50 protein-coding genes and 2 pseudogenes (2 of these 52 running past the window's edge) are annotated in these 56545 nt (G+C 72.7%); 22 read left to right on the top strand and 30 right to left on the bottom strand.

From position 1 onward, the window contains the following. A protein-coding gene (locus tag ACIRF8_RS05895) for a MaoC/PaaZ C-terminal domain-containing protein (protein WP_404211229.1) crosses the window boundary here: on the bottom strand, positions 1-714 show its 5' portion. It extends 141 nt beyond the left edge of the window; the window shows 714 of its 855 coding nt (coding positions 1-714); its start codon is at positions 712-714; its stop codon lies off the left edge, out of view. Positions 715-1007: 293 nt separating this feature from the next. Between ACIRF8_RS05895 and ACIRF8_RS05890 the strand changes: the two genes are divergently transcribed. Genes ACIRF8_RS05890 through ACIRF8_RS05875 form a run of 4 tightly spaced genes read left to right on the top strand, consistent with a single transcriptional unit; the run spans position 1008 to position 4659 of the window. Further along, entirely contained in the window at positions 1008-1958 is a 951-nt protein-coding gene (locus ACIRF8_RS05890; RefSeq protein WP_404211228.1) for an ATP-binding cassette domain-containing protein, read from the top strand. Continuing rightward, a complete protein-coding gene (locus ACIRF8_RS05885) occupies positions 1958-2674 on the top strand; it encodes an ABC transporter permease (RefSeq protein ID WP_404211226.1) in 717 nt (238 codons plus the stop codon). Before ACIRF8_RS05890 ends, ACIRF8_RS05885 begins: the two co-directional genes overlap by 1 nt. 46 nt (positions 2675-2720) lie before the next feature. Then, positions 2721-3980, top strand: coding sequence for a sensor histidine kinase (locus ACIRF8_RS05880; RefSeq protein WP_404211224.1), 1260 nt, complete (start codon positions 2721-2723; stop codon positions 3978-3980). Between the two features lie 46 nt (positions 3981-4026). Beyond that, positions 4027-4659, top strand: coding sequence for a response regulator (locus tag ACIRF8_RS05875; protein ID WP_404212305.1), 633 nt, complete (start codon positions 4027-4029; stop codon positions 4657-4659). Positions 4660-4684: 25 nt separating this feature from the next. Here ACIRF8_RS05875 and ACIRF8_RS05870 read toward each other — a convergent pair whose 3' ends face one another. The 4 genes from ACIRF8_RS05870 to ACIRF8_RS05855 all read right to left on the bottom strand — a co-directional run bounded on the left by ACIRF8_RS05870 (position 4685) and on the right by ACIRF8_RS05855 (position 9942). Next, the gene (locus ACIRF8_RS05870) at positions 4685-6118 is read right to left on the bottom strand and encodes a DHA2 family efflux MFS transporter permease subunit (RefSeq protein WP_404212303.1); all 1434 of its coding nucleotides are present in this window, start codon (positions 6116-6118) and stop codon (positions 4685-4687) included. A 119-nt stretch (positions 6119-6237) separates the two neighbouring features. After that, positions 6238-7431 carry a lipid-transfer protein gene (locus ACIRF8_RS05865; RefSeq protein ID WP_404211222.1) on the bottom strand — a complete coding sequence of 398 codons (1194 nt, stop codon included), beginning with the start codon at positions 7429-7431 and terminating at the stop codon, positions 6238-6240. Between the two features lie 72 nt (positions 7432-7503). Next, positions 7504-8685 carry an acyl-CoA dehydrogenase family protein gene (locus ACIRF8_RS05860; RefSeq protein WP_404211220.1) on the bottom strand — a complete coding sequence of 394 codons (1182 nt, stop codon included), beginning with the start codon at positions 8683-8685 and terminating at the stop codon, positions 7504-7506. Between the two features lie 51 nt (positions 8686-8736). Then, the gene (locus ACIRF8_RS05855; RefSeq protein ID WP_404211218.1) at positions 8737-9942 is read right to left on the bottom strand and encodes a CaiB/BaiF CoA transferase family protein; all 1206 of its coding nucleotides are present in this window, start codon (positions 9940-9942) and stop codon (positions 8737-8739) included. Between the two features lie 270 nt (positions 9943-10212). Between ACIRF8_RS05855 and ACIRF8_RS05850 the strand changes: the two genes are divergently transcribed. The 5 genes from ACIRF8_RS05850 to ACIRF8_RS05830 all read left to right on the top strand — a co-directional run bounded on the left by ACIRF8_RS05850 (position 10213) and on the right by ACIRF8_RS05830 (position 15931). After that, on the top strand, positions 10213-11955 hold the full coding sequence (locus tag ACIRF8_RS05850) for an MFS transporter (RefSeq protein ID WP_404211216.1): 1743 nt from the start codon (positions 10213-10215) through the stop codon (positions 11953-11955). 126 nt (positions 11956-12081) lie between these two features. After that, positions 12082-12759, top strand: coding sequence for a class I SAM-dependent methyltransferase (locus ACIRF8_RS05845; protein ID WP_404211214.1), 678 nt, complete (start codon positions 12082-12084; stop codon positions 12757-12759). A 21-nt stretch (positions 12760-12780) separates the two neighbouring features. Then, entirely contained in the window at positions 12781-13809 is a 1029-nt protein-coding gene (locus ACIRF8_RS05840; RefSeq protein ID WP_404211212.1) for an N-acetylmuramoyl-L-alanine amidase, read from the top strand. Positions 13810-13940: 131 nt separating this feature from the next. Beyond that, positions 13941-14810 carry a hypothetical protein gene (locus tag ACIRF8_RS05835; RefSeq protein WP_404211210.1) on the top strand — a complete coding sequence of 290 codons (870 nt, stop codon included), beginning with the start codon at positions 13941-13943 and terminating at the stop codon, positions 14808-14810. Positions 14811-14920: 110 nt separating this feature from the next. Further along, on the top strand, positions 14921-15931 hold the full coding sequence (locus ACIRF8_RS05830) for an LLM class F420-dependent oxidoreductase (protein ID WP_404211208.1): 1011 nt from the start codon (positions 14921-14923) through the stop codon (positions 15929-15931). 25 nt (positions 15932-15956) lie between these two features. Here the strand turns inward: ACIRF8_RS05830 and ACIRF8_RS05825 are convergent, their stop codons facing one another. Continuing rightward, a complete protein-coding gene (locus ACIRF8_RS05825) occupies positions 15957-16460 on the bottom strand; it encodes a hypothetical protein (protein ID WP_404212301.1) in 504 nt (167 codons plus the stop codon). A 175-nt stretch (positions 16461-16635) separates the two neighbouring features. On the opposite strand from ACIRF8_RS05825, the gene ACIRF8_RS05820 reads away from it, so the two are divergent. Next, positions 16636-16932: a hypothetical protein gene (locus ACIRF8_RS05820; RefSeq protein ID WP_404211206.1), complete on the top strand. Its 297-nt coding sequence runs from the start codon at positions 16636-16638 to the stop codon at positions 16930-16932. 18 nt (positions 16933-16950) lie between these two features. Here the strand turns inward: ACIRF8_RS05820 and ACIRF8_RS05815 are convergent, their stop codons facing one another. Genes ACIRF8_RS05815 through ACIRF8_RS05805 form a run of 3 tightly spaced genes read right to left on the bottom strand, consistent with a single transcriptional unit; the run spans position 16951 to position 20092 of the window. Continuing rightward, the gene (locus ACIRF8_RS05815) at positions 16951-18024 is read right to left on the bottom strand and encodes a prenyltransferase (protein ID WP_404211204.1); all 1074 of its coding nucleotides are present in this window, start codon (positions 18022-18024) and stop codon (positions 16951-16953) included. Next, positions 18021-18764, bottom strand: coding sequence for a class I SAM-dependent methyltransferase (locus ACIRF8_RS05810; RefSeq protein WP_404211203.1), 744 nt, complete (start codon positions 18762-18764; stop codon positions 18021-18023). The genes ACIRF8_RS05815 and ACIRF8_RS05810 overlap by 4 nt, the downstream gene beginning before the upstream one ends. Continuing rightward, positions 18758-20092: a glycosyltransferase family 4 protein gene (locus tag ACIRF8_RS05805; protein ID WP_404211201.1), complete on the bottom strand. Its 1335-nt coding sequence runs from the start codon at positions 20090-20092 to the stop codon at positions 18758-18760. Before ACIRF8_RS05805 ends, ACIRF8_RS05810 begins: the two co-directional genes overlap by 7 nt. 184 nt (positions 20093-20276) lie before the next feature. Between ACIRF8_RS05805 and ACIRF8_RS05800 the strand changes: the two genes are divergently transcribed. Both ACIRF8_RS05800 and ACIRF8_RS05795 read left to right on the top strand, forming a co-directional pair. After that, a complete protein-coding gene (locus ACIRF8_RS05800; RefSeq protein WP_404211199.1) occupies positions 20277-20897 on the top strand; it encodes a TetR family transcriptional regulator in 621 nt (206 codons plus the stop codon). A gap of 146 nt (positions 20898-21043) precedes the next feature. Next, a pseudogene (locus tag ACIRF8_RS05795) lies at positions 21044-21508 on the top strand (LuxR C-terminal-related transcriptional regulator); the annotation flags it as partial. On the opposite strand, the gene ACIRF8_RS05790 reads toward ACIRF8_RS05795, so the two are convergent. The 6 genes from ACIRF8_RS05790 to ACIRF8_RS05765 all read right to left on the bottom strand — a co-directional run bounded on the left by ACIRF8_RS05790 (position 21422) and on the right by ACIRF8_RS05765 (position 29934). Continuing rightward, entirely contained in the window at positions 21422-23302 is a 1881-nt protein-coding gene (locus tag ACIRF8_RS05790; RefSeq protein WP_404211198.1) for an ATP-binding cassette domain-containing protein, read from the bottom strand. The pseudogene ACIRF8_RS05795 and the gene ACIRF8_RS05790 overlap by 87 nt on opposite strands. Next, complete coding sequence (locus ACIRF8_RS05785; RefSeq protein ID WP_404211196.1) at positions 23299-25065, bottom strand: ABC transporter ATP-binding protein; 1767 nt, start codon at positions 25063-25065, stop codon at positions 23299-23301. The genes ACIRF8_RS05790 and ACIRF8_RS05785 overlap by 4 nt, the downstream gene beginning before the upstream one ends. A 101-nt stretch (positions 25066-25166) precedes the next feature. Next, on the bottom strand, positions 25167-25292 hold the full coding sequence (locus ACIRF8_RS05780; protein ID WP_404211194.1) for a SapB/AmfS family lanthipeptide: 126 nt from the start codon (positions 25290-25292) through the stop codon (positions 25167-25169). Between the two features lie 54 nt (positions 25293-25346). Continuing rightward, on the bottom strand, positions 25347-28007 hold the full coding sequence (gene lanKC / locus ACIRF8_RS05775; protein ID WP_404212299.1) for a class III lanthionine synthetase LanKC: 2661 nt from the start codon (positions 28005-28007) through the stop codon (positions 25347-25349). A 218-nt stretch (positions 28008-28225) separates the two neighbouring features. Continuing rightward, entirely contained in the window at positions 28226-28459 is a 234-nt protein-coding gene (locus tag ACIRF8_RS05770; protein WP_404211192.1) for a ferredoxin, read from the bottom strand. Positions 28460-28461: 2 nt separating this feature from the next. Next, on the bottom strand, positions 28462-29934 hold the full coding sequence (locus tag ACIRF8_RS05765; protein ID WP_404211190.1) for an aldehyde dehydrogenase: 1473 nt from the start codon (positions 29932-29934) through the stop codon (positions 28462-28464). Between the two features lie 195 nt (positions 29935-30129). Between ACIRF8_RS05765 and ACIRF8_RS05760 the strand changes: the two genes are divergently transcribed. From ACIRF8_RS05760 to ACIRF8_RS05725, 8 genes are all read left to right on the top strand, one after another. Beyond that, positions 30130-31200, top strand: a complete 1071-nt coding sequence (locus ACIRF8_RS05760) for an MBL fold metallo-hydrolase (protein WP_404211188.1) — start codon at positions 30130-30132, stop codon at positions 31198-31200. 127 nt (positions 31201-31327) lie between these two features. Continuing rightward, positions 31328-31570, top strand: coding sequence for a hypothetical protein (locus tag ACIRF8_RS05755; RefSeq protein ID WP_404211186.1), 243 nt, complete (start codon positions 31328-31330; stop codon positions 31568-31570). Between the two features lie 13 nt (positions 31571-31583). Continuing rightward, the gene (locus tag ACIRF8_RS05750) at positions 31584-32756 is read left to right on the top strand and encodes a flotillin family protein (RefSeq protein ID WP_404211184.1); all 1173 of its coding nucleotides are present in this window, start codon (positions 31584-31586) and stop codon (positions 32754-32756) included. A 905-nt stretch (positions 32757-33661) separates the two neighbouring features. After that, positions 33662-34897 carry a prenyltransferase/squalene oxidase repeat-containing protein gene (locus ACIRF8_RS05745; protein WP_404211182.1) on the top strand — a complete coding sequence of 412 codons (1236 nt, stop codon included), beginning with the start codon at positions 33662-33664 and terminating at the stop codon, positions 34895-34897. Next, a complete protein-coding gene (locus ACIRF8_RS05740; RefSeq protein WP_404211180.1) occupies positions 34894-35547 on the top strand; it encodes an SCO2322 family protein in 654 nt (217 codons plus the stop codon). Before ACIRF8_RS05745 ends, ACIRF8_RS05740 begins: the two co-directional genes overlap by 4 nt. 4 nt (positions 35548-35551) lie before the next feature. Beyond that, positions 35552-36679 carry a CbiQ family ECF transporter T component gene (locus tag ACIRF8_RS05735; protein WP_404211178.1) on the top strand — a complete coding sequence of 376 codons (1128 nt, stop codon included), beginning with the start codon at positions 35552-35554 and terminating at the stop codon, positions 36677-36679. Next, positions 36676-38280, top strand: coding sequence for an ABC transporter ATP-binding protein (locus ACIRF8_RS05730; RefSeq protein WP_404211176.1), 1605 nt, complete (start codon positions 36676-36678; stop codon positions 38278-38280). The genes ACIRF8_RS05735 and ACIRF8_RS05730 overlap by 4 nt, the downstream gene beginning before the upstream one ends. Then, positions 38277-39131 (top strand): ECF transporter S component, encoded by an 855-nt coding sequence (locus tag ACIRF8_RS05725; RefSeq protein ID WP_404211174.1) that lies wholly within the window; start codon positions 38277-38279, stop codon positions 39129-39131. The genes ACIRF8_RS05730 and ACIRF8_RS05725 overlap by 4 nt, the downstream gene beginning before the upstream one ends. Here ACIRF8_RS05725 and ACIRF8_RS05720 read toward each other — a convergent pair. Together ACIRF8_RS05720 and ACIRF8_RS05715 are read right to left on the bottom strand one after the other, a co-directional pair. Continuing rightward, a complete protein-coding gene (locus tag ACIRF8_RS05720; protein ID WP_404211172.1) occupies positions 39128-40393 on the bottom strand; it encodes an alpha/beta hydrolase family protein in 1266 nt (421 codons plus the stop codon). The genes ACIRF8_RS05725 and ACIRF8_RS05720 overlap by 4 nt on opposite strands. Positions 40394-40498: 105 nt before the next feature. After that, positions 40499-41668 carry a steroid 3-ketoacyl-CoA thiolase gene (locus tag ACIRF8_RS05715; RefSeq protein ID WP_404211170.1) on the bottom strand — a complete coding sequence of 390 codons (1170 nt, stop codon included), beginning with the start codon at positions 41666-41668 and terminating at the stop codon, positions 40499-40501. Between the two features lie 239 nt (positions 41669-41907). Between ACIRF8_RS05715 and ACIRF8_RS05710 the strand changes: the two genes are divergently transcribed. Then, positions 41908-43161: a cytochrome P450 gene (locus ACIRF8_RS05710; protein WP_404211168.1), complete on the top strand. Its 1254-nt coding sequence runs from the start codon at positions 41908-41910 to the stop codon at positions 43159-43161. 99 nt (positions 43162-43260) lie between these two features. Then, entirely contained in the window at positions 43261-44901 is a 1641-nt protein-coding gene (locus ACIRF8_RS05705; RefSeq protein WP_404211166.1) for a hypothetical protein, read from the top strand. On the opposite strand, the gene ACIRF8_RS05700 is transcribed toward ACIRF8_RS05705, so the two are convergent. From ACIRF8_RS05700 to ACIRF8_RS05640, 13 genes and pseudogenes are all read right to left on the bottom strand, one after another. Continuing rightward, positions 44875-46095: a lytic transglycosylase domain-containing protein gene (locus ACIRF8_RS05700; protein WP_404211164.1), complete on the bottom strand. Its 1221-nt coding sequence runs from the start codon at positions 46093-46095 to the stop codon at positions 44875-44877. The two genes, ACIRF8_RS05705 and ACIRF8_RS05700, sit on opposite strands and share 27 nt — an antisense overlap. Before the next feature lie 33 nt (positions 46096-46128). After that, positions 46129-46812 carry a hypothetical protein gene (locus ACIRF8_RS05695; RefSeq protein WP_404211162.1) on the bottom strand — a complete coding sequence of 228 codons (684 nt, stop codon included), beginning with the start codon at positions 46810-46812 and terminating at the stop codon, positions 46129-46131. A gap of 17 nt (positions 46813-46829) precedes the next feature. Further along, a complete protein-coding gene (locus tag ACIRF8_RS05690) occupies positions 46830-47357 on the bottom strand; it encodes a nuclear transport factor 2 family protein (protein WP_404211160.1) in 528 nt (175 codons plus the stop codon). Positions 47358-47388: 31 nt separating this feature from the next. Continuing rightward, positions 47389-47976 (bottom strand): hypothetical protein, encoded by a 588-nt coding sequence (locus ACIRF8_RS05685; protein WP_404211158.1) that lies wholly within the window; start codon positions 47974-47976, stop codon positions 47389-47391. Next, the gene (locus ACIRF8_RS05680) at positions 47973-48470 is read right to left on the bottom strand and encodes a hypothetical protein (protein ID WP_404212297.1); all 498 of its coding nucleotides are present in this window, start codon (positions 48468-48470) and stop codon (positions 47973-47975) included. The genes ACIRF8_RS05685 and ACIRF8_RS05680 overlap by 4 nt, the downstream gene beginning before the upstream one ends. A gap of 14 nt (positions 48471-48484) precedes the next feature. Then, complete coding sequence (locus ACIRF8_RS05675; protein ID WP_404211156.1) at positions 48485-49723, bottom strand: MCE family protein; 1239 nt, start codon at positions 49721-49723, stop codon at positions 48485-48487. Positions 49724-49728: 5 nt separating this feature from the next. Beyond that, positions 49729-50880 (bottom strand): annotated as a pseudogene (locus tag ACIRF8_RS05670) (MCE family protein); the annotation flags it as partial. Continuing rightward, positions 50877-51878: an MCE family protein gene (locus ACIRF8_RS05665; RefSeq protein WP_404212296.1), complete on the bottom strand. Its 1002-nt coding sequence runs from the start codon at positions 51876-51878 to the stop codon at positions 50877-50879. The pseudogene ACIRF8_RS05670 and the gene ACIRF8_RS05665, both read right to left, overlap by 4 nt. 10 nt (positions 51879-51888) lie before the next feature. Continuing rightward, complete coding sequence (locus ACIRF8_RS05660; RefSeq protein WP_404211155.1) at positions 51889-52953, bottom strand: MCE family protein; 1065 nt, start codon at positions 52951-52953, stop codon at positions 51889-51891. After that, the gene (locus tag ACIRF8_RS05655; RefSeq protein WP_404212295.1) at positions 52953-54008 is read right to left on the bottom strand and encodes an MCE family protein; all 1056 of its coding nucleotides are present in this window, start codon (positions 54006-54008) and stop codon (positions 52953-52955) included. Before ACIRF8_RS05655 ends, ACIRF8_RS05660 begins: the two co-directional genes overlap by 1 nt. A gap of 2 nt (positions 54009-54010) precedes the next feature. Next, positions 54011-55273: an MCE family protein gene (locus tag ACIRF8_RS05650; RefSeq protein ID WP_404211153.1), complete on the bottom strand. Its 1263-nt coding sequence runs from the start codon at positions 55271-55273 to the stop codon at positions 54011-54013. Next, the gene (locus tag ACIRF8_RS05645; RefSeq protein WP_404211151.1) at positions 55270-56076 is read right to left on the bottom strand and encodes an MlaE family ABC transporter permease; all 807 of its coding nucleotides are present in this window, start codon (positions 56074-56076) and stop codon (positions 55270-55272) included. Before ACIRF8_RS05645 ends, ACIRF8_RS05650 begins: the two co-directional genes overlap by 4 nt. 7 nt (positions 56077-56083) lie before the next feature. Next, positions 56084-56545, bottom strand: the 3' portion of a protein-coding gene (locus ACIRF8_RS05640; protein WP_404211149.1) for an MlaE family ABC transporter permease. 378 nt of this gene lie beyond the right edge of the window; the window shows 462 of its 840 coding nt (coding positions 379-840); its start codon lies off the right edge, out of view — the gene reads right to left on this strand; it ends in the stop codon at positions 56084-56086.

The following is a 56545-nucleotide window of genomic DNA, read 5'->3' as shown; positions in this document are numbered from 1 at the left end:
GGTGGCGTAGCGGGTGACGCGGGAGGCGTCGCCGTCGAGGAGCGTGTCGACGACGGCTTTGAGCGTCATGCCGTACGAGCACAGGCCGTGCAGGATCGGCCTGTCGAACCCGGCGAGCTTCGCGAACTCCGGGTCGGCGTGGAGCGGGTTCCAGTCGCCGGAGAGGCGGTAGAGGAGGGCCTGGTCCTCGCGGACGGGCCGGTCGACGGTGTGGTCCGGCGCGCGGGTGGGGGTCTCCGGGCGGGCGGAGGGTCCGCGCTGTCCGCCGAACCCGCCCTCGCCGCGGACGAAGATCTGCGCGTCGCTGGTCCACAACGGGCCGTCGGCGTCGGCGACTTCGGTGCGCAGGACGATGACGGCGGCCTTGGTCTTGTCGTACACGGCGGCCACCCTGGCCGTCGTACGCGCCGTCCCTTCGACGGGGATGGGGCGGTGCAGTTCGATGGTCTGGCCGCCGTGCAGGACGTGGGCGAGGTCCACGTCGATGCCGGGTGCGGCGAGGCCGCCCATCATCGCCGCTCCGGCGCCCGCGACGGTCGCGAAGCTCGGCAGGACCTGGAGCCTGGACTCCAGGGTGTAGCGCAGCTCGCCGGGGTCGGTGGCGGGGGTGCCCGCACCGAGGCCGAGATGGTAGAGCTGGACGTCCTTGTGGCCCCAGGTGATCTCGGCGGTCCGGGGCTCGGCGGCTACGGCCTTCGCGGCGTCGATGGGCATGGGGCAGGGCGCTCCTCACACAGGGCGAGCTGGTCGGGCCGGTCAAGACCTCGGTGCGGCCGTCCGCACCGTCGGCCGCACCGAGGTCGTCGCGGGCCGGTTCTAGAACCTGTTTCATTCCGCCCGGCGATCCTCATGTATAGCCAAGAGCGGAGGGCTTGGGAAGGGCACGGGCCGGGACTTCTGACGAAACGTCAGATGCGCTGCCGGGCGCCGGACATGACATTTGTACCGGCGAGGTGTGGACATGCGCATCTGCCGCCGCACGGCCCCCGGTCCGTAGCGTCGGTGCCATGACGACGAGGACAACGAGCACGACGGGACCGGCAGGGCCGACGGGCGCGACACAGGCGGCCGTGTCCTTCACGGGGGCCGTCAAGGCGTTCGGGGACGTGCGGGCGGTCGACGGGCTCGACCTGCGGATCGCGGCCGGCGAGACGGTGGCCCTGCTCGGCCGCAACGGCGCGGGCAAATCCACCACCATCGCGCTGCTGCTCGGCCTGGACGACCCGGACGAGGGGCGCGTGGAGCTGTTCGGTGCCGCGCCGCGCGACTCCGTACGGGCCGGGCGGGTCGGCGCCATGCTCCAGGAGGGCCGGGCGGTGCCCCGGGTGACCGTGGCCGAGCTGGTCGGTTTCGTGGCCGGGCGGTACCCGGCGCCCATGGACGTACGGGAGGCGCTGCGCCTCGCCGGGATCGAGGAGCTGGCCGGGCGCCGGGTCGACAAGCTGTCGGGCGGGCAGACGCAGCGGGTGCGGTTCGCCGTGGCGCTGGCCGGGAACCCGGCGCTCATCGTGCTCGACGAGCCGACCGCCGCGCTCGACGTCGAGGCGCGGCACGCGTTCTGGGCCTCGATGCGGGCCTTCGCACGGCGCGGGCACACGGTCCTGTTCTCCACGCACTACCTGGAGGAGGCGGACGCCAACGCGGACCGGATCGTCGTGATCGACCGCGGCCGGGTCGTCGCCGACGGCAGCGGCGAGGAGCTGCGCCGGGCGGGCGGCGGCAGCCTGGTCTGCTTCGACCTGGCGGGGCGCGGCTCCGAGGGGCTGGCGCTGCTGCCGGGCGTCCTGTCGGTGGAGATCCGCGGCGACCGGGCGCGGCTGCGCACCGACGACTCCGACGCGACGGTCAGGGCGCTGGCCGCGATGGACGCCGTACGGAACCTGGAGGTCGCCCCGGCCTCCCTCGACGACGCCTTCATGGCGCTGACCGCGGACCCCCGCGACCTGGAGCGTGTGTGATGTGGGATTACCTGGTACTCGAAGTGCGGCGCACCCTGCGGGACGGGAAGTTCGTGATCGGCACGATCGCGATGCCGGTGATGATGTATCTGCTGTTCACCAACATCGGTCCGGTGGACGGCAGTTGGAAGACGGCGTCCATGGTCGGCATGGCCGCGTACGGAGCGCTCGGCGCGGCCCTCAACACGGGCGCCGGGGTCGCCGAGGACAAGGCGATCGGCTGGCTGCGGCAGCTCCGGATCACCCCGATGTCGCCGCGCCAGGGCGTGCTCGGACGGGCCCTGACGGGGGCGGTGACGGTGCTGCCCGCGATCTCGGCGGTGCTGCTCGCGGGCGCCCTCGTCAACGGCGTACGGATGGACGCCTGGAAGTGGCCGGCCGTCGCGCTGCTGCTGTGGGCGGGCTCGCTGCCCTTCACGATGCTGGGCCTCGGCAACGGCTACCGGCTCACCTCGCAGGCCATGGGCGGCATCAACATGCTCTGCTACCTGGGCCTCGCGGTGATCGGTGGGCTGTGGTTCCCGGTGGAACTGTTCCCGGCCTGGCTACGGAACGTCTCGTCCTTCACGCCGACCAACCGCTTCGCGCAGCTCGGCACGGCGGTCGCCGACGGACACGCCCCTTCCCTCGCGGCCCTCGCCGTGCTCGGCTGCTGGCTGCTGGCCTTCGGCTCGTACGCCGTGGTCTCCTACCGCAGGTCCGCGCGCACGGTCTGAGACAGCACGGCCGAACGCATGACGGGGGAATCGGAAAGTGACGGGCATGTCCTGCTGGAGCAAGGTCAACGGGCGGTTCCAGGAACTGCGCGCGACGCGGGCCGAGTGGAAGGCCGAGCACGAGCGGGTGAAGGCGGAGCGCCGGGCGCGCGGCGAGCACGGCCGGCCGCCGGAGGAGCTGGGCCCGCCGCCCACCGGCTTCGCGCTGCTGCCGTGGCTGCTGATGGGCATGGGCGCCTTCTCGAACATCGTGCAGGGCAAGACCGGCAACCCGTGGCTCGGCGCCCTCGGTCTGCTGACCTTCAACTCGCTCTACATCTACGTGGTGTTCCGGGCCTTCCACCACAGGACACGCAACGCGGCGTCGACGCGGCTCGCGCTCGCCCTGATGACGGTGCTGACCTGCGCCCTGGTCGGCGGCTTCGGCGGGAGCTGGGTGGCGTTCTTCCCGCTGCTCGGGCTCGCGGCGGGGGCGATCGTCCGCGGCCCGCACCTCGGCAGGATCGGCCTGGCGCTGACCGCCCTGGCGGGGCTGGTGTCCGGCCTGAAGGAGGGCTGGGACGCGGTCGGCGTCGTGTACGGCACGTTCCTGTCGATGATGGTGACGGCGGCGATCCTCTCCCTGTCCGAGGCGGTACGGGAACTGCGGGCGGCCCGCGAGGAGTTGGCGCGGCGGGCGGTGGAGAAGGAGCGGCTGCGCTTCTCCCGCGACCTGCACGACCTGCTCGGCCACACCCTGTCGGTGATCGTGGTGAAGTCGGAGGCGGCGCGGCGGCTCGCCCCGAGCCGCCTGGACGCGGCACTGGAACAGATCTCCGACATCGAGGCGGTGGGGCGGCAGGCGCTCACCGAGATCCGCGAGGCCGTCACCGGGTACCGGGAGGGCAGCCTCGCCACCGAGCTGGACCGGGCCCGCTCGGCCCTCACCGCGGCCGGGATCGAGCCGGTCGTCCGCCAGTCGGGTCCGCCGCTCTCGGCACAGACGGAGGCGCTGCTCGGCTGGGTGGTGCGCGAGGCGGTGACGAACGCGGTGCGCCACAGCGCGGCCACCACGTGCACGATCTCGGTCGAGGGCACCGTGGAGAGGGTGCGGCTGCGGGTCGCGGACGACGGGGCGGGCGGGGCGGCGGTGACCACCCCGGGGATCGGCGGCACCGGACTCAAGGGCCTCGCCGAGCGACTCGCGACGGCCGGCGGTTCCCTGGAGGCGGAACCCGGCGCGCGCGGCGGCTTCGTGGTCCGGGCCGAACTGCCCGCCGGGGAGCCGGAGTCGTCCCTGGACGCGGCGCCGGCGGAGAGTGTCTGAGGAGGCCGGGCGGGGTGTGGCCACGTAATCTTCCCCCGTGACAGAGATGCCGCAGGACCATCGGCCGGCCAGGAGCGTACGTCTCCTGCTCGCGGAGGACCAGGGAATGATGCGGGGGGCGCTCGCGCTGCTGCTCGGTCTGGAGCCGGACATGGAGGTCGTGGCGCAGGTCGCGGCCGGTGATGTCATCGTCGACAAGGCGCTGGAGTGCCGCCCCGACGTGGCGCTCCTCGACATCGAGCTGCCCGGGCGCAGTGGTCTGGACGCCGCCGCCGATCTGCGCGACGAGGTGCCGGACTGCCGGGTGCTGATCCTGACGACGTTCGGGCGGCCCGGGTATCTGCGCCGGGCGATGGAGGCGGGCGCCGCGGGGTTCCTCGTCAAGGACGGGCCCGTGGAGGATCTGGCCGAGTCGATCCGCAAGGTGCTGCGCGGCGAGACGGTCGTCGACCCGGCGCTCGCCGCCGCCGCGCTGAGCGCGGGGCCGAACCCGTTGACGGCGCGGGAGGCGGATGTGCTGCGGGCCTCGGCGGAGGGGGCGACCGTCTCGGACGTGGCGGGGAAGCTGCACCTCTCGGAGTCGACGGTCCGCAACTACCTCTCGTCGGCGATCGGCAAGACGGGCACCCGCAATCGCACGGAGGCGTTTCGCGAGGCCCGTCAGCAGGGGTGGCTGTAGCGCCCCGCGTCGCAACGACAGGCTCTCAGTCCGCCGTGGCGCGCCGGCCCGGCATCCACACCAGCAGCACCACGACCGCCAGCACGAGGATCCCGGCTCCGCAGAGGAACGCCGCCGCGTATCCCCGGGTCAGCGCCGAGGGGTCCGCCGCGCCCGCGGAGCGGCTCGCCGCGACGGTCGACAGGATCGCGAGGCCCAGGGAGCCCCCGAGGGTGCGGCTCGTGTTGATCAGACCGGAGACGAGCCCGGCGTCCCCCGGCGCCGCCCCGGACGTCGCCAGCGACGCGAGCGGCGTCATCGCGAACCCGGCCCCGGCCATCATCACGATGCCGGGCAGCATGATCGTGGTGACGTAGGAGCCGTCCGCGGTCATGGTCGACTGCCAGCCGAATCCGGCGGCGGTGACGATCACCCCGGCCACGGCGACGTTCCGCGACCCGAATCTCGGCATCAGGCGCGGCGCGATCTTCGACCCGGCGACCACCGCGAGGGAGCTGGGCACGAGGGCCAGTCCCGCCTCGACGGGGCTGTAGCCGAGCACGTTCTGCGCGTACAGGGTCATGAAGAACCACATGGCGAAGCTGCCCATGCCGCAGACGAACATCGCCGCGTTGGCCGCCGCCACGGACCGCACCCGGAACAGGCCGAGCGGCATCAGCGGCAGACGCGTACGGGCTTCGACGGCGAGGAACCCGGCGATCAGCGCGAGCGCCACGGCCAGCGGGACCAGCGTCGCGGGGGCGCCCCAGCCCTCCGCCTCGGTCTGCACGATGGCGTAGGCGAGGGTGGCGGTACCCGCCGTCACGAGGAGGGCGCCCGGCAGGTCGAGCCGGCGTTCGCCACCGGACCTGGACTCGCGGATCCAGCGGGCGGCGGCGGCGAGGACGACGACTCCGAGGGGCACGTTGATGAGCAGGACCCAGCGCCAGTTCAGGCCCTCGGTCAGGACGCCGCCGACCAGTCCGCCGGCCGCGCCGCCGCCCGCGCCGACGGCGGTCCAGGTCGCGATGGACCGGGCCCGCGCCGCGCCTTCCGGGACGGCCGAGGTGAGGATGGTGAGGGTGGAGGGGGCGAGCACGGCGGCGCCGAGCCCCTGGACGGCCCGCGCCGCGAGGAGCTGCCAGTCGTCCTGCGCGAGGCCGCCCACGAGGGAGGCGAGGGTGAACAGGCCGAGGCCGACCAGGAACATCCGCTTGCGCCCGAAGAGGTCGCCCGCGCGTCCGCCCAGCAGCATGAACCCGGCGAACGCGATCGAGTACGCGTTCACGACCCACTGGAGTCCGGTCGCGCTCAGCCCGAGGTCGGCGCGCATGGACGGCAGGGCCACGTTCACGACGGACACGTCGAGCACGACGAGGAACTGCCCGGCACACGCCACGGCCACCACGAGCCAGGCGGGCGGCGCGGGCGTACGGGCGCGGAGGCCCGCGCGGGGCGGGGTCTCGGTATCGGTGTCCATGTCGGTGGCGGTGTCGGATGAGGTCTGCGGCATGAGTGTCATGGTCGCAGCCCATCGGCACCCCGTACATCAGAATTTAGGTGCACGGGACATGGGGCGGAGGTCATACGCCTCGGGACCTAGGTCCCGGACGACACCAGCGTGACGACCGCCGCGCCGCCGAGGCCGATGTTGTGGGCGAGACCGATCCGGGCCCCGGGCACCTGACGGGCCTGGGCCTCGCCGCGCAACTGCCAGGTCAGTTCGGCCAGTTGGGCGATGCCGGTGGCGCCGAGCGGGTGGCCCTTCGAGATGAGGCCGCCGGAGGGGTTCACGACCCAGCGGCCACCGTACGTGGTCGCGCCCGACTCGACGAGCTTGCCGGAGTCGCCCGCCTCGCACATGCCGAGCGCCTCGTACGTCAGGAGTTCATTGACCGAGAAGCAGTCGTGGAGCTCGATGACGTCGACGTCCTCGATGCCGAGCCCCGCCTTCGCGTACACCTGGCGCGCCGCCTCCCGCGTCATCGGCTGCCCCACCACGTCGATGCACGAGCCCGACGCGAACGACTCCCGCGTGTCCGTCGTCATCGCCTGGGCCACGATCTCGACGGCCCGCTCCCCGAGGTCCCGTTCCGCGACGAAGCGTTCCGAGACGACGACGGCCGCCGCCGCGCCGTCGGAGGTCGGTGAGCACTGGAGCCGGGTCAGCGGCCGGTGGATCGTCTTCGCGGCGAGGACCTCGTCGACCGTGTACGCGTCCTGGAACTGCGCGTACGGATTGTGGACCGAGTGGCGGTGGTTCTTCGCGCCGACCGCCGCGAGCTGCGCCTCGGTCGTGCCGTACCTCTCCATGTGCTCGCGCGCCGCGTCGCCGAAGATCTGGGCGGTGGGCGGGGTCGCCTCGAAGCCGTGCCGGGCGGCCATGATGCCGTAGTGCCGGGCGACGGGTGAGGTGGCGAAGTCCCCGCCGTCGGCGCCGCCGCCGAGCGCGCCGCGCCTCATCTTCTCGAAGCCGAGCGCGAGGACGCAGTCGCTCGCCCCGCCCTCCACGAACTGCCGCGCCAGCATCAGCGCGGTCGAACCGGTCGCGCAGTTGTTGTTGACGTTGTAGACGGGGACGCCGGTCAACCCCAGTTCGTAGGCGGCTCGTTGCCCCGCCGTGGAGGTCTGGAAGCAGTAGCCGACGGGGACCTGCTGGACGTCCGCGTAGGTGATGCCCGCGTCGGCGAGCGCCGCGACCCCCGCCTCCTTCGCCATGTCCCAGTACTGCCGGTCGCCGCTCTCGGGCTTCTCGAACCTGGTCATGCCGACGCCGACGATGTACGACCTCATGACGGACCGCCTCCTGCCGGTAGCTGACGAGGCGTCAGATACTGGCAGGAGGGAGCACCGAACGGAAGGCCGTCAGCGGAAGGCCGCGTGGCCCGTCAGCGCCTGGCCGAGGGCGAGGGTGTGCATCTCGGTGGTGCCTTCGTACGTCAGCACGGACTCCAGGTTGTTGGCGTGGCGGATCACCGGGTATTCGAGGGAGATGCCGTTGGCGCCGAGGATCGTGCGGGCGGTGCGGCAGATCTCGATGGCCTCGCGGACGTTGTTCAGCTTGCCGAAGCTGATCTGCGCCGGGTGGACGCCTGCGGGCGAGTCCTTGAGGGCGGAGAGGTGGAGGGCGGTCAGCGTCGCCTTGTGCAGTTCCAGCGCCATGTCGACCAGCTTCTGCTGCGTGAGCTGGAACGCGGCGATCGGCTTGCCGAACTGCTCGCGCTGCACGGCGTAGTCGCGCGCCGCCCGCCACGCCGAACGGGCCGCGCCCGTCACGCCCCAGACGATGCCGTAGCGCGCCTCGTTGAGGCAGGTCAGCGGGGCGCCGACGCCCCGCGCGGCCGGCAGTTGGGCGGCGGCGGGCAGGCGGACGCCGTCCAGGACCAACTCGCTCGTCACCGACGCCCGCAGCGACATCTTGTGCTTGATGAGCGGCGCCGAGAAGCCGGGGGTGGAGGTGGGCACGACGAAGCCGCGGACCCCCTCCTCCGTCTGGGCCCAGACGACGGCGACGGCCGCCACCGAACCGTTGGTGATCCACATTTTGCGGCCGTCGAGCACCCAGTCGTCGCCGTCCCTGCGGGCCCGCGTCGTCATCGACGCGGGATCCGAGCCGTGGTCGGGCTCGGTCAGGCCGAAGCAGCCGATGGCCTCGCCCGCGGCCATCCTCGGCAGCCACTCCTGCTTCTGCTCCTCGGAGCCGAAGCGGTGGATGGCGAACATGGCCAGGGAGCCCTGGACCGAGACGAACGAGCGCAGCCCCGAGTCGGTGGCCTCCAGCTCGCGGCAGGCGATGCCGTACGCGCGGGCCGACATGCCCGCGCAGCCGTACCCCTCCAAGTGCATGCCGAGCAGGCCCATCGCGCCGAACTCCCGGGCGAGACCGGGCAGATCCGGCAGTTCGCCGGACTCGAACCAGTCGGCGATGTGCGGCTCGACCTTGTCGTCGAGGAACTGGCGGACGGTGTCGCGCACGTCCCGCTCCTCGTCGGTCAGGAGGGCTTCGAGGTTCAGCGGGTCGACGGGGTCGAGGGCGGCGAACGGCATGGGGCTCAGGCTCCTTGAGGGTGGTCTTCCAGGGGGTTCGGTCGGACGGGTTCAGGACTCGGGCGCGTCCAGGAGACGGTCGATCTCCGCCTTCCCGTACCCGAGTTCGGCGAGTATGTCGCGGCTCTGCTCGCCCAGCGTGGGCGGGGCGCTGCGCACGGGCGGGCGGGCGCCGCCGAAGGAGACGGGGAACGCGACCTGGCGGAGCGGGCCCACCACCGGGTGGTCGACCTCCCGCACCATGCCGAGCGCGGCGGTCTGCGGGCAGGCGTACACCTCGTCGAGGGTGCGGATGGCGGCGACGGGGACGCCGAGCGGCTTCAGCAGGGCGATCCAGTGCGCGACCGGCTCGTCGACCAGGACCGCCTGGAGTTTGGCGTTGAGGGCGTCGCGGTGCGTGACCCGGTCGCGGTTGGTGGCGAAGCGGGGGTCGTCCGCCCACCGCGGGTGGCCGAGGGCGCCGGCCAGGCGGCGGAACAGGGCGTCGTTGCCGACGGCAATCACGAAGTGGCCGTCGGCGGCCGGGTACGCCTGGTACGGGACGAGGCTCGGGTGGCCCGAGCCGAGGCGGGTGGGGCGCTCGCCGGTGGCGAAGTAGCCGGTGGCCCAGTTGATGTGCAGGGCGAGCTGCGACTCGTAGAGGGACGTCGTGACGTACTGGCCGCGGCCCGTGCGTTCGCGTTCGACGAGGGCCGCGGTGACGCCGACGAGGCCGAAGAGGGCGGCGCCCAGGTCACCCATCGCGTAACCGGCCTTGACCGGAGGGCCGTCCGGTTCGCCGGTGAGCGACATGAGCCCGGCACTTGCCTGGGCCACCATGTCGTAGCCGGGCTCGTCGCGCAGGGGTCCGGTGTCGCCGAACGCCGAGATGTGCAGGACGACCAGGCGCGGGTAGCGGGCACTCAGCTCGCGGTGGTCGAAGAGGCGGGCGAGGGAGGAGCCGGGGCGGAAGTTCTCGACCAGCACGTCCGCGTCGGCGAGCATCCGGTGCACGGCCTCCTGGCCGCCGGGCGACTTCAGGTCGAGGGTCACCGACCGTTTGCCGCGGTTGGCCGCGAGGTAGTACGTGGCGTCGGGGCCGTTGAAGGGCGGGCCCCAGGAGCGGGTGGGGTCGCCGCCCTCGGGGTGTTCGACCTTGATGACGTCGGCGCCGAGGTCGGCGAGGGACATGGTGACGTAGGGGCCCGCGAGGATCTTGGAGAGGTCGACGACCTTCATGCCGTCCAGCGGCGCCGGGGTCGTCTCGGGCTCGGGCACGGTCGTTCTCCTGGGGTTCGGCGGGCGGAACGCGTCCACCTTCCGTCACTTCGCCGACCTGGTCCAGGGCAGGGTGGGCCAGGAAGTACGGGCGCGGAGTACATGTAAACAAAAGGTCAAGAAATGACCTCGTACGACGATCGTCGGAATAGTCGCCCGAGGAAACAGGTTCGGCTTACACGCAACCTGCCCGCACGCCGACGCACGCGCGCCCACCGCCGTACGCGCACCCTCGCCGTCCCCGAGACCGCCTTCCGGAGGCCCTTCTCCATGTCCCAGCCGACGACCACCACGCGCCGAACCGGCGGTGTCGTCCCCGTCCTCGCCTTCGCCGGCATCGTCGTAGCGGTCATGCAGACGCTGCTCGTGCCGGTGATCAAGGACCTGCCCGAGCTGCTGAGCACCGCGCCCTCCAACGCCACCTGGGTCATGACCGCGACCCTGCTCGCCGGCGCCGTGGCCACCCCGATCATGGGCCGCCTCGGCGACCTCGCGGGCAAGCGCAGGATGCTGCTCACCAGCCTCGCCGTCATGGTCGTGGGCTCGCTGATCTGCGGCTTCACCGATCAGCTCGTCGTGATGATCGCGGGCCGCGCCCTTCAGGGCTTCGCCATGGGCGCCATCCCGCTCGGCATCGGCCTGATGCGCGACATGCTGCCGCCGGAGAAGCTCGGCTCGGCCATGGCGCTGATGTCCTCCTCCATCGGTGTCGGCGGCGGCCTCGCGCTGCCGCTGGCCGCGCTCGTCGCCCAGCACGCCGACTGGCACGCCCTGTTCTTCGGCGCCGCCGCACTCGGCGTCGTCTCGATCGTCCTCACGCTCGTCTTCGTCCCCGAGAGCCCGCTGCGCGCCAAGGGCACCTTCGACGTCGCGGGCGCCATCGGCCTCTCGCTCGGCCTGGTCCTCTTCCTCCTGCCGATCACCAAGGGCAGCGACTGGGGCTGGAGCAGCGGCACCACGCTCGGCCTGTTCGCCGCCGCGCTCGTCGTGCTCGTCGCCTGGGGCGTGATGGAGCTGCGCCTGAAGGCGCCGCTGGTCGACCTGCGCACCACCGCCCGCCGCGAGGTGCTGCTCACCAACCTCGCCTCGATCATGGTCGGTGTCGCGTTCTACGCGATCTCCCTGGTCCTGCCGCAGTTGCTCCAGTTGCCGTCCGCCACCGGCTACGGCCTCGGCCAGTCGATGGTCGTCGCCGGTCTGTGCGTGGCGCCGCTCGGCCTGACCATGATGTTCACGGCCCCGGTCTACGCGCGCCTCTCCGCCCGCTTCGGCCCGAAGGTCACCCTGATCCTCGGCATGCTGATCATCGCGATCGGCTACGGCTCCGGGCTCGGCCTGATGAGCGCCGCCTGGCAGACCATCGTCATCTCGGTGGTCGTGGGCGCCGGTATCGGGCTCGCCTACTCCTCGCTGCCCGCGCTGATCATCGGCGCGGTCGACGCCTCCGAGACGGGCGCCGCCAACGGCCTCAACACCCTGATGCGCTCCATCGGCACATCGGTGTCGTCGGCCGTCATCGGCATGGTCCTCGCCAACACCGCGGACCACGTGGGCGGCGCCGCGATCCCCACGATGCACGGCTTCCGCGTCTCCTTCCTCATCGCCACGGGCGCCGTCGCCGTCGGCGTCCTGCTCGCCCTCTTCCTGCCGGGGCGCCGCGCGGCCACCGTGCGCCAGCAGGTGCAGCTCCGCGCCAGCAGCGAGGAGGACGCCAACCTGGCCCGCGCCGACGAGGCCCTCGCCGCCTTCCGCGGCCAGGTCCTGGACCCGGCGGGCCTGCCCGTCGCCCACGCCAAGGTGACGCTGATCGACCGGCGCGGCCGGCAGGCGGGCGCCGCGCTCACCGACGCCGAGGGCCGCTACGCGCTCGCGGTGCCCTCCGGCGGCTCGTACGTCCTCGCGGCCACGGCCCACGGCCACGCCCCGCGCGCCTCGGCCGCCACGCACCACGGCGAGGACCGGCCGGTCGACGTGGACCTGGCTCTCGAAGCGGTCGCCGAGACGGTCAGGTAACGACGGCGAAGGGGCTGCGGGCAGCCCGGGTCGAGGACGCGCCGCGCACCCCGCGCGGCGCGTCCCGTCGTTCGCGGGGGCCGGGCTGCCGACCGGGCCGCGCGCCGCGTACGGCAGCATGAGGCCATGACCAGCACTCCGAGCACGCAGCACCCCAGCATCTCCCCGGCCCCCGACGTCCTCGCCGCCTTCGAGAACGCCAAGGGGTTCATGCCGCTCGGGGAGGGGCTCGCGCTGTACGCCGCCGCGGTCGAGGCCGCGACGCTCGGCCTGCCGCTCCTGGAGGTCGGCACCTACTGCGGCCGGTCCACGATCCTGCTCGCCGACGCCGCCCGCGCCGCCGGGGTCCCGGCGCTCACCGTCGACCACCACCGGGGCAGCGAGGAGCAGCAGCCCGGCTGGGAGTTCCACGACCCGGAGACCGTCGACCCGGTGGTCGGGCTCATGGACACGCTCCCCACCTTCCGGCGCACGCTGCACGCGGCGGGCCTCGAGGAGCACGTCATCGCGCTGGTCGGGCGCTCCCCGCAGGTGGCGCGGGCCTGGGGCGGCGAGCTCGGGCTCGTCTTCGTCGACGGCGGCCACACCGACGAGCACGCGAACGCCGACTACGAGGGCTGGGCCCCGCACGTCGCCGACGGCGGGCTGCTCGCCATCCACGACGTCTTCCCCGTCAAGCACGACGAGTGGACGGGACAGGCCCCGTACCGCGTGTACCTCCGGGCACTGGAGTCCGGCGCGTTCACCGAGGTCTCGGAACACGACTCGCTGCGCGTCCTGCGCCGAACGGGCGCGGGGATCTGAGGGCACCGTTAGGGTCGGAGCGTGTCCTACGCAGGTCCGGAACCGGACGACTTCGATGACTTCTACCGCGACGACGACCCGCGGGGCCGCGGCGGGCGCCGGTTCCGTGCCCGCCCGGTGCTGGTCACCTTCGCCGCGCTCGTACCGACGGCGCTCGCGGGGTGGCTGGTGTGGCAGGTCGTGAGCGGCCCGGACGGCAGCGAACCGCCCAAGGTGCTCCCGGCGCCCGCGCAGTCCTCGTCGGCGTCCTCGCCCGCTTCGCCGTCGGACTCGGACGCGAAGGCGCCGAGCCCGTCGCCCGCGAGGTCCACCGCGTCCCCGACGAGGCCGCCCGCCACGCCGAAGGCGCCCACGAAACCGGCGGGCGGCGGCTCGGGACCCCTCAAGGGCAAGGTCGTCGTCATCGACCCGGGTCACAATCCGGGTAACTTTCAGCACCCGGCCGATATCAATCGCACGGTGAACGTCGGCAACGGCACCAAGGAGTGCGACACCACCGGCACCTCCACCGACGGCGGTTACACCGAGGCCCAGTTCACCCTCGACGTGTCGCGCCGCCTGCGCGCCCTGCTCCAACAGCAGGGCGCCACCGTGCTGTTGACGCAGAACGGCGACCGGGCCTTCGGCCCCTGCGTCACCGAGCGCGCCGCGATCGGCAACCAGGCCGGGGCGGACGCCGCGATCTCCGTCCATGCGGACGGTTCCGCCGTCGGCAACCGCGGCTTCCATGTGATCCTTCCCGCATCCGTGCACGCGGGCGCCGCGGACACCCGCCCGATCGTCGCCTCCTCGCGTGACCTCGGCGAGCGGGTCGCGGGCAAGTTCCTCGGGGTCACGGGCGAGCCCCCGTCGAACTACATCGGCGGCGGCACCGGCCTGGACACCCGCAGTGACCTGGGTGGACTCAATCTGTCGCGGGTACCCAAGGTGTTCGTGGAGTGCGGCAACATGAGGGACGCGCAGGACGCGGCCCGGCTGACCTCCGGGGCGTGGCGACAGAAGGCGGCACAGGGCCTGTCCGAGGGAATCGTGAGTTTCCTGCGCGGGTAGCTGTCACCCTGTGGATCTCGGCAGACACCTACAGGACACGGACGATAGTGTCCTCCGTACGATGAGGGGCCACCCCCGCGCTGGCGCCGCCACCTCCTCCGACGACGAGACGACTGACGAAGGACCATGAAGTGAATATCCGCTCCCTCACTCGAGGCGACGGCGTGGTGATCGGAGCAGCGGTGTTGCTGTTCATCGCCTCGTTCCTCGATATCTATTCGTTGGACAACGCACCTGACAGCATCGAGATCCCCAATGCCTGGGGCAGCGGTCCACTGTTGATGAGCGTGGTCCTCGCGGGCATCATCGGTGCGGTTCTCATCGTCGTCGCCCGGGGCCTGCCCCAGCCGCGCAAGCTGGCGGGCCTGGACCTCGGCCAGTTCGGCGTCGCGTGCGCCGTGCTCGCCGCGTGGGCGGCGCTCGGCAACATCTTCGACCCGTCCGGTGGCGCCAACAACTTCGGTGGCGGCGGTGACAGCGCCGACGCCGGTATCGGCGCGATCCTCGCCCTGGTCGCCACCCTGGTCATGGCCGCCGCCGCGCTCGCCACTCCGCTGGTCCCGGCGCTGAAGGCGCCGCTCGTCGGCGCCCCGCGCCCGCAGCAGCCGACGCCCTACGGTCAGCCGCAGGGCGCCTACGGCTACCCGGGCGCCCAGCAGCCCGGCCAGCCCGGCCCCGGCCAGCCCTACGGCGCGCAGCCGGGTCAGCCCGGTCCCGGCCAGCCGTACGGTGCGCAGCAGGGTCAGCCGCAGCAGGCCGCGGCTCCGGCCTCGGGGTCCTCGCAGGCCGGTCAGCCCGCGGCGGACTTCTCGCCGTTCTGGTTCGCCGTGCCGGTGCCGCGTCCGCTGTACGCGGAGGACGGCTCGCCGACGCCGATCGCCGAACTGGCGCCCGGCACCTGGTACCTGGCCGTCGAGCAGCGCGGCCCCGGCCTCGTCGCCCAGACGCAGGACGGCCGTCGCGGCGTCCTCCAGGACACCACGGGCATTCAGCGCGGCTGATCCCCGGCGGTCCTCGAAGGCCCCCCGCCCGTCTTTCGGGTGGGGGGTCTTTCGCGTACAGTCGCCCGGCGGACGTGACTGACAGCACGTCAGACGACGGGGGGGCGCGCATGCGGCTCGGACTCGCACTCGGCTACTGGGGGCGCGGACCCGACCCCGGCCACCTCGAACTCGTACGCGCCGCCGAGGAGTTGGGCTACGACTCGGTGTGGACGTCGGAGTCCTGGGGCAGTGACGCCTTCACCCCGCTGACCTGGTTCGCCGCGCACACGAGCCGCATCCGGCTCGGGACGGCCATCGCGCAGATGGCGGCCCGCTCCCCCACCACGACCGCGATGCACGCCCTCACCCTGGACCATCTCTCCGGTGGGCGGATGCTGCTGGGCCTCGGCCTGTCCGGGCCGCAGGTCGTGGAGGGCTGGTACGGGCGGCCGTTCCCCCGCTCCCCGCTCACGGCGACCCGCGAGTACGTGGACGTCGTGCGGCAGGTGCTGCGCCGCGAGGGGCCCGTCGAGGTCGACGGGCGCTTCCACGCGCACCCCTACCGTGGCGCGGACGGCACCGGGCTCGGCAAGCCGCTCAAGCCGATCACCCATCCCCTGCGCGCCGACCTGCCGGTCCTGCTGGGCGCCGAGGGGCCGAAGAACATCGCGCAGACGACGCGGATCGCGGACGGCTGGCTGCCGCTGTACTGGTCGCCGACCAGGACGGACGCGTACGAGGCGGCGCTGAGCGACGTGCCCGACGGGTTCATGGTCGCGCCGATGGCCCGGGCGAAGGTCTGCGACGACGTCGCCGAGGGGCTGCTGCCCGTCAAGGCCATGCTCGGGTTCTACATCGGCGGCATGGGGCACAGCACCCGCAACTTCCACGCCGACCTCATGGCCCGGATGGGGTACGAGGCTCAGGCCCGGCGCGTCCAGGAGCTGTTCGCCGAGGGGCGGCGCGAGGAGGCGGTGCTCGCGGTGCCGGACGCGTTCGCCGACGAGATCTCGCTCGTGGGGCCGCGCCGGCGTATCGCCGAACGCCTGGAGCTGTGGCGCAAGGGCCCGGTGACGGACCTGCTGCTCCTGTCACCGGACCCTGAGACCCTGCGTGTCCTCGCCGAGCTGAACTCCTAGCGCGATTCCCGGAAGTCCTGAACTCTTACGAACCCTTGGTGAGTTCGGAGGTCGAGGGCACCTTGTCCTTGACCTCGGCGCCCGCGTCCTTGCCCGCGCCCTTGACCTTGTTGATGATGTCGTCGAAGGACGAGGCGACCGAGTCCGTGCCCTCGCCCTTGCGCAGCTTGGCGGGCAGGTCCTTGAGCGCGTCGATGCCCGTGGTGAGCGGGGCGATCGCCTTGGAGAGCGTGGGGTCGCCCTCGGCGTTCTTCTTCGCGGCCTTCAGCCGGTTGTAGGTGAGCGCGCCCGCGAGGCCCGCCTTGACGAGCGCGAACTTGCGTCCGTCGGCACCCTTCTTGAACTTGCCCGCCTTCCACGGCTTGACGATCCACTGGTAGGTGGCACCGGCCGCGACACCCGCGTTGGCCACGAACCGGGTCTTGGCGAGCTTCTGCCGCTCGGCCGTCGAGGAGCTGCTGGGGTCGGCGGTCGTGTTCTTGTCGTCACCGCCGCACGCGGTGGTGCCGGCCAGCAGGGTGCCGCACATGAGGACGGCCACGATCAGGCGTCGGAAGGGAAGGGAAGAGTCGAGCACCTCGGGTACCTCCGGGGCGGGGCGGGGGGGGGCTGCACTCCTGGCAGCCTCACCCGGCTCCACGGGCTGTGCCACCCGGGCGAGCCCGTCCGTGTTTCCCCCCGGAATTCGGGGACATCCGAAGCCTATGTCTGCGAACCGGAACTACCGAGGCACCAGCGAAGCAGGCCGGGTTGTCATGATCATTGCAGACATCCTGGCCCTGATCCTGGGACTGTGGATCCTGATGTACCTGCTGGACGCGAACCGGGGCAACGACCTGGTGCAGTTCGTCCACGACGCGGCGAGCTGGCTGGCCGGCTGGTCGCACGACCTGTTCACCTTCGACGAGGCATGGGCGCGCGTCGTCTGCGGCTACGGCCTCGCGGCGGTCGTCTACCTGTTCATCGGCCACGCGGTCGCGAACCGGCTGCGCCGCCACTGATCCGGGGCTGATCCAGGGCTACGCGCAGCAGTCCGGGGCCACGCCCGACGGGAGCAGGTCGCCGCCGAACACCTGGCAGGTCGCCTCGTCCCCGCCGAGGGCCGCCACGGCGAGCAGGACGGACCCGGCCGTCCATGTCGTGAGCTCCTCGGGCCACACGGCCCGGTCCTCGAAGACGTACCCGGTCCAGTAGAGGCCGGTCCGCGGATCCCGCAGGTGCTGGATGTCCTGAAGGATCGTCAGCGCGCGGTCGGACTCGCCCACCGCCCACAGGGCGAGGGCGAGTTCGGCGCTCTCCCCACCGGTCACCCACGGGTTCGGCACGACGCAGCGCACGCCGAACCCGGGCACGACGAACCGGTCCCAGTCCCGCTCGATCCGCGCCTTCGCCTCGGCCCCGCGCAGGGCGCCGCCGAGCACCGGGTAGTACCAGTCCATGGAGTAGCGGTCCTTGTCGAGGAACCGCTCGGGGTGACGGCCGATCGCGTGCCGCAGCGCGCCGACGGCCAGCTCCCAGTCCGGCTGCGGTTCCTCACGCTGCTCGGCGATGGCGAGCGCGCACCTGAGGGCGTGGTGGATCGACGAACTCCCGGTCAGCAGGGCGTCGCTGACGGGCGTGCCGTCGGCGTCGCGCTTCCAGCCGATCTGGCCGCCGGGCTGCTGGAGCCGCAGGACGAACTCGATCGCCGCGCACACCACGGGCCACATGCGGTCCAGGAACGCGTCGTCGCCGGTGGAGAGGTAGTGGTGCCAGACGCCGACGGCCACGTAGGCGACGAAGTTGGTCTCGCGGCCCCGGTCGGTGATGTCGCCGGGGTCGCCGTCGTGGTAGGCGGCGTACCAGGAGCCGTCCTCGTTCTGGTGGCGGGCGAGCCAGTCGTAGGCGCGCGCCGCGGCCTCGTGCTCGCCGGCGACGTCGAGCGCCATGGCTGTCTCGGTGTGGTCCCACGGGTCGAGGTGGTGGTGGCGGAACCACGGGATGGCGCCGTCGGGACGCTGCACGGCGAGCAGCCCGCGCACCGTGTGCGCGACCTGATCGGCCGTCAGTACGCCGTCGAGTACGAGGAGTTCGGTCCGTTCAGGACTGCTCACGCAGCGGCCCCGCTGGCCCTGGTCGGCAGGTGCGGCTTGGTGGCGTAGGCGACGAAGCTCTTGCCGACGACGGGGTTGAGCAACTGCTCGGCGACGCGGGTCAGGGCGGGCTTCTTCATGATGTCCCAGACCAGGAGCTTGTGGTACGCCTTCACCGGCAGCGCCTTGTCGTTGTCGACGCCGAACGCGCACTTGAGCCACCAGTACGGGGAGTGCAGCGCGTGCGCGTGGTGCGTGCCGTACGGCTTCAGTCCGGCCTCCCGCATCTTGCCGAGGAGTTCGTCGGCCTTGTAGATGCGGATGTGGCCGCCCTCGACCTCGTGGTACGCGTCGGACAGCGCCCAGCACACCTTCTCCGGGCCGTAGCGCGGCACGGTGACGGCGATGCGTCCGCCGGGCTTGAGGACGCGCACCATCTCGGCGAGCACGCCCTTGTCGTCGGGGATGTGCTCCATGACCTCGCTGATGATGACGACGTCGAACGACTCGTCGGGGAAGGGGAGCTGGAGCGCGTCGCCCTCCATCGCGGTGGCCGTGGCGCCCGCCGGGGCCTCGCCTGCCTCCTTCATGGCGGCGAACCACTTGGCGACCTCGGCGATCTCTTCCTTGTTCTGGTCGAGCGCGACGACCTGCGCCCCGCGCCGGTAGCACTCGAAGGCGTGCCGTCCGGCTCCGCACCCGAGGTCGAGGACGCGATCACCCGCGGCGAGCGGGAAGCGGGTGAAGTCGACGGTCAGCACGTGGCCCTGCTTTCCTGAGGAGTTGTCTGGTGAGGTCGTACGCGGACGCCGGGGGCCGCGTCGATGGCCGCGCGGTACAGCTCCGCGGTGCCCTGGGCGGCCCGCGCCCAGGTGAACCGCGCCAGCACGCGGGCGCGGCCGGCGGCGCCGAGGCGGGCGCGCAGGGCGGGGTCGCCGAGCAGCCGGGTCAGGGCGGCGGCCAGCGCGCCCGGGTCGCCGGTGGGCACCGCGAGGCAGGTCTCGCCGTCGGGGCCCGCGACCTCGGGGATCGCGCCGCCGGTGGTGGCGACGAGCGGGGTGGCGGTGGCCATGGCCTCGGCGGCGGGCAGCGAGAACCCCTCGTAGAGGGAGGGCACGCAGGCGACCTGCGCGGAGCGGACGAGGTCCACCAGTTCGCGGTCGCTGATGCCCTTGACGAACCGGACGGCGTCCTGGAGCCCGTAACTCTCGATGGCCTGGGCGACGGGGCCGTCCTCGGCGCGCTTGCCGACGACGACGAGATGCGCCTCGGGCTGCTCGGCCCGCACCTTGGCGAGCGCCTCGACGAGGAAGACGAGCCCCTTGAGGGGGACGTCGGCGCTGGAGGTGGTGACGATTCGGCCGGGGACCTCGGGGACGGCCGGGTCCGGCGAGAAGAGGTCGGTGTCGGCGCCGATGTGGACGACGCTGATGCGGCTCTCGGGGACGCCGAGGTGCTGGACGATCTCGTCGCGCGAGGTGCCGGAGACGGTGAGCACGGACGGCAGGCGGCGCGCGACGCGTTTCTGCATACGGGTGAACGCGTACCAGCGGCGTACCGACATCCGGCGGCGCCAGTGCGCGGCGGCGTCCAGTTCGAGCCGCCGGTCGACGGTGATGGGGTGGTGGATCGTGGTGACCAGCGGGGCGCCGAGGGCGGCGGGGCCGCCGAGCAGCCCGTAGCCGAGGGTCTGGTTGTCGTGGACGACGTCGAACTCGCCGCGCCGGGCCCGCAGGTGCCGCCGGGCGCGCAGGGAGAACGTCAGCGGCTCGGGAAAGCCGCCGGTCCACATGGTGGCGACCTCCAGCGCGTCGATCCAGTCGCGGTACTCCTCGCGCCCCGGCGTGCGGAAGGGGTCGGGGCTGCGGTACAGGTCGAGGCTGGGCAGCTCGGTGAGCAGGGGCCCGGCGGGGCCGCCGCCGTCGAGGACCTCGTCGAGCACGGGGTAGGGCTGGGCGCCGATCACCTCGACGCGGTGGCCGAGCCTGGCCAGCTCACGGGAGAGATGCCGCACGTACACGCCCTGTCCCCCGCAGAACGGATTGCCCTTGTACGTGAGGAGAGCGATGCGCAACGACTCCGCGGTCACTCCAGGCCACCCTTCTCCCTGCTTGCCCGTGGACACTGGACACTACGTGGGGACGCTAATCTAGAACAAGTTTCAGACTTGATCGTTCAATGAGCACCGAATCTACCGGCAGGTAGCCAGGCTGTGACCGGCGGATCGGGTGATTCACGCCACGGCCGGGACCACGGGACACGGAAGCGAACTGATGACAGCTCCGGACGCCAGAAGCTCCGCGCAGGGTGCCCCCGCCCTCACCGAGCGGCAGGAGGCGCGGCGCCGCCGCATCCTGCACGCGAGCGCCCAGCTCGCGGCCCGCGGCGGCTTCGACGCGGTGCAGATGCGCGAGGTCGCCGAGTCGTCCCAGGTGGCTCTCGGCACGCTGTACCGGTACTTCCCGAGCAAGGTCCACCTGTTGGTGGCGACCATGCAGGACCAGTTGCAGCACATGCACACCACGGTCCGCAAGCGTCCGCCGTCCTCGGACTCCCCGGCCGAGCGGGTCGCGGAGACGCTGATCCGGGCCTTCCGGGCGTTGCAGCGCGAGCCGCACCTGGCCGACGCGATGGTCCGCGCCCTGACGTTCGCGGACCGCAGCGTCAGCCCCGAGGTCGACCAGGTCTCCCGGCAGACCACGGCGATCATCCTGGACGCGATGGAGCTCGACGACCCGACGCCCGCACAGCTCTCGGCGGTCCGCGTCATCGAGCACACCTGGCACTCGGCGCTCATCACCTGGCTGTCGGGCCGGGCCTCGATCGCCCAGGTGAAGATCGACATCGAGACCGTCTGCCGGCTCATCGACCTGACCGATCCCGGTCACGACTGACACCTCGGCGGCCTTGGCCAGTTCTGCTCATCCCCAACGGGGAACCCGCCGGTTGAATTGTTCACGCGCTGGGCGGAGCAGCCGGAACGGCCGGTTTTGAGGGGGCAGAAGTGACCCGGGTACTTCTTGTGCACGATTCCTGTCTGATGCGTTCGGCGCTGGCCGAACGCCTCGACAAGGAACCGGATCTGATGGTGCATCACACACCATGGCGCACCGCGCCCAGTAGAGCGAAGGCGCTCGGACCGCAGATCTGCGTGGTCGATCTGGACTGCGACATGCCGTACGGGATACCGCCATTGGGAGAGTTACGGTGCCCGCTGGTGGTGCTCGCCTCCACCAGCAGGCCGGGGCTGCTGCGCCGGGCCGTGGAGGCGCAGGCGCTCGGCTACGTCGACAAGGACAGCCCGGTGGAGCGGCTCCTCGCCGGGATCAGGCAGGCGGCCAAGGGGCAGCGGTACGTGGACGACTCGCTGGGCTTCGGATTCCTGAGGGCCTCTCAGAACCCGCTCACTTTACGGGAGTTAGGGGTGTTGTCGCTGGCCGCGGAGGGCGCCTCGGTCTCCGAGATCGCGCGCAGCCTGCATCTGTCCAACGGCACGGTGCGCAACTACATGGCCGCCATCACCCGCAAGATCGGCGCCCGCAACAGGATCGACGCCATCCGGATCTCCCAGGGCGAGGGCTGGCTGTGACGGGGCGGGCGCGTCCCACGCGCCCGCCAGGTCCCGGTAGAGCGGGGAGAGCGCGAGCAGTTCCCCGTGGCTGCCGCAGGCCGTGCGCGGGCCGTCCAGGACCAGGATGCGGTCGGCGCGGTGCGCGGAGCTGATCCGGTGGGCGATCACCACCAGGGTGCCCCCCGGGCGGGCGGCGAACGCCCGCTCGGCGCGCTCCTCGGCCGCCGGGTCGAGATGACAGGTGGCCTCGTCGAGCAGGGCCAGGGGGGCGGTCGAGAGGTAGGCGCGGGTCAGTGCGACGAGCTGCCGCTCCCCTGCCGACAGGGCCGCCGGGTCCAGCGGGGCGTCGAGGCCGCCGAGCCGGGCGAGCAGCGTGTCGAGGCCGGTCGCGGCGGCGGCCCGGTCGAGCTCGGCGTCGGGCACCGGGTCCTGGCGCAGATAGCCGAGGTTGTCGCGCAGGGTGGCGCTGAAGACGTACGCCTCCTGCGGGATCAGCACCCGCGTTGCAGCCGCCTGCCGGGAACGTGCGGGCAGTCCGCACACCCGGATCTCGCCCGCGCCGGGCACGAGGAGTCCCGCGGCGAGCCCGGCCAGGGTGGACTTGCCGATGCCGCTGGGGCCGACCACGGCGAGGTGGCCGCCCCGGGGGACGGTGAGGGAGAGGCCGTCGAGGACCGGTTCGGCGCCGGGCCCGTAGGCGAAGGTCAGGGCGGACACGTCCAGGGCCGGTGCGGAGGGTTCTGGCGGGGCGTACACGGACTCGTCCGCCGGTGGCGTCCCCCGGCCCGTCTCGGCGGTCAGCCTGCGCAGGACGACGACCAGGCGCGAGCCGCCCGCGCCCAGGCCGTGGACCAGGTTCTGGAGGGCGGGCAGCAGGGACTGGCTGACGTAGGCGAGGGAGCCGACCAGGGCGCCCGCGCTCACCCCGCGGTCCAGGGTCCACGGCGCCGTCACCAGGAGCAGCAGCAGCGGGAGTTGGCCGCCGATGCCGAGGGCGAGCACCCGGGGCACCGCCCACCACGCCAGGGTGCGCGAGGCGCGGTACTGGTGGTCGATGAGTGTGTCGGCGCCGCGTGCCGTCGGCTCCTCCGCGCCCGCCGCCGTGACGTCCCTGAGGCCCGCGCAGACGAGGGCGAGGCGGGCCGAGACGGTCTCGTCGGCGATCAGGAACGCCTCCTGCCCGCGGGAGAGCGGGCGCAGCGTGCCGAGGAACAGGGCGAGCCCGGCGACGAGCGGCGGCGCGACCACGAGCAGCAGCACGGGGGCGAGCGAGAACAGGCCGATCAGGGCGCCGGCGGCGGTGAAGACGAAGGAGCGCGACACCATGATCAGGCCGGCGAAGGTGTCGCGGGCGATCTCCACCTGCTGGGTGAGGCGCGACACCGCTCCCCCGTCGCCGTCCCGCACGCCCCGCTCGACGACCCGCCGCACGAGAAGGTCCCGCAACGGCTCGACGAGCCCGGCCACCGCCCCGTAGACGCGGGCCGTGCCGAGGGCTCCGGCGCCGACGCCGAGGACGGCCACGCCGAGCCAGAGCAGCCCGATGTCCCGGCGTCCGGCGAGGAAGCCGTCGTCGAGGGCGCGGGCGAGGGCCAGGCCGAGCAGGAAGGTCTGCCCCGTCTCCAGGACGGACCAGGCGACGAGCCGGGCGACGGTGGTGCGGCGCCGCAGCAGGAAGCGCAGGCCCCGGCGGTACGTGCCCGGGCGCCGCACGGGGGCCGTGGTCACGCCGCCCCACCGCCCACGGCCTCGGTCTCGGCGCCGCCGCTGTCGCCCGCGAACACCGCCCGGTAATCGGGGTCGCGCCACAGCCGTGCGTGCGGGCCGAGCGCGCGGACGCGTCCACCGTCGAGCCAGGCGACCGTGGAGGCGCGGGCGGCGGTCGTGGCGCGGTGGGCGACGACGAGGCGGGTGGTGCCGGGGGCGTGTCGCAGCAGGGCGGCGGCGATCTCCCGTTCGGTGATCGTGTCGAGGCTGGACAGGGCGTCGTCGAGGACGAGCAGCCGACCGCCGTGCGCGAACGCCCGTGCCAGACCCAGACGTTGGGCCTCGCCGCCGGAGAGGGGGGCGTCGGCGCAGGCGGTGGCGTATCCCTCGGGGAGGCGGCGCACGAAGCCGTCGGCGTGGGCGGCCTCGGCGGCGCGCAGGACCCGTTCCGGGGCGGCATCGGCGGGGCCGAGGCCGATCGTGTCGGCCAGGGTGTCGCCCAGCAGGGTGGGTCGTTCGAAGGCGTAGCCGATCGCGGCGCGGAGTTCGGCGCGGCTCAGTTCGGGCAGCGGGGTGCCGTCGAGGAGGACGGTGCCGTCGTCCGGGTCGGCGAGGCGTCCCGCGATCGCGGCGAGCAGGGATTTGCCCGCGCCGGACACGCCGACCACGGCGAGCGTCTCCCCCGCGGGGACGGTCAGGTCGACGCGGTCGAGGACGGTGCGGCCGTCGCGGCGCGCGGTGACGCCGCGCAGTTCGAGGCGGCCTCCGCCGTCCGGGACACGGGCCTTCCCGTACGGGGGCACGGGCTCGCCCAGGACGTCACCGAGGCGTTGCCCCGCGGCCCGGGTGCGGACCAGGGCCGAGATGTCGCCGACGAGCAGGCCGACGCCGGTGGCGAGGACGGCGTAGCGGGACGCGGCCAGCAACTCTCCGACGGACAGCCGGTGGCGGAGGAGGAGCAGCCCCGCGGTCGCGATCACCGCGATCTGGAGCATGGGGGCGAGGGCCACCGCGCCCGCGCTCGCCCTGCCCTGTACGCGCCACAACCGCATGCCCTGGTGGGCGAGTTCGGGCAGGGGCTCCAGGACACGGGTGGTCTCCCGGTCCGCGGTGCGGGCGGCGGCGATGGTGCGGGCCCCGCCGATCGCCTCGGTGAGCCGGGTCGCGAGGGAGCCCTGGGCGTTCAGGTAGGCGGTGACGCAGTCGGAGGAGGCGCGGGCGAAGGTACGCAGGAGCAGGGCGAGCGCGGGCGCTCCGGCGAGGAACGCGGCGACGAGCCAGGGGTCGATGACGCCGAGCGCGACGAGGGCGCCGACGGGCAGGGCGAGTGTGGCGGCGAGGGCGGCGACGGTCGCGGGGGCGGGCCCGGCCTGCGCGGTGCCGCCGACGAGCCGCGCGACGAGGTCGCCCGCGGGAAACCGTGTGGTGGCGCCGGGTCCGACGGCGAGGACGTGGCGGACGAGGCCCCGGCGCAGCCAGGCCGTGGTGCGGGCGTTGGTGGTGCCGGTGAGGACGTCGACGCAGCAGTCGAGGAGGGTGAGGCCGCCGAGCAGGGCGGCGGTGGTCAGCAGCCAGCGGCCGGTGTCACCGTGGCCGGGGCCGCCCGGCCCGCTCGCATGCGCGGCGAGCAGGGCGTCGACGGTGCGGCCGAGCACATAGGGGAGCAGCAGGCCCACGCCCGCCGAGGCGACGGTGAGCAGGCACAGGGTCAGGCAGCGGCCGGCGCTGTGCCGGGTCGCGGTGCGCAGGAGGGCGTCGCCCGACGTCTTCACGGGGCCTCGCATCCGGGTCGCGCCCAGGGGGGGCGGGGACGGGGACGGGGCCGCCCGAGGGCGGCCCCGCCGTTCATCGGTACCGCACCGCCTTCAGCGGCGCGCAAGGACCGTCACAGACAAAGGATGGTGCTGTTCGAGCTGTGCTTGTCGCAGAGCAGCAGGCTCGCGTTGCTGCCACCGCCACCGCCGCCGGTCATCTCGTCGGCTTCCAGGCTCTGAAGGTCGAGAAGTGCCATGGTGTTTCCTTTCGTCGAGGTCTGTCTCCGTGGGGACGGGATGGTGCGGTTGTGTCACGACTCCGCTGCCGGAGCCGGGTTCGGTGGCCGCCGCAAGGGCGGGAGGAACGGCAGGTGGGCGCCGCGTTCCGGGTCCAGGGCCGCGCCGAGCGCCAGCAGGCACCCCGCCGTTCCGGAGCCGAGGTCCATGGACAGGCGCATCATCTGGTGTCCCGGGAAGGCGAGTTGGTCCTTGTAGGGCATCGACAGCCAGCCCAGGGCGTCGACCTGCGCGGCGAGCCGCGCGTCGGTGGCGCCGGGCGCCGTGGTGCGGGCGAGGTGCAGGATCATTCCGGCGCGGCCCTCGAACAGACCGGGCTGGACGTAGAAGCGGGAGGTCGCCGCGGTGACGACGGACTGCCTGACCCGCTCGATGTCGCGCCCGCCCAGCTCCGCGCCCGGGGCGAGCCGCAGGTAGTCGTCGAGGACCATGCCGATGCCCGCGCTGCCGTCACCCAGGTACGGCATGGTGCGCCAGCCCTCGTCGACCTGGAGACCGCCGTCGGAGGCGATCCGGCACCGGTCGAGATCCAGGTCGAGGGCCTGCCCGGCGAGTTCGAGGTGTTCCCCGGAGCCGGTCCGCTCGTACAGGCGCAGCAGGAGCAGGGCGGGTCCGGTCAGGCCGCGCAGGAGTCCGGCCCGCCGCTTGGAGGTGGACGCGCGGTCCGTGGCGCGTACGTGGGTGATGCGGTCGGCGACGAGGGCCGCGGCCTCCAGGGCACGGTCGGCGAGGTCGCTCTCGCCGGTGGTGCGGGCGAGGTGGTCGAGGACCAGGCCGACCCCGGCGAGGCCGCTGTCGAGTTCGCCGGTGAGCCGCTGCCACTTCTCGCTCAGCAGGCGGTCGACCAGATCGAGGGCGCGTTCCCGGTGGCCGAGCCGGTCCAGGACATAGGCGACCCCGGCGATGCCGTCGTAGAGGCCGAGGGCGGTGCCGGGCGGCACCGGGTCGGTGTGGTCGAGGAGCCAGCGCTCGCCCTGCTCGTAGCGGTCGGCGCCGGTCTCGGCGAAGGCGTGCAGGACCCCGGCGGCGCCGTGGGCGAGGCCGAGGCCGCCGCCGGTGGCGAACTGGGCGACGTCGCCGGGGAAGAGCCGGTCGTCGCGGTCGGGGGTGGCCGAGGCCAGGACGGCGGCGACCATGGAGTCGCGGCTGCGCGGCCAGTCGGCGGGTTCCACGGGCGGGGTCGTGCCGGTCGCTCCCCTCGCCGCGACCGGCACGTCGGGGATCCCGCGGGTGATCTCGGCGACGGCCTCGTCCAGGAACTCCCGTGGCACGGTGGGGAATTCGGCGGCGATGATCCCGGCCAGGTGGGCCGCCTTGCGCCGGTCCACGACGAACAGGGTCGTCACGGGCAGGAACAGGGCGATCCGCAGGCATGCGAGGGCGTAGCGGTCGATGTCGGTGCCGGTGCGGTCGAACGGCGCCCAGAAGCCGGGGTGGGCCAGCATCTGGCCGCCCTCCTCCTCGACGCGGGTGGCGGCCTCGAAGTCGATGAGGGTGACGGTCTCCTCGTCGCCCTCGGCGGAGCCGACCATGATGTTGAACAGGTGCAGGTCGTTGAAGACGATGCCGCGTTCGTGGACGGCGGCGACCGCCTTCTCGACGGCGGCGTTGATGCGCAGCACCCAGGCCGCGTAGTCGGCGACGGCCGCCGGGTCGGGGTCGGGTGCGAGCAGCGGGTGACGCTCGGCGAAGAAGGCGTTGAGGGGGCGTCCCGCCACGTGGTCCATGACCAGGAAGCGGTGGTCGCCGATGAGGAACCAGTCGCGTACCTCGGGGGCGACGCCGAGCCCGGACAGGCGTTCCAGGGCGGCCTTCTCGCGTTCCAGGCGGGCGATGGCGTCGGCCCCGTCGGCGGCCAGGCCGGCGTGCGGGCGGCCCTCCTTGAGGACGACGGTGCGGCCGTCGCGGGTGTCGACACCGCGGTAGACGCCGCCTCCGTTGGAGAAGTGCAGGGCCTTCTCGAAGCGGTAGGGCAGGTCGGTGACGGTCGTGGCGTTGCGGGCGTCGACGTGAGGTTTGAGGAAGTCCGGCAGGGGAACCCAGTCGGGGACCTGGAAGGCCGGGTCCCGTTTGTCGGGCACCAGGCGGCCCTCGCCGTCCTCGATGGCGGTGACGAGTGCGCCGCGTTCATTCGCGACGAGTCGGCGGGAAAAGGCGCCGTACCGCACATAGAGCGGTCCTTCGCCCCAGCGGAGGTCGGTGAGAATGTACGGGCCGTCGAGGCCGCGCAGCAGTTCTCCCAACTCCTCAAGTATTCGGTGACATCGTTCCTCGTCGGCCGGGTAGATGGTGACGAACTTCCCGCTCGTGTCCCGGCTCGCGTATTTCGCGTTCCGCAGATGAAGAAGGTGCGGTGCCGGGACGAATTTGAAGGGGATGCCGCGCGGTACGCAGTAGTCCCAGACGACGGAGGCGACCTTCTCCGCGTTCTCCCGGGTGGCGGTCGCGTGTATCTTCCAGCCTTGTCCGGGGCCCAGGCGGGGTGTGCCGTCGTCGTCGAGCGGGGTCAGGTTCAGCCATTCCCCGTTGGTGTCGCTGCGCCATCCGTCCGGGACGGGGCGGCGTGCCGTGTCGAACTCGGGCAGGGCCCGCGCTTTCCCGTCGGCGGAGATCCGCTCGGGTGTCTCGTAGAAATACGGATCGGCAAGGGCGTAGACCTCGTACCGCTTGTCCATGGCGTAGGTCGCCCTCCTCGACATCCCGTTGTCGGACGGCAACGAGATTCGCATGCGGCCAAGAGGGCGGACAGTCACAACTGTCATCAGAAAACAGTGCGGAACGCACGAGGAAAGTAATGTTCGCCTTGTTCGAGTTCACGCTTTCGACATGTTCGCCCGCTTGCGTCCACGAGCGGAACGGGGCCGCCGCCGCGGTCGGCGGCGGTCCCCGCTGGTCATTCCTCGGGCGGGAAGACCGGCTCGCCGCCGTCGGCCAGGGTGATCGCGATGGCCTCGACGGGGCAGCCCTCGGCCGCCGCGAGGACGTTCTCGTTCGCGTCCGTCTCCGGGTCCTCGGGGTGGGACTGCCGGGCCGTGTCGAGGCGGAACGCGCCGGGTGCGTGATGCAGGCACATGCCCGACCCGATGCAGACGCCCCGGTCGACCTCCACGTGCCACCGGTCGCCCATGCTCAGCTCTCCCCGGGTGCGTAGCCGGCGGGCAGGTGGATCATCTTGTGCTCCAGGTACGCGCTGTATCCCTCGGGCCCGAACTCCCGTCCCAGGCCGCTGTTCTTGTAGCCGCCGAAGGGGCCGAGCATGTCGAGGCTGAAGGTGTTCACGTTGTACGTGCCCGTGCGCACCTGCCGGGCGATGTCCACGCCGTGTGCGACGTCGGCGGTCCACACGCTGCCGCTGAGCCCGTAGTCGGAGTCGTTCGCGATCCGTACGGCCTCGCTCTCGTCGCCGTAGGGGAGGAGGCAGATGACCGGGCCGAAGATCTCCTCGCGGGCGACGCGCATGCCGTTGTGGACGTCGCCGAAGAGGGTCGGCTCGACGTACCAGCCGTGTTCGAGCCCTGCCGCGGTGGGCGCGCCGCCCCCGGTCAGCACCTTGGCGCCCTCCTCCTGGCCGATGCGGATGTAGTCGAGGTTGCGCTGCTGCTGGCGCCGGGCGACGAGCGGGCCGACCTGGGTCGCCGGGTCCAGCGGGTCGCCGACGACGAGTGCGGCGGCGGCGGCCGTGAACGCCTCGGCGAACTCGTCGTAGCGGGAGCGGGGCAGCAGGATGCGGGTCTGGGCGACGCAGGCCTGCCCGTTGTTCATCCAGGCGGCGGGCACGACGCCCGCGACGGTCGACTCGACGTCGGCGTCGGGCAGGACCACGGCGGCCGACTTGCCACCCAACTCCAGCGTCACGCGCGTCAGGTGACGGGCCGCCACCTCCATGACGCGTTTGCCCGCGCCGACCGATCCGGTGAAGGAGATCTTGTCGATGCCCGGATGCCCGACCAGGTACTCGCTCACCTCGCGGCCGGCGGGAAGGATGGAGAGCACCCCCTCGGGCAGCCCGGCCTCCTTGGCGATCTCGCCGAGGACGTACGCGTCGAGGGGTGACTCCGGTGACGGCTTGAGGACGACGGTGCAGCCGGCGAGGAGAGCTGGGGCGAGCTTGGCCGCGGCCACGAACTGGGGCACGTTCCACGGCACGACGGCCGCGACGACCCCCACCGGCTCGCGCCGCACCAGCAGCTTCCCGAGCGCGCCGTCACGGGTCTCCTCGTGGGTGAAGCCGCGGGCGACGTTGATCGCGCAGTCCCACACCATCATCGCGCCGAGGGCCTGGGCGAGCACCGACCACGAGTAGGGGGAGCCGTTCTCCTGGGAGATGATCCGCGCGATCTCCTCGTGGCGCGCGGCGACGGCGTCCTTGATGCGGCCGACGACGGTGATCCGCTCGTCGAGGCTCATCCGCGGCCAGGGGCCCTCGTCGAAGGCCCGGCGGGCGGCGGCGACGGCGCGGTCCACGTCGGCGGGCGCGGCGTGCGGCACCCGTCCGAAGACCTCGCCGGTGTGCGGGGAGACGACCTCGATGACGTCCTTGCCGAGGGGATCGGTCAGCTCCCCGCCGATGAACAGTTGTCCGTGTTCCACGAGCTCGGTCATGGCGACTTCCGCTTCCGTGACGGTTTCTGACGATGTATCAGAACTGATACCAGTCCCGGTGGTGATGCGGAAGGGTGACGGCGGCGGCCGGGAAGGTCGGCTCGGGCGACCATTGAAACAAGTTCTACATGTTCCATTAGAGTGACCGGAGTTCGGCGCGCGGGACAGGCGCTCCGGCGGCGGAGAGGCGAGCCCATGGCAGAGACGTCGGAGACGGCAGCGGCGACGCGGGTGACCGACCACGGCGGAGGCGTCCACAGCATCCGCGTGCCCATCCCCGACAACCCGCTCGGCCACACCCTCATCCACCTCCTGGACACCGACGCGGGACCGGTCCTCATCGACACCGGCTGGGACGACCCCACCTCCTGGACCGCGCTGACCTCCGGCCTCGCCGCCTGCGGCACCGCGGTCACCGACCTCACCGGCGTCCTCATCACCCACCACCACCCCGACCACCACGGCCTCTCGGCGAAGGTCCGCGAGGCGTCCGGGGCGTGGATCGCCATGCACGAGGCCGACGCGGCGGTGGTGCGCCGCACCCGCGAGAGCCCGCCCGCGCGCTGGTACGCGTACATGGCCGCCAAACTGCTCGCGGCCGGGGCGCCCGAGGAGCACGTCGCGCCGCTGCTCGCTGCGGCGGAGGCGGGCCGCCCGCGCCGCCTGCCCGGGCTCGACGCGGCCCTGCCCGACCGCACCGTCACCCCCGGCGACCTCCTCGACCTGCCGGGCCGCAGGCTCCGCGCGATCTGGACCCCCGGCCACACCCCCGGCCACCTCTGCCTGCACCTGGAGGAGGACCACCCCGCGGGCCTGCCCGGCAACGGCCGCCTCTTCTCCGGCGACCACGTACTGCCCGGCATCACCCCGCACATCGGCCTCTACGAGGACCCGGCCGTCGAGGAGGGCTCCACCGACCCGCTCGGCGACTACCTCGACTCCTTGGAACGCGTCGGCCGTCTCGCCCCCGCCGAAGTGCTCCCCGCCCATCAGCATCCCTTCACCGACGCGCCCGGCCGCGTACGGGAGTTGCTGGAGCACCACGAGTCCCGCCTCACCGACCTGCACGCCCTGCTGGCCACCCCGCTCACGCCCTGGCAGCTCGCCGAGCGCATGGAGTGGAACCGCCCCTGGGCCGACATCCCCTACGGCTCACGCACCATCGCGGTCTCCGAGGCGGAGGCGCACCTGCGCAGACTGGTGAAGCTGGGCCGGGCGGAGGCGGTGGCGGGCAGCGATCCGGTGGCGTACGCGGCGGTTTCCTGACGTAGCCAGCGGGCCCCTGACCGGGGGCGGATCTTTGCCGCGCGTGGATGGTCGGCGCGAGGCCGCAGGCGTAGGGTCTGGCCCTCAAGGGCTCATGTGAGCTGGAACGACAAGGGGGCGGCCGCCGATGGCGCCGGACGAGGCTGTGGTCGGCTGTACGGGGGAACTGGTCGTCGGCACGCGTGGGGCCGGTGGGCCGGGTGAGGTGCTGGTGCGGATCAGGGGCGGCACGGAGACGTTCATCGCGTACTCCGACGAGCCGCTGACGCGGGGCGTGACCGTGCTGGTCACGGAGTCCCTCGGGCACCGGCAGGTCACCGTCATGGCGTGGGGCGACCCCCTGATCGGCGACCTGGGCGGCACCCGCTAAGGAGACTTCAGGCATGTTCGGATATCGCGTTCCCGCACCCGACGAGGCGATGCTGATCTCGGGCGGCAGGCGGGGACTTGGGGGAGCGCCGTTCCGCGTCGTCACCGGGCACGGGAAGTTCGTCCTGCCCGTGTTCCGCAAGACCCGTTTCCTCTCCCTCGCCATGAGCGAGGCGGAGGTGGTGGAGAAGTGCGTGACCCGGCAGGGCATAGCCCTGACCGTGCGCGCCGTCATCGCCTTCAAGGTCGGCAACGACCAGGAGTCGATCGTCAACGCCGGTCAGCGCTTCCTCTCCGACCAGGACCAGATGTCGGTCCTCACCGGGCGGATCTTCGCCGGTCACCTGCGGTCCATCATCGGTTCGATGACCGTCGAGGAGATCGTCACCGAACGGCAGAAACTCGCCACCGAGGTGCTCGACACGTCGAAGGCCGAGATGGCCAAGATCGGCCTGCACGTCGACTCGCTCCAGATCCAGTCCATCGACGACGGCAGCACCGGGTACATCGAGGCCATGTCGCAGCCGCACAAGGCCAACATCCGGCGAGCCGCGCAGATCGCCCAGGCGCAGGCCACGCAGGCGTCCGCGGAGGCGGAGCAGGCAGCCGCCCGCAAACAGGCCGAGTTCGCGCGGCAGACCGCGATCGTGCAGGCCGAGTACAGCGCCGAGGTGGACCGCGCCAAGGCGCAGGCCGAGCAGGCCGGGCCGCTCGCGCTGGCCCGCGCCCAGCAGGAAGTGCTGGCCGCGCAGACCGAACTCGCGCTCAAGCGGGCCGAGTTGCGGGAGAAGCAGCTCATCGCCGAGATCGTGAAACCGGCCCAGGCGGACGCGGAGCGCATCCGGGTCCTCGCGCTGGCCGAGGCCGAGCGCATGAAGATCCAGGCGGAGGCCGCGGCCTCCTACGACCGGGTCGCGCTCGACCGCATGCTCATCGACCAGCTCCCCCAGATCGTGAAGGAGGCGTCCGCGGGCCTCGCCGGGGCCAACGTGAACGTCCTCAACGGCGCGGACGGCCTCGGCGAGATCGCGGCCGGTCTCGTCGGGCAGGGCCTGACGATCCTCGACTCGGTCCGCAAGAACCTGAGCGGCCAGGAGGGCACGGCGGCGCCGGGCGCGGTGATGGAACGCTATCTGGGCGAGCGGGCGCCCCGCACGGACGACGACGGCCCGGTCGACGTCCGCTGACACCTTCGCCGGGGCGGGGCGGGCGTTGTGTCCGGGGTGACCTTGTCGACGCGGGTTGGGGGTCCTCCCCGGGGGCTCGGGGCGGATGCGGAGCCCCTCGCCGGGGGGGCGCGCGTCCTCCCCGGGGGCTCGGGGCGGATGCGGAGCCCTCGCCGTGGGGCGCGCGTCCTCCCGGCAAGCGCGGGTGCGTCGTGGTTGCTCGCGCCGTGGTGGCGCGGCCGTCCGGGCAAGCGCGGGTGCGTCGTGGTTGCTCGCGCCGTTCCCCGCGCCCCTCGCCGGGGCGCTGCCGTCCGCGTAGGCGCGGGTGCGTCGTGGTTGCTCGCGCCGTTCCCCGCGCCCCTCGCCGGGCCGCTGCCTTCCGCATGGGCGCGGGTGCGTCGTGGTTGCTCGCGCCGTTCCCCGCGCCCCTCGCCGGGGCGCGGCCGTCCACGTAGGCACGGGTGCATCGTGGTTGCTCGCGCCGTTCCCCGCGCCCCTCACCGGGGCGCGGCCGTCCGGGCAAGCGCGGGTGCGTCGTGGTTGCTCGCGCCGTTCCCCGCGCCCCTCGCCGGGGCGCTGCCGTCCGCATAGGCGCGGGTGCGTCGTGGGTGCTCGCGCCGTTCCCCGCGGCCCTCGCGGGGGCGTCGGTGGTCCGGGGGGCTGTCCGCGGCCCTGGTCGAGCAGGGGTTTCCCTCCCTCTTGGGGGGAATCGGGTGGCCGGTACAGTAGGTAGGTCGTCATATGCGCGTGCGAGGGGAAGCCGGTGCGAGTCCGGCGCTGATCCCTTCCCCGATCCGTACAGCCGGAATGTCTCGGGCGCATCATGATCGGCTCAGGACCGTCGAGGCATACGGAACCGGAGCCGCCCGGTGCCTGTGCGTGCCGTGCCGCCCGGGTCCCCCGCAGGGAGAGGCACCCGCCCCACCATGAAGATTCGCCGCACCGCCGCGCTCGTCGCCGCGACCGTCGTGATCGGCGCCGTGAGCGCGCAGGCCGCGGTCGCGGACGGCGCCTCTCCCTCCCCCTCGCCGAAGGTCGTCCTGCCGTCCGGTCTCTACGGCACGTCCGACCCCACCTACGACGGCGTGTGGCGGCAGTCGCTCGCCCTCGTCGCGCAGGACACGGTCGGGGTGAAGCCGGCGGAGAAGGCCGTCACGTGGCTCGCGGGCCAGCAGTGCGAGAACGGCGGCTTCGCGGCGTTCCGTGCCCGGCCGGGCACGGCGTGCGACGCCAAGACGACCCTCGACAGCAACAGCACCGCAGCCGCCGTACAGGCCCTGGTCGCGGTCGGCGGCCGGAAGGCCCAGGTCAGCAAGGGCGTCGACTGGCTGAGGAAGAACCAGAACGACGACGGCGGCTGGGGCTACAACCCCGGCGGCGCCAGCGACGCCAACTCCACCTCCGTCGTGCTGGGCGCGCTCGCCGCCGCGGGCGAGAAGCCCGCCGACGTGACGTCGGGTGCCGGCAAGTCCGGCCTGGACGCGCTCGCCTCCCTCGCCCTGCCCTGCTCGGACGACAGGAACGGCGGCGCCCTCGCCTACCAGCCCGACAAGAAGGGCAAGCTGGCGGCGAACGCCGACGCCACCGCGGCGGGTGTCCTCGGCGCGCTCGGCACCGGATTCGCGCCCGGCAAGGGCGAGGCCCCCGACGCGTACACCTGTGAGGACGGCAAGGCGCCCGAGGACCTCGCGCACAACGGCGCGGTCCACCTCCAGAACCAGCTCTCCACCCATCTGTACCTGAAGTCCCAGCTCGCCGGCGCCGAGGACCAGCCCGACTACGGCAACACCGCCGACGCGGTCACCGCCGTCGCCGCGGCCGAGGGCGTCAAGTACACGAAGGACCCGTACGCCTGGCTGGAGAAGAACGCCAAGAGCTGGGCCGCGCAGTCCGGGCCCGCGGCCTACGCCCAGCTCATCTTCGCCGCGCACGCCACCGGCAACGACCCGCGCGACTTCGGCGGCACCGACCTGGTGAGCGCCCTCGGCAAGACCGGCCCGGCGCCCGCCTCCGCACAGTCCGACGACGGCCGGGAGAAGACGGACAAGGACGACAAGAGCGACGGGGGCGGCTTCGGCACCTGGTGGATCGTGGGCGTCATGTTCATCGCCGCCGTCGGCGCCGGATTCCTGATCAGCGGCCGCAAGAAGCAGCAGCCGTGACCCGCGGGGGGACGGCCGGGCTCGTCCTCGGCCTGCTGCTCGCGCTGCTCGCCCTCACGGCCGCCCCGGCGCAGGCCGTCGGCTACCGGTACTGGTCGTTCTGGGAACGGGACGGCGGCTCCTGGACGTACGCCTCGATGGGCCCTTCCGGGACCACCCCGTCCGACGGGGACGTGCAGGGCTTCCGGTTCGCGGTGAGCGCGGACTCCGAGGACGCCGTCCGGCCGCGCGGCACCACCGACTTCGCCGCCATCTGCGCGGGCACCCCGGCGAAGGACGGCGACAAGCGCGTCGCCCTCGTCGTCGACTTCGGCACGGCGGGCGACGCGCCCGGCGGCGAGACCCCGCCGAAGCCCCGCACGGCCTGCGCGCGGGTCGGCGAGGACGCGACCACGGCCGACGCGCTCGCCTCCGTCGCCAAGCCCCTGCGCTACGACAGCAACGCGCTGCTGTGCGCCGTCTCCGGATACCCGCGGTCCGGCTGCGGCGAGCAGGTGACCGAGGACGCCGCGAAGGCCGGGAAGCCGGCGGACGCCGCCGCCCACGAGCCGTCCCGTTCCGGCCCGTCCGTCGGGGTCGTCGCCGGTGTCGCCGTCGTCGCCGCGCTCGGCGTCGGCGCGATCTGGCAGGCCAAGCGCCGCCGCGGCTGACGCGATGACCGGCCGTACGCTACGGGCCCCGCGGGCCCACCGTTCCAACGCCGTGCACCCCGGCGCCTGGTGGATCTGGGCGCTCGGCCTCGGCACCGCGGCGTCGCGCACCACGAACCCGCTGCTGCTGGCCCTGCTCGTCGGCGTCGCCGGGTACGTGGTGGCGGCGCGGCGCACCGAGGCGCCGTGGGCGCGTTCGTACGGGGCGTTCGTGAAGCTGGGGCTCACGGTCATCGGGATCCGTCTGGTCTTCGCGACGGTGCTGGGATCGCCGATCCCGGGGACGCATCTGCTCCTCACGCTGCCCGAGGTGCCGCTGCCGGACTGGGCGCAGGGTGTGCGGATCGGCGGCGAGGTCACCCTTGAGGGGCTGGCCTTCGCCCTCTACGACGGTCTGAAGCTGGCCACGCTCCTGATCTGCGTGGGCGCGGCGAACGCGCTCGCCTCCCCCTCCCGCCTGCTGAAGTCCCTCCCGGGCGCCCTGTACGAGGCGGGTGTCGCGGTGGTCGTGGCGATGACGTTCGCGCCGAACCTGATCGCCGACGTACGCCGGCTGCGCGCGGCCCGGCGGCTGCGGGGCCGCCCGGACAAGGGCATGCGCGGGCTGCTCCAGGTGGGGCTACCGGTCCTTGAGGGCGCCCTGGAGCGTTCGGTGTCGCTCGCGGCGGCGATGGACGCGCGGGGCTACGGCCGCACGGCCCAGGTCCCCGCGGCCGTCCGCCGGGCCACCGCCGCGTTCACCCTGGGCGGTCTGATCGGGGTGTGCGCGGGGACGTACGGGCTGCTCGCCGCGTCCGGCGCGGGCTACGGTCTGCCGCTCCTGCTCGCCGGGGCCGCCTCGGCGCTCGTGGGCCTGTGGCTGGGCGGGCGCCGCTCGGTGCGCACCCGTTACCGGCCCGACGTCTGGGGCGTACGGGCGTGGCTGATCGCGGCGTCGGGGGCGGCGGTCGCCGCGGTCATGATCTGGACGGGCGCGCGGGACCCGGCGGCGCTGCAACCCCAGGTGGTCCCGCTGACGGCCCCCGCCCTGCCGCTGTGGCCCGCGGCGGGTGTCCTGCTCGGTCTGCTCCCCGCCTTCGTGGCCCCCGCCCCGCACCCCTTGCCCGCTCAGCCGCCGGAGGCAGCGCAGTGATCCGCTTCGAGAACGTCTCCGTCCGCTACGACGGCGCCCCGCACCCCACCCTCACCGGTGTCGACCTCACGGTGCCCGAGGGCGAGTTGATGCTTCTCGCGGGCCCGTCCGGGGTCGGCAAGTCGACGTTGCTCGGGGCGGTGAGCGGGCTGGTGCCGCACTTCACCGGGGGGACGCTCACCGGCCGGGTCACGGTCGCGGGCCGTGACACCCGCACGCACAAGCCGCGGGAACTGGCCGATGTCGTCGGCACGGTGGGCCAGGACCCGCTCGCCCACTTCGTCACGGACACCGTGGAGGACGAACTCGCGTACGGCATGGAGTCGTTGGGGCTGACGCCGCCGGTGATGCGGCGCCGGGTCGAGGAGATCCTGGACCTGCTCGGCCTGGCCGCGCTCCGCGACCGGCCGACCTCGACGCTCTCGGGCGGCCAGCAGCAGCGGGTGGCGATCGGTTCGGTCCTCACCACCCACCCGCGGGTCCTGGTCCTGGACGAGCCGACGTCCGCGCTCGACCCGGCCGCCGCGGAGGAGGTCCTCGCCGTCCTCCAGCGCCTGGTCCACGATCTGGGCACCACCGTCCTGCTGGCCGAACACCGTCTGGAGCGCGTCGTCCAGTACGCGGACCAGGTCGCCCTGCTGCCCGCGCCCGGGGAGCCGCTGCGGGTCGGGAAACCGGCTGAGGTGATGGCCGACTCCCCCGTCTGTCCGCCCGTGGTCGGCCTGGGGCGGCTGGCGGGCTGGGACCCGCTGCCCCTGACCGTGCGGGACGCCCGGCGCGCGGCGGCGGACCTGCGGACCCGGCTCGCTCCCCTCGACGAGCCCGCCGCGCCGCACGCCCCCGGGGGCGAGGTGCTCGCCGCCACCCGCGGGCTCGGGGTGCGGCGCGGCCGGGTGGAGGCGCTGCGCCACGTGGACCTCGACCTGGCGAAGGGGGAGATCGTCGCGCTCATGGGACGCAACGGCGCGGGCAAGTCCACGCTCCTCTCCGCCCTGGTCGGGATGGTCGGGCCCAGCACGGGGACGGTGACGGTCGGTGGCGCGCGCCCGCACCGGACGGCGCCCCGCGACCTGCTCCGCAAGGTGGGCCTGGTCCCGCAGGAGCCCAGGGACCTGCTCTGCGCGGACACCGTGGCGGCCGAGTGCGCGGCGGCGGACAAGGACGCGGCGGCACCACCCGGCACCTGCCGGGCCCTGCTCACCAGGCTCCTGCCCGGCATCGCGCAGGACACCCACCCCCGGGACCTCTCCGAGGGCCAGCGCCTCACCCTCGCCCTGGCGATCGTGCTGACGGCGGCCCCTCCCCTGCTGCTCCTGGACGAGCCGACGCGGGGCCTCGACTACGCGGCGAAGTCCCGCCTCGTCACGATCCTGCGCGGCCTGGCCGCCGACGGGCACGCGATCGTCATGGCGACGCACGACGTGGAACTGGCGGCGGAGCTGACGCACCGGGTGGCGATCCTCGCGGACGGCGAGATCGTCGCGGACGGCCCCACCCCCGAGATCGTCACGTCGTCCCCGTCCTTCGCCCCGCAGGTGGCGAAGGTCCTGGCCCCTCAGCGGTGGCTCACGGTCGGCCAGGTCGAACGGGCGCTCGCATGAGGGACCGGACGCGCATCCCTCGGCCGGGCGCGGAGCGCCGGGTGAACCCCGTCCGCCTCGGTCCGCGCTCCGTCGTCGCCCTGCTCCTGGTGAGCGCCGTCGGGGTCGTGGCCATCGGGTGGCCCCTGATCACCGGCCCCGGCTCCCAGGTGAACGCGCACGCGCAGGACGCGCCCTGGCTGTTCGCGGGGCTGCTCGTCCTGCTCGTCGCCGTGGTCGCCGCCACGGTCTCCGAGTCCGGCATGGGCCCCAAGGCGGTGGCGATGCTCGGGGTGCTCGCGGCGGCGGGCGCGGCCCTGCGCCCCATCGGCGCGGGCACGGCCGGGATCGAGCCGATGTTCTTCCTCATGGTGCTCAGCGGCCGGGTCCTCGGCCCGGGGTTCGGGTTCGTCCTGGGTTCGCTCAGCATGTTCGCCTCGGCGCTGCTCACCGGCGGGGTCGGGCCCTGGATGCCGTTCCAGATGCTGTCCATGGGCTGGTTCACGATGGGCGCGGGTCTGCTGCCCGGCCCGCACGCCCTGCGCGGCCTTCCCGAGCGCGCGATGCTCGCCGGGTACGGGTTCCTCGCCGCGTTCGCGTACGGCACGCTCATGAATCTGGCCGGCTGGCCCTTCATGAACGCGCTCGCCTCGTCGGTCGCGTACCAGCCGGACGCCTCGCTCCACGACAATCTGGCCCGCTTCGTCGCGTACTGCCTGGCGACGTCCCTCGGCTGGGACCTGGGCCGGGCGGCGCTCACGCTCGTCCTGACGCTGACGGTCGGCGGCGCCGTCCTGAAGGCGCTGCGCCGCGCCACCCGGAAGGCCGCCTTCGAGGCCCCGGCCGCCTTCGAGCCCGTCCGCCCTGACTAGGACAACCCCGCGAACCATTGCACGACCTCCGGTGCCGCCTCCTTGAGGCTGCCGAAGTGGTCCACCGATCCTTGGTCGAGCACCGGTGCCCGCACCCCCGCCGCCCGCAACCGGGCCGCGCAGCTCCGCGCGTTGCCGATGGGCACATCGGTGTCGCCCGTGGCCGCGTACAGCCGCACCGGGACGTCCGGCTTCCAGGCGCACGCGCCGTCGTTGGCCTTCAGGATCTCCGCCAGTGTTCCGGTCGGGTGCTGCATCCGCGCGTAGAAGCCGGGGGTGAGCAGCTCCCGCAGGGTCGCGGGGAGCGCCTTGAACACGTCCTCCTCGGTGTGGTCGCCGTCGAAGAGTGCCTCGACCCGGTCCGCGTAGGGCGCGCGGAAGACGTCGTGCGGGTCCTTGTAGAGGGGGTGCAGGCGGTTCTGGGCGACGAGGAAGTAGGAGACGTAGAAGATGCCGCTGGCGTCGTTGACGCGGCCGTCGAAGAGGCCGGGGAACTCGACGCCGGGGCCGTCGTAGGGCCCGCTGACCGGGGCGAGGGCGCGCAGCCTGAAGTGCCGGTCGGCGCCGGACTCCAGGGCGTGGCCGAGGGCCATGGCGACCTGGCCGCCCTGGGAGAAGCCGGTCGCGTACACGTCGCCGGTGAGCGGGCGGCCGAGCCGGTCGGCGGCGTGCCGGGCGGCGCGCAGCATGTCGAGCGAGGCGGTCACGGACGAGGCCGTGTCCATGTACGGGTGGGTGCCGGGGCCCTTGCCGAGGCCGAGGTAGTCGGGGGCGGCGACGGCCCTGCCCGCGGAGGCGTTGAGGTAGGAGGGGATGCGTCCGAAGTCGTCGCCGACGGAGGGCGCGTAGCCCCGGTGGACCATCGTGCCGTGGGTGTCGGAGACGAGGTCGGGGCGGTGGGCGCCGCCGGTCGGCAGGGTGAGCAGGCCGGTGGCGGTGGTGGGCCGGCCGGTCGCGTCGGGGGTCCGGTAGGTGAGCCGGTAGGCGGTCACTCCGTGCCGGACGCCGCTCGCGTCCACCTGGCGCTCGGTGAGCCAGCGGGTGACGGCGGCCCGGTCGAGGACGGCGACGCGGGTGACGGAGAGGAGTGTGCCGCGCTGGTCGTGGGCGGCGGGCGCGGAGGCCGCGGCGGGCCGGTCGAGGGCGACGGCGGCGGGGGCGGCGAGTCCTCCGGCGAGAAGCAGGGCGACGGCCGCGGCGACCCCTGTGCGCCGCGCCGAAGTCCCCCTGCGGGTCGGTGAGTTGTACGTGTTTTGGCTCATGCCATGACGCTATGGACCGGGCCGCCGCACCGACATCCGGGCCGCCCCCGGACAGGGGGTGGACACAGGACCACCCGGAGGCCCCGGCTCGCCATAGGGCCTGTCCTAGAGCCGCTGGATGATGGTCCCGGTGGCGAGCGCCCCGCCCGCGCACATGGTGATGAGTGCGAACTCCTTGTCCCTGCGCTCCAGTTCGTGCAGGGCGGTGGTGATGAGGCGGGCTCCGGTGGCGCCCACGGGGTGGCCGAGGGCGATGGCCCCGCCGTTGACGTTGACCTTCTCCAGGTCCTGCTCGAAGACCTGCGCCCAGCTCAGCACGACGGAGGCGAAGGCCTCGTTGATCTCGACGATGTCGATGTCCTTGAGCGACATGCCCGCCTTGCCGAGGACGGCTCGCGTCGCGTCCACGGGTCCGTCCAGGTGGTAGTGCGGGTCGGCGCCGACGAGCGCCTGCGCCACGATCCGCGCCCGGGGCTTGAGTTTCAGCGCCCGCGCCATCCGTTTGGACGCCCACAACAGGGCGGCGGCGCCGTCGGATATCTGGGAGGAGTTGCCGGCGGTGTGGACGGCGGTCGGCATCACGGGTTTCAGGCCCGCGAGGGCTTCCATGGTGGTGTCGCGCAGCCCCTCGTCGCGGTCGACGAGGCGCCACATGCCCTGCCCGGCGGCCTGCTCCTGTTCGGTGGTGGGGACCTGGACGGCGAACGTCTCCCGCTTGAAGCGTTCCTCGGCCCAGGCCGCGGCGGCCCTCTCCTGCGAGATGAGGCCGAGGGAGTCGACGTTCTCCCGGGTCAGCTCCCGCCTGCGGGCGATGCGTTCGGCGGCCTCGAACTGGTTGGGGAGGTCCACATGGGACTCGTCGGGGAACGGTTTGCCCGGGCCGTGCTTGGACCCGGAGCCGAGCGGTACGCGCGACATGGCCTCGACGCCGCAGGAGATCCCCACGTCGATGACGCCGGCCGCGATCATGTTGGCGGTCATGTGCGAGGCCTGCTGCGAGGAGCCGCACTGGCAGTCGACGGTCGTGGCGGCGGTCTCGTAGGGCAGGCCCATGGTGAGCCAGGCGGTGCGTGCGGGGTTCATGGACTGCTCGCCCGCGTGCGTGACCGTGCCGCCGACGATCTGCTCGACGCAGTCCGCGTGGATGCCGGTGCGGCCGAGGAGTTCGCGGTACGTCTCCCCCAGCAGGTACGCGGGATGGAGGTTGGCCAGCGCGCCCCCGCGCTTGCCGATCGGCGTACGTACGGCTTCGACGATGACGGGTTCGGCTGCCATGGCGGTCGTCCTCTCGCGCTTCCCGGACCAGCAGGACCAGAACCGGCTCACGCACCGCACGGGAAACTAGAACGCGTACCAGTTCTCCGTGCAGTGTCGAGGCGATTACCCCGGGTACGCAAGGGGCGTGCAAGCACCGCGCGCGGAACGGACACGCCCGCGACCCTTGCCACTTCTAGAACGCGTTACTACCTTTCGAGCCACAACTGACGGACTGTCAGAACACTCGGGAGTGACCCATGCCGTGCCCCGCGCTGCCCGACGGGTTCGACTTCACCGACCCCGATCTGCTGCAAAGCCGTGTGCCCCACCCGGAGTTCGCCTCGCTCCGGCAGGCCGAACCGGTCCGCTGGATCGCCCAGGAACCCGGCATCTCCGGCTTCGACGACGCGGGCTACTGGGCGGTGACCCGGCACGCCGACGTCAGGTACGTCTCCACCCACCCGGAGCTGTACTCCTCGAACCTCAACACCGCCGTGATCCGCTTCAACTCCTCGATCGAGCGCGACCAGATCGAGGCCCAGAAGATGATCATGCTGAACATGGACCCGCCCGAACACACGCGCGTACGCCAGATCGTGCAGCGCGGCTTCACGCCGCGCGCCATCCGCTCCCTGGAGGACGCCCTGCGCTCGCGCGCCCGTGACATCGTCGCCACCGCCCGGAGCCGGGCCGACGCCGACGGCTCGTTCGACTTCGTCAGCGAGGTGGCCGTCGAACTGCCCCTCCAGGCCATCGCCGAACTCATCGGCATCGCGCAGGACGACCGCTCCCGGGTCTTCGACTGGTCCAACAAGATGGTGGCCTACGACGATCCCGAGTACGCGATCACCGAGGAGATCGGCGCCGAGGCGGCCATGGAGATCGTCGGGTACGCCATGAACCTCGCCGCCGAGCGCAAGCAGTGCCCGGCCAGGGACATCGTCAGCCAGTTGGTGGCCGCGGAGGACGAGGGCAACCTCTCCTCGGACGAGTTCGGCTTCTTCGTGATCCTGCTCGCCGTCGCCGGGAACGAGACGACCCGCAACGCGATCACCCACGGCATGCACGCCTTCCTGACCCACCCCGACCAGTGGGAGCTGTACAAGCGCGACCGCCCCGGCACCACCGCGGAGGAGATCGTGCGCTGGGCGACACCCGTCGTCTCCTTCCAGCGCACCGCCGTCCAGGACACCGAGCTGGGCGGCCGGAAGATCGCCGCGGGCGACCGCGTCGGCCTCTTCTACTCCTCCGCCAACCACGACCCCGAGGCCTTCGAGGACCCCGACACCTTCGACATCACCCGCGACCCCAACCCGCACCTCGGATTCGGCGGCGGCGGACCGCACTTCTGCCTCGGCAAGTCCCTCGCCGTCCTGGAGATCGACCTCATCTTCCAGGCGATCGCCGACGCCATGCCCGGCCTGCGCCTCGCGGGCGAACCGCGCAGGCTGCGCGCGGCCTGGCTCAACGGGGTGAAGGAGCTCCAGGTGACCACGGGCGCCCACCAGTGACCGGTTCCGGTCCCTGAGTGAACATTTCCGTTGCGTCCTGCGTCTTCGTCCGTGGAACATGCCCACGCCCACGACTCGCAACGGAACGGACCGGTACCCGTGGTCACCGTCGACCTGCCCCTGGGACGCAGCCCAGCACGCCGACGCCCCGTCCTGGCCGAGCACCACCGCGTGGCCCTGCTCGCCACCGCGCCCACCCTGCCCCTCTACGTCGTGTGGGCGCTGTTCCTTGCGACCGGGGGCGGGGATCTCGCGGCCCAGCAGGCCTGGGCCAGGTTCGCCGCCGATCACGGCGCGTCGGCGTACAACCTGTTCTGGTACGGCGGCATGCACACCGCCAACTACTCGCTGATCTCGCCGTACCTGATGGCGGAGCTCGGCGTGCGGCCGGTGACGGTGGCATCGGGCCTCGTGGCGGCCTGGCTCGGGGCCGTCCTCGTCGTGCGGACGGGGATCAGCCGTCCGCTGGCCCCGGCCGTCCTGCTCTCCCTGGCGCTGTGGTGCAACGTGGCGTCGGGCCGTACGACGTTCGCGCTCGGTGTCGCGTTCGGGCTCGGCGCCTGCGTGGTGCTGCGCGGCGCGCGCGGACCGGTCGTCGCGCGGACCGGCGCGGCGGTGTGCGGGGCGCTCGCCACGATGGCCTCGCCGGTGGCCGGGCTCTTCCTCGCCGTCCTCGGGGCCGGGTATCTGTGCGCCCGTGACCGGTGGCGGGCGGCGGTGCTGCTCGTGCCGCCCGCACTCGTGGTGGGCACGACGACGCTGCTCTTCCCGTTCAAGGGCGAGCAGTTGATGCCGCTGAACCGGGTCTGGCTGCCGGTCCTGTTCGCGCTGACGCTGGTGGTGGCGGGCCCGCGGCGCTGGCGGGTGGCCCGCTGGGCGGCGGTGGTCTACGGGGCCGGCACCGTCCTCACGTACCTCGTCCCCTCCCCCATCGGCACCAACGTGGAGCGCCTGGCCGAACTCGTCGCGCCCGCCGCCCTGTTGGCGGCGGTCCGCGCGCCGGGGCTCACCCGGCGGAAGGTGGCCGCCCTCGTGACCGCGCTGGTCGTGTCGTCCGCGTGGGTGGTGCAGAAGACGGCCGACGACCTGGTGGTGTCGACACACATACCGACCTGGGCGGCAAAGACCCACGGTGTCGTACGCGAGCTGGAGCGGCTGGGCGCGGACCGTACCCGCGTCGAGGTGATCCCGGCGCGCAACCACCGGGAGGCGACCCGGCTCGCCCCGTACGTGAACATGGCGCGCGGCTGGAACCGGCAGCTCGACATCGAGCGCGGGCGGCTGTTCTACGACGGCACCTTCTCGGCGAGGACGTACCGGGCGTGGCTGGACCGGTGGGCGGTCGGCTTCGTCGTCCTCCCGGAGGGCAAGCCGGACGGGTTCGCCGAACAGGAGGCCGCGCTCGTGCGGTCGGGGCCCGCCTATCTGGAGCGGGTGTGGCGCGACCGCAACTGGCAGGTGTTCCGGGTGCGGGACGCGGTGCCGCTGGTGTCCGCGCCCGCCTCGGTCGTCAGCTCGGACGGGGCGCGGGTCACGGTCCGCTTCCGGCGCGCGGGATCGGCCACGCTGCGGGTCGCGTACTCGCCCTGGCTCAAGTCCGAGGGCGGCTGCCTGACGGTACGCAGACAGGGCGAGTTCACGGAGCTGACGGCGCCCGCGCCCGGCACCTACCGGATCGGCTCCGGCTGGGAGCCCCCGGCGTCACCGGGTGCCTCAGGCGCCGGGTGCCCCGCACGGTGACGATGTCTGCGAAGGGGCCGGGTCCGGGGTGGTGGACGGGGTGGGCGAGGCCGTCGGCGACGCGGAGTCGGACGGGCAGCCGGACGGGGTGCCCGGGTCCGTCGGCTCCCCGCCGGGCGGCGTCTGCGTCGTCGGCGGGTCGGTGGGCGGCGGTGTCGTCGGCGGGTCGGTGGGCGAGGGCGTCGGCGACCCGGAGTCGGAGGGGCCGGGGGTCGGGCTCGGCGCGGCGGTAGGCCTAGGAGGCGTACCGGGGCGGGGGCCGCTCTTCGTCGGGCTGGGCCCGGGGGCGGGCCCGATGACGATGCCGCCGCCACCGCCGCCGGCTTCCTCGTGGCCCACGGGCCGCGTGGCCGGGGTCCTGGAGCCCGCCCCCGGACTGTCCGGGACCACGCCTCGGCCGTCCGGCACGGTGTGCACGCCCTCCCGGTAGAACACCAGCCAGTACAGGACGAGCCGGAGGTAGTCCTGGGAGTAGTTGTAGCTGAGGATCGCCCGCTCCATGCCGCTCGTGGTGCCCAGGTCGCGGTCGCCCGCGCACAGGTAGCGCCCGGCGGCGAGGGCGGCGTCGAAGATGTTGCCGGGGTCGGAGCGGCCGTCGCCGTTGCCGTCGGCGCCCCAGCGGCGCCAGGTCCCCGGCAGGAACTGCATCGGTCCGACGGCCCGGTCGTAGACGGGGTCGCCGTCCCAGGCGCCGCCCTCGGTGTCCCGGATCAGGGCGAAGCCGTCGCCGTTCAGGGCGGGCCCGGTGATGCGGTGGCGGGTCGTGCCGTGCGCGTCGACGTCGCCGCCGCGGGCCTGCCCCGACTCGACCTTGCCGATCGCGGCGAGCAGGTGCCACGGCAGACGGCAGCCGGGGTCGGTGCGGGCCATGGTGGACTCGGCGCGGCGGTAGGCGGCGAGGACGGTCGCCGGGATGCCGGACTGGGCGCCGAGCTGCTGCGCCGGGTACGTCATGTTCGGGATCTGCGGGCTCTCCAGGGGCGGCAGTTCCGTGTGGTACGAGTCGTCGCCCTGGGAGTGGACGCGGGGCAGCGGCCGGGTGGTGGCGGCGACGGGATCACCGGCCGGGACCGCCTTGTCGGTCAACTCCTGGACGACTCCGGGCGCTTGGGACGCGGTCAGCAGCGCGGTCGCGGCGACGGCCACGGCGGTGCCGCGCAGACGGCGGCGCAGTCGGGTACGCGGGGTTCGCATGGGGCCCTTTCTGTCCGTTCGGTCCGGTACGGCTCAGCCGCCGCCGAAGGTGTCGATGGCCGAGATCAGCCAGCGGCCGTCGCGGTGGACGAGGTCGACGGCGAGCATCGCGCCCGCGTAGTTCGCGGCGTCCTTCGCCTTGGCCGCGGTGCTGGTGCTGCTCTGGTCGGCGAAGACGAGGACACGGGCGCGGTCGCCGTCGATCCGCTCGACGGCGCTGTCGGTGACCGTGGTGGTCACCACGGTCTTCTCCTTCTCCGCCTGGGCGAGCACCGGCGCCAGCAGGGTCCGGTGCTGGGCGACGGCCTTGCCGGTGAGGTAGGTGGCGGCGGCCTTCCGCGCCGCCCCGGGGTCGGCGTGGTCGTAGGAGAACAGCGCGTTCACGGCGCGGCCCGCCTGCCCCTTGACCTCGCTGGTGCGGGCGGCGTCGGTGAGGGCGGTGTTGCTCGTGGCCGCGTCGTCCTTCAGGCCGCGCGTCTCGGCGTACGCCCAGCCGGCGAAGGCGCCCAGGAGAAGGGTGAGGAGGCAGAGGACGGCGAGGAGGGCGCGGCCCTCGCGCCGCGGGCGGGGCACGGCGGGCTCGGTGACGCGTGCGGGGGCCGGGGCGGGCCTGGAGGCGGCTGCGGGTGTGGATACGGGTGCGGGTGCGGGTGCCGGTCTTTGCGCCTGGGCCAGGCGGCGTTGCCGGTTGAGGTGGTGGCGGGTCGTCGTCGACATGCCTCGGTCCTTTCCGGTCAGTCGGTGGTCGCGGTGGAGCCGACCGGCGCCTGACCGAGGGCACTGAGTTTCCAGCGGCCGTCGGTGCGGGTGAGCTCGCCGAGCATGCGGCTGTCCTTGTCGGTGGCCTTCTGACCGGAGGCCCGTACGGTGACGCGCAGGGCGACCATGACGCGGGCGCGGCCCGCGCGCTCGTCCAGCTCGGTCACCGCGCCGGACAGGACCTTGGCGGTGCTGACGGTCTTGGCGCCCCGCACCTGCTTGGTGAACTCCGCGCGTCCCTTGACGAGTTGGCTGTGCAGGTCACCGGTGGTGGAGGTCTCCCAGAGATCGAGACCCGGCTCCAGCCTCCGGTGGTCGAGGGTGTTGAGGTTCTGCACGGCCTGCTCCCCCGCCTCCAGGGCGTCGTCGCGGGTGGCGGCGTACGCGGCGGTGGAGTCGTGGGCGGCCCCGTACCAGGACCAGCCGGCCCACACGGCGATACCGCCCGCGAGGAGGGTGAGCGCCAGCGCGGCGAGGAGCAGCGGCTGCGTGAGCCGGGACATGCGCGCCCCTTTCAGTGAGGTGATGCGGCGGTCATCGGGCCTTGATGTCGACGATCCGCCAGACGTCGTCGTGCAACCGGGCGGTGACGGAGAGCTGGGCGGCGGAGGTCGTGGGCTTCTTCGCGCCGGGCCGTCGCGCGGTCTGGTCGAGGAAGACGAGCAGATGCGCCGTGTCGCCGCGCAGGCTGACGGTGCCGACGCGTACGGCCTGGGTGGTGAGGGTGACGTGCTGGCTGCGGACGTTCTTCCTTACCTGGGCGAAGAGCCGGGTGTACTGCCGTGCGGCCTGCCCCGACAGGACGGTGCGGGCCGACCGCTCGGTGGCGTCGGTGCCGTCCGGCGTGTACGAGAACACCTTGGCGAGGGCGCTGCTCACGTCCCCGTTGAGCCGGGTGGTCGCCTCGGCGTCCGTCAGCGCGTGGTTCGCGGCGGCGGGTGCGTGGCGCAGCTCGTGGGCCTCGTGGAGGAACACGCCGCCGGTGACGCCCAGGAGGACGGCGCCCGCCGCGAGCCAGGTCCCGCCGCGCCGCGCCCACCGGAAGCGCGCCGGTGCGGCACCAGGCTCCTCGGCGCTCTCCGTCTCCGCGGCCCGCGGCACCTCTTCCGTCACCTGGGTCATCCGGTCACCTCCGACACCGGTACCGCGTTGAGCGCCTTCACCTTCCACGTGCCGTCGGCGGCCCGGACCAGGGCCGCTTCCAGGCGTTTGCGGTCCGTCGACGGCGATCCCACGCCCTTCGGGGTCGTCTCCACGCGGACCGTGGCGATGAGCTTGGCCGTACCGGACCGGTCGTCGAGCGCGGTGACCGCCGCGTCCGTGACGACGCCGCGCGCGGACGCCCCCGCGGCCGGGGTGAGCCCCCCGAGCCGGGTGCGGAGCGGGCCCGAGGTGACGGTCTTCCACGTGCTCACCCCGGCCCGGGCGCGCGCCGCCGTCGACGCGTCCAGGGAGGTCAGTGTCGCGACGGCCGCGCGTCCTTCGGTGAGCGCCGCGTCCCGCGCCCGCCCGTACGCGAGGTCGTCGTCGCCCCGCGCCTGCGCGTACGACCAGGCCCCCGTCCCGCACAGGGCGAGCGCCGCGGTGAGCCCCGCCCCCGCGAGGGCCCGGCGCAGGGCGGTCCGGCGCCTCATGAACCGTCCCCCGTACGGGAGTCGACGCCGAGGAGGTCCGACATGCCGGATGCCGAGGACGCCGCCCCCGACTCCGGGACCGAGGGCAGCGACAGCGCCCCGGGCCGGGCCGGTTCCGGGACCGGGCCGCCCCGCGGCGCGTGCGCCGAGCCGCGTACACCGATGCCGCTCGACGCCGGTGCCGTGCAGTGCGCGCCGGTGTTGAGGGCGGGCGCCGGGCTGAGGTCCGTACCGAGGCGGTACTGCGTACCGGAGTATCCGGCCGTGCAGGGCAGGGGCTTGAAGAAGGTGACCGCCATGCCGAGGTTGACCTTCTTTCCGTCGACGGCCGTGGCCCCCGCGGCGACGGCCTGCGGGAGTTTCACGAGAAGTTCCTCGGTGCCGCGCTGGCGGGTGACGGCGACCTCGGAGGTGGTGAGGAGGTTGGCGAGGACGACGCCGAGCTCCGGGTTCATGTCCCGCAGGACGCCGCTGAGCTGGGTGGCGGCCTCCGGCGCCGTCATGACGAGGCGGCGCAGGTCCGTGTCGGAGTCCTTCAGGGTCGCCGCGAGGTCCTTCGCCCCGGACGCGAAGTCCTTGATCGCCTGGCCCTCCTCGGCCTGGGTGCGCAGCACGATCTCGCCGTCGGTGATGAGTTTCGTGGTGCGGGGCAGGGCCCGGTCGGCGGCCTGGACGAACTCGGAGCCGTTGTCCATGAGGATCTGGAGGTCCTGGCCGCGCCCCTCGAAGGCCTTGCCGAACTCGTCGACCACCGTGCGCAGCGAGTCGAGCGGCACCGACGTCGTCAGGTCGTCGACGCTCGCGAGGACGTCGGTGACCGGCCGCGGGACGCTCGTGGCGGTCGGGTCGATGCGGGCCCCGTCGGCGAGGTAGGGGCCGCCCGTGCGGTCGGGGCGCAGGTCGATGTACTGCTCGCCGACCGCCGACAGGCTCGCCACGACGGCCTTGGCGTCGTCGGGGATGCGGGGCGCGGACTTTTTGATGCGCAAGGAGGCCTCGACCCCCTCCGGGGTGAGTCCGATGTCGCCGACGCGTCCGACCGAGACGCCCCGGTAGGTGACGTCCGAGTGGGTGAACAGCCCTCCTGTGCGCGGGAGTTGGACCTTGACCGTGTAATAGTCGGCGGCTCCCACGTACCGGCCGAGGTCGGCGTAGCGGATGCCGAGGAAGGCGAGGACGAGGACGGCGATGACGAGGAAGGCGAGGTTCTTGAGCCGGACGGCGAGGGTGATCACCGGGTACCTCCGCTCGACGGCAGGGGCAGCAGTGACGGCTTGCGCGCGCTGCCCTTCTTCTTCGCGGTTCCGTCCTGCGCGGTCGCGGAGGGGGTCGGTGACGGGGAGGGTGAGGCCTCGGTCAGCGGTGGGATCAGGGTCGTACCGGGCGCGGCCGTGAGGTCGAGGTACGCGTTGAGGTAGTCGCCCTTGATGCCGCGCAGCACCTCGTCGGTGAACGGGTAGGTGAGCAGCACCTGGAGCGAGTCGGGGAGGTCCTTGCCGGAGTCGGCGAGGGCTTTGACCGTGGGCGCGATCGCCTTGAGGTCGGCGACCATGTCGGCCTTGCCGGTGTCGATGGTGTCGACGGCGACGTCCTTGAGCCGGTCGAGGGAGCGCAGCATCGTCATCAGCGAACCGCGTTGGTCCTTCAGGGTCTTGAGGCCGGGCGAGAGGTCGGTCAGCACGGTCCCGACGTCCTCCTTGCGGTGCGCGAGGGTGGCGGAGAGGCGGTTGACGCCGTCGAGTGCGGCGGTGATGTCCCCGCGGTGGTCGTCGAGGTCGGTGACGAGGGTGTCGACGCGGCGCAGGGTGGAGCGGACCTCGCTCTCGCGTCCGCCGAGTGCGGAGTTGAGTTCGGTGGTGATGGTCTTGAGCTGGTTGACGCCGCCGCCGTTGAGCAGCAGCGACAGGGCGCCGAAGACCTCTTCGACCTCGGAGTTGCGGCCGGTGCGGGTCAGCGGGATGCGGCCTCCGTCGCCCAGTGACCCGGTGCCGTCCTTCGGCGGGACGAGCTGGACGTACTTCTCGCCGAGCAGGCTGGACTGTTCGAGCCGGGCGCCGGTGGCGGCCGGCAGGTGCACGTCGCCGTTGAGCCGCATGGTCACGCGCGCGTTCCAACTGCCCTTGCCGGGCAGGGAGATGTCGGTGACGCGGCCCACGGCGACGTCGTTGACCTTGACCGCGGACTGCGGGACGAGGCTCAGGACGTCCTTCATGTCGGCGGTGATCGTGTACGGGTGCGAGCCGAGGTCGGCGCCGCCGGGCAGCGGCAGGTCCTCGACGCCGCCGAACGACGGGGTCGGCACGGTGATGACGCCGAGGGTCAGCAGGAAGGCCGTCGTGATGGCGAGCGCGCCCGCGGCCGCCGCGCCCGCGCGGACTCCGACGCGTGTCACCGGTCACCGCCGACCGCGGGCAGGGGCAGGAGCGGGCCGCCCATGCTCAGCTCGTTGAGGTCGGCCCGGCCCTGCAAGGAGCGGGTCTTCGGGTCGTACGCGCCCACGACGTTGCCCGCGGCGAGCGGCGCGACGTCCAGGGCCTCGGCCAGCGAGGCCCGTTGGTCGACGAGGGTCTGGGTGAGGGGCACCAGCCGTGCGACGTTCTTCTTCAGCTCGCCCCGGTTGTCCTCGATGAACGTCTTGACCTGGCCGAGGGCGGCGCCGAGTTCCTTGAGGGCTCCGGCGAGGTCGTCCTTGTTGTCGGCGAAGTAGCTCGTGACGTCGTCGAGGTTCTCCTGCGCGGTGCGCACCCCGCTGTCCTTCTCCTTCAGCATCGTGGTGAAGGACTGGAGCCTGCTGAGGGTGGTGAACAGGTCGTCGCTGCTGCCGTTGAGGGTCCTCGCGGCCTTGCCGAACTGCTCGATGCTGTCGCCCATCGCCGTCCCGTTGCCCTTGAGGTTCTTCGCGCCGGTGTCGAGCAGCCCGGACAGGGCGCCCTCGGCATTGGCGCCGCCGGGCCCGAGCGCCTTGCTCAGCTCGGTGACGCTGTCGTAGAGCTGGTCGATCTCGACGGGGGTGCGGTTGCGGGACGCGGGCAGTGTCGCCCCGTCGCGCAGGGCGGGGCCCGCCGTGTAGGCGGGGGTGAGCTGGACGTAGCGGTCGGCGACGACACTCGGGGCGACGGCGACCGCCCGCGCCCCGGCCGGCACCTTCACCCCGTCGTCGATGTCGAGGGTCACCCGCACCCGCGTACCCTCGGGCCGCACGGAGTCGACCCGGCCCACCCGCACGCCGAGGACGCGCAGGTCGGACCCGGCGTAGATGCCGACGGCCCGGTCGAAGTAGGCGGTGACGCGGGTGCCGCCGGAGTCGGTGGCGCGGGCGCCGACGACCCCGGCGGCGATCAGCAGGGCGAGCGCGGTGGCGCCCACGAGGAGCTTGCGGCGCGCGGTCATCGTCGCCATGTCAGTCACCGGCCTTCACGTCGTACGTCCCGTTCTTCGGCGGCATGCAGGAGGTCTTGGGCAGGGAGGACGCGGGCAGGTAGGTGCGGGGCACGACGCCGCACAGGTAGCTGTCGAACCAGCGGCCGTTGCCGAGGGTGTTGCCGATGAGCCGGTAGTAGGGGCCGACGAGCGCGAGGGTCTTGTCGAGCTTGCCCTGGTTCTTCTCCAGGACGTCGGTGACCCGGCCGAGGGCCTTGAGGGTCGGTTCGAGCTGCTTCTCGTTGTCGTCGACGAGCCCGCCGAGTTCCCGGCCGAGCGCCTCGCTGCCGCTGAGCAGCGCCTTGATGGCGGTGCGCCGCTTCTTCAGTTCGCCGAGCAGGGAGCCGCCGTCCTCGATGAGCGTCTCGAAGCTCGACTTCTTCGTCTGGAGCGTCTTCGTCAGCTTCTTGCTGCCCGCGAGGAGCTGCGCGAGTTCGGTGTCGCGGGACGACACGGTCCTCGACAGGGCGGACAGGCCCTTCACGGCCGCTCTCACGTCGGGCGGTGAGTCCTTGAAGGTGTCGGAGATCGTCTCGAAGCTCGCGGCGAGCTGCTTGGTGTCGAGGTCGTCGATGGTGCCGCTGAGGTCCTCGAAGGCCTGGGTGACGTCGTAGGGCGAGGTGGTGCGCGTCACCGGGATACGGGTGCCCGGGTTCTGCCGGGCGCCGCCGACCGGGTCGAGGGCGACGTACTTCTCGCCGAGCAGCGTCTTGATGGCGATGGCGGCGGTCGTCCGGTCGCCGATCCACGTACTGTCGTCCTCGACCTCGAAGGAGACCTTCACCTTGTCGCCGTCGAGGGCGACGCCCGTGACCTCGCCGACCTTCACACCGGCGATCCGTACCTCGTCGCCGTCGCCGAGCCCGGCGGCCTCGGTGAAGTCGGCGGTGTACGTGGTGCCGCCACCGACGACGGGCAGGCTGTCCGCGTTGACCGCGGCGAGCCCGAGGAGCGCGAGCACCACCAGGCCGACGAGGGCGACGGCGACGGGGTTGCGCTCCTTGACGGGCTTGAGCCGGGGCCTTCGCAGGGCCGGGGTCCGCATCACTGGCACCTCGTTTCGGTGACGGTGATGCCGGTGGGCGGCTTCGAGCCGTCGGACATCTTCACGCCGCCGACCTTCGCCTCGCAGAGGTACAGGTTGAACCAGGACCCGTACGAGGACAGGCGGGACAGGGCGGTCAGCTTGGCGGGGGTCTTGTCGAGGAAGTTCTGGATCTGCGGGATGCCGTCGCCGAGGGAGGTGGACAGGCGGCCCAGTTGGTGGATGTCGTCCTTGAGGGGTTTGCGGGTGTCCTTGAGGAATCCGGCGGTGACGGTCGTGAGGTCGCCCATCGCCTCGACGGCGTCGCCGAGCGGTTCGCGGTCCTCGTTGAAGCCTGAGACGAGTTCCTGGAGGGTGGTGACGAGGTCGTCGAACTGGTCCTCGCGGTCGTTGATGGTGGTCAGGACGTCCGTGAGGTTGCCGACGACCTCGCCGATCACCTTGTCCTTGGCGGCGACGGTCGTCGAGAGCGAGCCGACGTGCTCGATGAGGCTGTCGACGGTGCCGCCCTCGCCCTGGAGGACCTTCACGATGGACCCGGCGAGATCGTTGACGTCGCGCGGGGACAGGCCCTCGAACAGCGGCTTGAACCCGTTGAAGAGGAGGGTCAGGTCGAGGGCGGGCGTGGTGCGGTCGAGCGGGATGGTGGCGCCGGGGGTGAGTTCCCCGGTCCCGGTGCCGGTGCCGCGCTCCAGGGACACGTACCGCTGGCCGACCATGTTGAGGTACTTCACGGCGGCCGTGGTGGTGGGCGGCAGGCGCCGGTCGTGGCCGACGGTGAAGGTGACCTGGGCGGTGCGCCGGTCGACGACGCGCACATCGGTGACCTCGCCGACCTTGACGCCCGAGATCCGTACGCCGTCGCCGTCGACGAGCCCGGTGACATCGGTGAACAGCGCCTTGTACGTGGTCGCGTCGGTCCCCACCCCGGTATTGGCGATGCTCAGGCCGAGCACGGTGGTGGCCAGCGCGGTGACGACGACGAAGATCAGGGACTTGACGAGCGGCCCGGCGAGCGACTTCCGCCTGATGTGCTTGAACTCCTTTCGCTCCACGCTCACTTGAGCTTCACCTCCGTCCCCCGGTAGAGGGGCCCGGCGAGCAGGCTCGACCAGTCGGGCAGGTCGTCGGGCGAGGCCTTGGCGCCGGGCGCGATCAGCTCGTTCACCAGGTCGTTCTCCTGCGGCGAGTTGGCGGGCCCGAGGTCCTGCTGGGCGGAGGCGGAGGAGGTGGCGGAGACGGGCGCCCGGGCGGTCCCGGCGCCGAGGTACGGCACGGGGTAGCAGTGCGGCCCGCCCCCGGAACCGTACGAGGGCGTGTCGCGCCCTGCGGTGTAACTGCCTCTGGACGGCATGGTGGTGACGTCGACGTGCAGTCCGGGCTTGTCCGTCCCCTTGCCGAGGACCTTGTCCATGCGCGGTACGAAATCGGCGAGGGTGCGCAGGGTGCACGGGAAGGACGAGGAGTACTCGGCGAGCAGTTCGAGGGTGGGCCGCGAGGTGGCGGAGAGGCGGATGATGTTGTCCTGGTTGGACCGCAGGAAGGCGTCGAGGTCCTCGGCGGCCCGGGTGGTGTTGCCGTAGGCGCCGGCGAGGTCGCTCTCCTTCTCGGCGAGCGTGCCGCTGGTGGTGGTGAAGTCGGTGAGCGCGTCGATGATGCCGGGCGCGGCGTCGGCGTAGACGTGGGAGACCTTGACGAGCTGCTTCAGGTCCTCGTTCAGGGTCGGCAGGTTCGGGTTGAACTTGCGCAGGTGGGCGTCGAGTTGGGTCAGCGTGTCGCCGATCCTGGCCCCGCGCCCCTCCAGCGCCTGCGACACGGCGGACAGGGTCGAGGAGAGCTTCTGCGGCTGCACGGCGGTCAGCATGGGCAGTACGTCGTCGAGGACCTGTTGGAGTTCGATGGCGTTGGCGGACCGGTCCTGCGGGATGGTGGCCCCGGCCGCCAGCGTCCGCGTACTGGGCTCCTCCGGTGGGACGAGGGCGACGTAGCGCTCGCCGAACAGGGTCGTCGGCAGCATCTGCGCGCGGACGTCGTCGGGGATGGAGTCGAGGGCGCCGGGTTCGAGGGCGAGGGTGAGACGGGCCCCGGCGGGGGTGGCGTCGATCTCCCTGACCTCGCCGACGACGACGCCCCGCAGCTTCACCTCGGCGCCGAGGTGCATCTCGTTGCCGACGCTGCCGGTCTCGACGACGATGTCGTCGGAGGCGACGAAGTCCTTGTTGTAGACGGCGACGGCCAGCCAGATGAGCAGGGCGGGCACGACGAGGAACGCGACCCCGGCGAGCCTGCGGCGGACGGTCTCCGTGCTGATCCTCGTCACCCCGCCACCTTCACGGTCGTGGTCGCGCCCCACAGGGCCAGCGACAGGAAGAAGTCGGTGACGGAGATGAGCACGATGGCGTTGCGCACGGACCGGCCGACGGCGACCCCCACACCGGCCGGTCCGCCCGTGGCCCGGTATCCGTAGTAGCAGTGGGCGACGATCACCATGACGCTGAAGATGAGCACTTTCAGCACGGACAGCAGCACGTCGGTCGGTGACAGGAAGAGATGGAAGTAGTGGTCGTACGTACCTTGCGACTGCCCGTTGAAGACGACGGTGACCAGGCGCGAGGCGAGGTAGGAGGAGAGCAGCCCGATCGCGTAGAGCGGGACGATGGCGACGACGCCGGCGATGATGCGGGTGGTGACGAGGTACGGCATGGACCGCACGCCCATTCCCTCCAGGGCGTCGACCTCCTCGTTGATCCGCATGGCACCGAGCTGGGCGGTGAACCCGGCGCCGACGGTGGCGGAGAGCGCGAGGCCCGCGACGAGCGGGGCGATCTCGCGGGTGTTGAAGTACGCGGAGACGAAGCCGGTGAAGGCGGCGGTGCCGATCTGGTCGAGGGCGGCGTACCCCTGGAGGCCCACCACGGTCCCGGTCGCGGCGGTCATGGCGATCATCACGCCGATGGTGCCGCCGATGACGCCGAGCCCGCCGGAGCCGAAGGCCACCTCGGCGAGCAGCCGCTGCACCTCTTTCGTGTACCGGACCAGGGTGCGTGGTATCCACAGCAGCGCCCGCGCGTAGAACAGGAGTTGGTCGCCACCGCGGTCGAGCCAGACGAGGGGGGAGGTCATGGCGGGTTCAGCCTCCCTTCGGCGGAACGATCTGGAGGTAGATGCCGGTCATCACCATGTTCACGACGAAGAGCAGGATGAAGGTGATGACGACGGACTGGTTGACGGCGTCCCCGACGCCCTTGGGTCCGCCGCGCGGGTTGAGTCCCCGGTACGCGGCGACGATCCCGGCGATGAACCCGAAGATGAGCGCCTTCAGCTCGCTGATGTAGAGGTCGGGGAGCTGGGCGAGCGCGGAGAAGCTCTGGAGGTAGGCGCCGGGGGTGCCGTGTTGCAGGACGACGTTGAAGAAGTAGCCGCCGAGGGTGCCGACGACGGAGACCATGCCGTTCAGCAGGAGCGCGACGGTCATGGTGGCCAGCACGCGCGGCACGACGAGCCGCTGCACCGGTGACACGCCCATGACGGTCATCGCGTCCAGCTCCTCGCGGATCTTGCGGGAGCCGAGGTCGGCGCAGATGGCGGAGCC

This window comes from Streptomyces sp. NPDC102406 (assembly GCF_044765725.1).
GTDB lineage: Bacteria > Actinomycetota > Actinomycetes > Streptomycetales > Streptomycetaceae > Streptomyces.
The sequence above is the reverse complement of the archived record's forward strand: the minus strand, read 5'-3'. Positions and strand labels throughout refer to the sequence as shown.

What these genes read in the sequence shown, in the direction of transcription:
- ACIRF8_RS05890 (WP_404211228.1), top strand. Translation starts at nt 1,008, where the DNA reads ATGACGACGAGGACAACGAGCACGACGGGACCGGCAGGGCCGACGGGC.
- ACIRF8_RS05885 (WP_404211226.1), top strand. Translation starts at nt 1,958, where the DNA reads ATGTGGGATTACCTGGTACTCGAAGTGCGGCGCACCCTGCGGGACGGG.
- ACIRF8_RS05880 (WP_404211224.1), top strand. Translation starts at nt 2,721, where the DNA reads ATGTCCTGCTGGAGCAAGGTCAACGGGCGGTTCCAGGAACTGCGCGCG.
- ACIRF8_RS05875 (WP_404212305.1), top strand. Translation starts at nt 4,027, where the DNA reads ATGCCGCAGGACCATCGGCCGGCCAGGAGCGTACGTCTCCTGCTCGCG.
- ACIRF8_RS05870 (WP_404212303.1), bottom strand. Translation starts at nt 6,118, where the DNA reads ATGGACACCGATACCGAGACCCCGCCCCGCGCGGGCCTCCGCGCCCGT.
- ACIRF8_RS05865 (WP_404211222.1), bottom strand. Translation starts at nt 7,431, where the DNA reads ATGAGGTCGTACATCGTCGGCGTCGGCATGACCAGGTTCGAGAAGCCC.
- ACIRF8_RS05860 (WP_404211220.1), bottom strand. Translation starts at nt 8,685, where the DNA reads ATGCCGTTCGCCGCCCTCGACCCCGTCGACCCGCTGAACCTCGAAGCC.
- ACIRF8_RS05850 (WP_404211216.1), top strand. Translation starts at nt 10,213, where the DNA reads ATGTCCCAGCCGACGACCACCACGCGCCGAACCGGCGGTGTCGTCCCC.
- ACIRF8_RS05845 (WP_404211214.1), top strand. Translation starts at nt 12,082, where the DNA reads ATGACCAGCACTCCGAGCACGCAGCACCCCAGCATCTCCCCGGCCCCC.
- ACIRF8_RS05830 (WP_404211208.1), top strand. Translation starts at nt 14,921, where the DNA reads ATGCGGCTCGGACTCGCACTCGGCTACTGGGGGCGCGGACCCGACCCC.
- ACIRF8_RS05825 (WP_404212301.1), bottom strand. Translation starts at nt 16,460, where the DNA reads ATGTGCGGCACCCTGCTGGCCGGCACCACCGCGTGCGGCGGTGACGAC.
- ACIRF8_RS05820 (WP_404211206.1), top strand. Translation starts at nt 16,636, where the DNA reads ATGTCTGCGAACCGGAACTACCGAGGCACCAGCGAAGCAGGCCGGGTT.
- ACIRF8_RS05800 (WP_404211199.1), top strand. Translation starts at nt 20,277, where the DNA reads ATGACAGCTCCGGACGCCAGAAGCTCCGCGCAGGGTGCCCCCGCCCTC.
- ACIRF8_RS05785 (WP_404211196.1), bottom strand. Translation starts at nt 25,065, where the DNA reads ATGCGAGGCCCCGTGAAGACGTCGGGCGACGCCCTCCTGCGCACCGCG.
- ACIRF8_RS05780 (WP_404211194.1), bottom strand. Translation starts at nt 25,292, where the DNA reads ATGGCACTTCTCGACCTTCAGAGCCTGGAAGCCGACGAGATGACCGGC.
- lanKC (WP_404212299.1), bottom strand. Translation starts at nt 28,007, where the DNA reads ATGGACAAGCGGTACGAGGTCTACGCCCTTGCCGATCCGTATTTCTAC.
- ACIRF8_RS05770 (WP_404211192.1), bottom strand. Translation starts at nt 28,459, where the DNA reads ATGGGCGACCGGTGGCACGTGGAGGTCGACCGGGGCGTCTGCATCGGG.
- ACIRF8_RS05765 (WP_404211190.1), bottom strand. Translation starts at nt 29,934, where the DNA reads ATGACCGAGCTCGTGGAACACGGACAACTGTTCATCGGCGGGGAGCTG.
- ACIRF8_RS05760 (WP_404211188.1), top strand. Translation starts at nt 30,130, where the DNA reads ATGGCAGAGACGTCGGAGACGGCAGCGGCGACGCGGGTGACCGACCAC.
- ACIRF8_RS05755 (WP_404211186.1), top strand. Translation starts at nt 31,328, where the DNA reads ATGGCGCCGGACGAGGCTGTGGTCGGCTGTACGGGGGAACTGGTCGTC.
- ACIRF8_RS05750 (WP_404211184.1), top strand. Translation starts at nt 31,584, where the DNA reads ATGTTCGGATATCGCGTTCCCGCACCCGACGAGGCGATGCTGATCTCG.
- ACIRF8_RS05745 (WP_404211182.1), top strand. Translation starts at nt 33,662, where the DNA reads ATGAAGATTCGCCGCACCGCCGCGCTCGTCGCCGCGACCGTCGTGATC.
- ACIRF8_RS05735 (WP_404211178.1), top strand. Translation starts at nt 35,552, where the DNA reads ATGACCGGCCGTACGCTACGGGCCCCGCGGGCCCACCGTTCCAACGCC.
- ACIRF8_RS05725 (WP_404211174.1), top strand. Translation starts at nt 38,277, where the DNA reads ATGAGGGACCGGACGCGCATCCCTCGGCCGGGCGCGGAGCGCCGGGTG.
- ACIRF8_RS05720 (WP_404211172.1), bottom strand. Translation starts at nt 40,393, where the DNA reads ATGAGCCAAAACACGTACAACTCACCGACCCGCAGGGGGACTTCGGCG.
- ACIRF8_RS05715 (WP_404211170.1), bottom strand. Translation starts at nt 41,668, where the DNA reads ATGGCAGCCGAACCCGTCATCGTCGAAGCCGTACGTACGCCGATCGGC.
- ACIRF8_RS05710 (WP_404211168.1), top strand. Translation starts at nt 41,908, where the DNA reads ATGCCGTGCCCCGCGCTGCCCGACGGGTTCGACTTCACCGACCCCGAT.
- ACIRF8_RS05700 (WP_404211164.1), bottom strand. Translation starts at nt 46,095, where the DNA reads ATGCGAACCCCGCGTACCCGACTGCGCCGCCGTCTGCGCGGCACCGCC.
- ACIRF8_RS05695 (WP_404211162.1), bottom strand. Translation starts at nt 46,812, where the DNA reads ATGTCGACGACGACCCGCCACCACCTCAACCGGCAACGCCGCCTGGCC.
- ACIRF8_RS05690 (WP_404211160.1), bottom strand. Translation starts at nt 47,357, where the DNA reads ATGTCCCGGCTCACGCAGCCGCTGCTCCTCGCCGCGCTGGCGCTCACC.
- ACIRF8_RS05685 (WP_404211158.1), bottom strand. Translation starts at nt 47,976, where the DNA reads ATGACCCAGGTGACGGAAGAGGTGCCGCGGGCCGCGGAGACGGAGAGC.
- ACIRF8_RS05665 (WP_404212296.1), bottom strand. Translation starts at nt 51,878, where the DNA reads ATGACCGCGCGCCGCAAGCTCCTCGTGGGCGCCACCGCGCTCGCCCTG.
- ACIRF8_RS05660 (WP_404211155.1), bottom strand. Translation starts at nt 52,953, where the DNA reads ATGCGGACCCCGGCCCTGCGAAGGCCCCGGCTCAAGCCCGTCAAGGAG.
- ACIRF8_RS05645 (WP_404211151.1), bottom strand. Translation starts at nt 56,076, where the DNA reads ATGACCTCCCCCCTCGTCTGGCTCGACCGCGGTGGCGACCAACTCCTG.